A 43,994-nucleotide genomic window follows, 5' to 3' on the forward strand; every position below is an offset into this window, starting at 1 on the left:
ATCTGGCGTTGACTTTTGGCACGCTGTTGAGTTCTCAAGGAACGGTCGCTTCCTTTGTACTCACCCTCGCGGGCTTTCCTCCGGGCGCTTCCCTTTCGTGTTTCCGACTCTATCAGATCCTTTCGGCTCCGATTCCCGGTCGGCGGGATTTGCCTCGGGCTTTCGGCTTTCGCCGTCGGCCTTTCGACATTCACTACGTTAGCTCATTCCTTCCGGGGCTCATAATCGAGTCCCTCGGGTTCGAATTCGGGCGCGTGAAAGCGTCGAAAACGACCCCGATGAAGGGGTGCGTCTAGGTAGTGGGTTGGCCGCTCCGGCTGCAGGCGATCGCCGTACCCGGTTCAGCGGCTCGGGATACATTACGCATCTTCCGAGGGCGAGTCAACTTCGCCTGCGCCTCGGGACATGGGCCCGGTAGGGACTCACCGTCGGGTCGCCGGCCACCCAGTAACGCCAGGGGTGGAGGTCGCCGTTCCCGCCCTCGCCCGCGACGCCGGTGCGCGGACCGCTCCGTACCTGTTCGGCGGGTACGGGGGTGCCCGTGAGGATCCGCAGCGGGGTCTCGCCTGAGGCGCAGGCGTCCGTGCCGTCCAGGGCGCGGTCGACCTCCAGTGCGGTGGCCAGGCGGGCCGGGCCTTTGGCCAGTTCCTTGTCGTTGCGGGCCGAAGGACGACGCTTGCGGGCCGGCTCCGCGCCCTCGACGACCTCGCCGGCCCTCAGCAGTACGGCGCTCGCCCTGCCCTCGGGTCCGCAGACGAGGTTCATGCAGTGCCACATGCCGTAGGTGAAGTAGACGTACACGTGTCCGGGCTCCCCGAACATCACCGCGTTGCGTGCCGTGCGACCGCGGTAGGCGTGGGAGCCAGGGTCGTTCGGGCCGTCGTAGGCCTCGACCTCCGTGAGGCGCACCGAGATCGGGCCGTCGGGCGTCGTGCGGACCAGGATGCGGCCGAGGAGGTCGGGGGCGACGTCGAGGACCGGGCGGTCGAAGAACTTCCGGGGCAGTGGCATACGGTCCGGGGGCGCGATCATGCCCTCCGAGAGTAGTCCACGGGGGTGGTCCGGCCGGGTCACGGCCACATGCGAGGAACCGGCCACGGGCTGATCGCGTTTGTAGGGGCGAGGTCCGTTCGCAAAGGGAGAGTCAATGGCGTTCAAGAAGCTGCTCGCGAGCCTCGGGGCCGGCGGTGCCTCGGTCGAGACGGTGCTGACCGAGGTGAATGTCGTACCGGGTGGCGTGGTCCAGGGCGAGGTGCGGATCCAGGGCGGTTCCGTGAACCAGGCCATCGAGGGGCTGTCCGTCGGTCTGCAGGCGCGGGTGGAGGTCGAGAGCGGCGACGAGGAGTACAAGCAGGACGTCGAGTTCACCAAGGTGCGCCTCGGCGGTGCCTTCGAGCTCCAGGCCGGTGCCGTGCACGCGGTGCCGTTCGGCCTGGAGATTCCCTGGGAGACGCCGGTGACGATGATCGACGGCCAGGCGCTGCGCGGGATGCACATCGGGGTGACCACCGAGCTGGCGATCGCCCGTGCCGTGGACTCCGGCGACCTCGACCCCGTCAACGTGCACCCGCTGCCGGCGCAGCAGGTGATCCTGGACGCGTTCATCCAGCTGGGCTTCCGTTTCAAGAGCGCCGACATGGAGCGCGGCCACATCCGGGGTACCCGGCAGAGGCTGCCGTTCTACCAGGAGATCGAGTTCTACCCGCCGTCGCAGTACCGGGGCCTGAACCAGGTCGAGCTGAGCTTCGTGGCCGACGAGCACGCCATGGACGTCGTCCTGGAGATGGACAAGAAGGCGGGTCTGTTCAGCGAGGGCTCGGACACCTACCGGTCCTTCCAGGTGGGTCACCACGACTGGCAGGGGACCGATTGGGCGGCGTATCTGAACCAGTGGCTGTCCGAGGTCGGAAGCAAGCGCAACTGGCTCTAGGCTTCCCTCTGTTCAATCCAGATCATCGATACAGGAGGTACCAAGGTGACCGAGCTCAAGCGGCGGCCGCTCCCCCATGACTTCCACCCGCCGGTGCCGTCGTTCACGGTGGCGAGCGCGGACGTCGAGGAGGGCGCCACGCTGAAGGGTGCTCAGGTCTACGCCGACGGCAACACCTCGCCGCACCTGCGGTGGGAGGGCTTCCCGCCGGAGACCAAGAGCTTCGCCGTGACCTGCTACGACCCGGACGCGCCGACCGGCAGCGGGTTCTGGCACTGGGTTCTGTTCGACATCCCGGCCTCCGTGACGGAGCTGCCCGCGGGCGCGGGCGGCGGCAAGTTCGAGGGCCTGCCGGAGGGCGCCGTGCACGTGCGCAACGACTACGGCACCCGGGACTTCGGTGGCGCCGCCCCGCCGCCCGGCGACGGCCCGCACCGTTACGTGTTCACGGTGTACGCGGTGGACCAGGAGAAGCTGGGTCCCGACGCGGACGCCTCGCCGGCCTATGTCGGGTTCAACCTGCGGTTCCACGCGATCGCGCGGGCCCAGCTGATCGGCGAGTACGAGAACCCCGAGCAGGGCTGAACGCCCCGTCTCGATTGAGTCAGGCGTTCATCGGACGTTTGCCCGCCTCCGGTCTTGGAAGTGATCGGAGGCGGGCATTTTTTATTGCGTTGTCCATCTCGACGCGCCCGTCCAGAGTTGAGCCGAGCCCGCCGGGGGGTGGGCCGGTGCACACGGGAGGTGGGCTGGATGCGTGACACGCTTGTGCTCAACGCGAGCTTCGAGCCGCTGTCTACGGTGACTCTGAACCGAGCCGTCGTTCTGGTGCTCCAGGACAAGGCGGTGGTCGAGCAGGCCCATCCCGAGCTGCGGATGCGCGGGGCCTGCGTGGACATACCCGCGCCCCGGGTGATCAGGCTGTGCAGGTACGTACGGGTGCCGTTCCGAAGACAAGCCCCGTGGTCGCGGCGGGGGGTGCTGGTGCGGGACCGGCACCGGTGCGTGTACTGCGGGCGCAGGGCGACCACGGTGGACCATGTGGTGCCGCGGGCGCAGGGCGGGCAGGACACGTGGCTGAACACGGTGGCGGCGTGCGCGGAGGACAACCACCGCAAGGCGGACCGGACTCCGGAGGAGGCCGGTATGACCTTGCTGCGGATGCCGTTCGAGCCGACGCCCGCGGACGCGATGCTCGCGGCTCTGGCGCGGGAGGACCTGGCCGCGCTTCCCGAGTGGCTCGGGACGGACGCGGCCTGAGGTCCCCGCGGGTTCCCCGCGCCCCTTCGAGGCGCGGGGGAACCGGCCGTAGTGCCCTCTGGTAGTGCCCTCTAGTCGATGCCCGGCTTCTCGCGGCGTTCCGTCGCCGGGCCGTTGTTCTGGGCCGGGAGGGTGGCGCCGCCGTTGCCGTTGCCGCTGTTGCCGCCGCCCAGGGAGCCGAAGTTGCCCATGGCGCCGGAGAGGCCCTTGAGGGCGTCGCCGATCTCGCTGGGGACGATCCAGAGCTTGTTGGCGTCGCCCTCGGCGATCTTCGGGAGCATCTGGAGGTACTGGTAGGAGAGGAGCTTCTGGTCGGGGTCGCCGGCGTGGATGGCCTCGAAGACCGTGCGCACGGCCTGGGCCTCGCCCTCGGCGCGCAGGGCGGCGGCCTTGGCCTCACCCTCGGCGCGCAGGATCTGGGACTGCTTCTCGCCCTCGGCCGTGAGGATCGCGGCCTGCCGGGTGCCTTCCGCGGTGAGGATCGCGGCGCGCTTGTCACGGTCGGCGCGCATCTGCTTCTCCATCGAGTCCTGGATGGAGGTCGGCGGCTCGATGGCCTTCAGTTCCACGCGGTTGACGCGGATGCCCCACTTGCCCGTGGCCTCGTCCAGGACGCCGCGCAGGGCGGCGTTGATCTCCTCGCGGGAGGTCAGGGTGCGTTCCAGGTCCATGCCGCCGATGATGTTGCGCAGCGTGGTGACGGTGAGCTGCTCGATCGCCTGGATGTAGCTGGCGACCTCGTAGGTGGCCGCGCGGGCGTCCGTCACCTGGTAGTAGATGACGGTGTCGATGTTGACGACCAGGTTGTCCTGGGTGATCACCGGCTGGGGCGGGAACGGTACGACCTGTTCGCGCAGGTCGATGCGGTTGCGGATGGTGTCGATGAACGGGACCACGATGTTCAGGCCCGCGTTCAGGGTCCGCGTGTAGCGGCCGAAGCGCTCGACGATGGCGGCGCTGGCCTGTGGGATGACCTGGATGGTCTTGATCAGGGCGATGAAGACCAACACCACCAGAATGATCAGGACGATGATGACCGGTTCCATCGTGTTCCCCGTACCCCTCTCCGCCTGGACGCCTTCGGGCGATCTCGTGCCCGTCGGTCGTGCCTGTTCAAAGGATCTTGCCCGTCGAGTCTGACAGACTCCGGCCCAACTCGCGGGCAGGATGGCTCAGATGACGATCGCGGTGGCCCCTTCGATGTCCACGACGTCCACCTCCTGGCCCGCCTCGTAGGCCCGGTCGCCGTCCAGGGCGCGGGCCGACCAGACCTCTCCGGCGAGCTTGACACGCCCGCCGGAGCCGTCGACCCGTTCCAGCACGACGGCCTGCCTGCCCTTCAACGCCTCGATGCCGGTGACGAGTCGGGGGCGCTGCCGGCTGTGCCGGTTCGCGATGGGCCGTACGACGGCGACGAGCGCGACGGAGACGACGAGGAACGCGATCACCTGGGCGACCGCGCCGAGACCGAAGGCGGCGACGACCGCGGCCGCGACGGCTCCCACCGCGAGCATGCCGAACTCGGGCATGGCGGTGACGACGAGGGGGATTCCGAGCGCCGCCGCGCCGACGAGCCACCACACCCATGAGCCGATGTCGTCCACGTGGTCATCGTAGGGCCACGACCGGGCGGCGGACAGGGCGCGTCGGGGACCCCGGCGGGTTTGTGCAAGGGTCCGGACAGGGGCGGGAAAGGGGTGGGTCCGGTGTGGGTCAGAAGTGGGACGAAGGGGGTGGGCCAGGGGTGGCGGCCGGGTCAGGAGAGCGGCAGGCCGTGGGCGGTCCAGCGGTCGCCGACCTGCTCGACCACGAGCGGGAGGCCGAAGCAGCGGGAGAGGTTGCGGGAGGTCAGCTCCAGCTCGATCGGGCCGGCGGTGAGAACCTTGCCCTGACGGATCATCAGGACGTGGCTGAAGCCGGGGGCGATCTCCTCGACGTGGTGGGTGACCATGATCATCGAGGGGGCGATGGGGTCGCGGGCGAGCCGGCCGAGTCGGCGGACGAGGTCCTCGCGGCCGCCGAGGTCGAGGCCGGCGGCGGGCTCGTCCAGGAGGAGCAGCTCGGGGTCGCTCATCAGGGCGCGGGCGATGAGGGTGCGCTTGCGCTCGCCCTCGGAGAGGGTGCCGAAGCGGCGGTCGAGGTAGTCGCTCATGCCGAGGCGGTCGAGGAAGGCGCGGGCGCGCTGCTCGTCCACGTCCTCGTACTCCTCGTGCCAGGCGGCGGTCATGCCGTAGGCGGCGGTGAGGACCGTCTGGAAGACCGTCTGGCGCTTGGGGAGCTTCTCGGCGAGGGCGATGCCGGCCACGCCGACGCGGGGGCGCAGCTCGAAGACGTCGGTGCCGGGCTTGCCCAGGGTCTCGCCGAGGATGGTGACGGAGCCCTTGCTGGGGTACAGGTAGCTGGAGGCGACGTTCAGGAGGGTGGTCTTGCCGGCGCCGTTGGGGCCGAGGATGACCCAGCGTTCGCCCTCCTTCACCGACCAGGAGACCTGGTCCACCAGAGCCCGGCCCTCACGGACCACGGATACGTCCTGAAGCTCCAGAACATCGCTCATGAGCGCGTTGTCTCCCCTTGCAGTGTGGCCGGTCTCGGCTGTCGCGTACGCCTGTGGCGCGGTCCGCCGCGCCGGTGGGCACGGCCCGTATGAAATCTACGCCACCAGCACGCCGGTCCATTCCATCGGTCCGGTCCTTAGGGTGGGGGCATGCTCACGGAACCGCGTTCAGGACGCCTTGCCTCTTGGGGAAATGCCCTTTTGGCCGGACTCGTCTCCCCGGATGACGCCGCGCTCGCCATTGTGGGTGACGACACGGTGCACCGGGTGGCCGGGCTGCCCGGGGAGGCCGCGCCGGTGGGGCTCACGCTCGCGCTGGGGCGGCTGCGGACGCTGGGGGCGACGGGGCTGCGGGTGGCGCTGCCGGCGCCCGGCCATCCGCTGGGGCTCAGCGGACCGCCGGAGTTCAACGCGCGGGCGCTGGAGGCGCAGGAGGCGGTGGTCTGCTTCGGCGCCGCGTTCGGGCTGGTGCCCGAGGCGCACGAGGCCGGGCCCGCGGGCGATGTGCACGCCGAGGTGGTCTGGCACGCCATCCCGGTCCGCGAGGCCCCGCCCGCGGACGTCCCGTCCCTGGGCGAGGCGGAGCGGGAACTGGCCGAGGCCCTGCGGGACGCGACGACGGTGCTCGCCCGACTGGACGTCGCCGCCTCCGGGCCGGTGGCCGAGGCCGCGATCGACGCGTACCGGGCGAGGGCCGAATCCGGCCGCGAGGTCCTGGCCCCGGGCTACCCGCCCCGGGCGGCCCGCGTCCTGGAGCTGGCCCAGCGTGTCGCCTTCCTGATCTCCCTGGCCCATGACCACGGTCACGGCGCCGCCGTGACCTCCTCCGAGATGGCGGCCCGCACCGAGGCCCTGCGCCCGGTGGAGCGGACGGCCCGGCGGGCGCAGGTGGCGGCGTACAACTCGATGGTGGAGGAGCGGGAGAGCGGGGTGAGGTGATCTACGGGGCGCTCGCGGCGGCCGGACGGCAGGGTCGGGCCCCCCGGTGGATCCGGGGGGCCCGCGCCTCGGTCGGGGTGCCTCAGCGGTTGAGGCCGAGGTTGCCGAAGGCCGGGTTGAGCACGCCGATGACGTTGACGCTGTCACCGGTCGCGTTCACCGGGACGTGGACCGGCGCCTGGACGACGTTGCCCGAGACGACGCCCGGGGAGTGCACGGCCGCGCCGCCCGCCTCGCTCTGGGCGGAGGCCAGGCCGGCGCCGGCGGCCAGCAGGCCACCCGCCACCATCGTCACGGCCGCTGCCTTCTTCAGGTTCTTCACTTTCCAACCCCTCTTGGACGTTCACCACGGCGGTTCTCCGTGGCACGCACTGGAGAACGGCGGAGATCGCCAGGGGATGCGCCATCCGGGTGACATTCCCACGACGGTATGAATCTCGGTCCGGTGCGGACCATTTGGGGGAAACCGATGTACGACGTCCGTACGGACGTCTCAGCCGGCCATCCCATGCCGTACGGCCCACAGCGCGGCCTGTGTGCGGTCGGCGAGGTCGAGCTTCATCAGGATGTTGGAGACGTGGGTCTTGACGGTCTTCTCGGACAGCACCAGCGCACGGGCGATCTCCCTGTTCGAACGGCCGTCGGCGATCAGAGCGAGCACCTCACGCTCCCGCTCGGTGAGCGAACCGCCCCTGCCCTGGCCCGAGTTGGTCTCCTCCTGAGACAGCAGCGCGCCCGCCACCTCCGGCTGGAGCAGGATGTGCCCGGCGTGCACGGAGCGGATGGCGCCGGCGAGGGCGTCGGGGTCCACGTCCTTGTACACGTACCCGGCGGCGCCCGCGCGCAGGGCCGGCACCACCGTGCGCTGCTCGGTGAAGCTGGTGACGATCAGCACCCGTGCCGGGTTGCCGAGTTCGCGCAGCTTGCGCAGGGCGTCGATGCCGTCCATGCCCGGCATCCTGACGTCCATGAGGACGACGTCGGGCCGCAGTTCCTCGGCGCGCTCCACCCCCTCCGCGCCGTCGGCCGCCTCGCCGACGACGGCTATGTCCTCCTGCACCTCCAGGAAGGTGCGCAGGCCCCGGCGGACGACCTGGTGGTCGTCGACGAGCAGCACCTTGATGGGTTCAGCCACCGGGGACCTCCAGCTCGATCACGGTGCCCTTGCCGGGCGCCGATTCCACGGTCAGCGTGCCGCCGACCCCGCTCGCCCGGTCCCGCATCGAGACCAGCCCGAGGTGCCGCCCGGCGCGGCGGACGGCGGCCGGGTCGAAGCCGTCGCCGTCGTCGCCGACCCGCAGCACCGCTCCGGGGCCGCGCCGCGCCACGCTCACGTCGACGCGCTCGGCGTGGGCGTGGCGCAGCGCGTTGTGCAGGGCCTCCTGGGCGACCCGGAGCACGGCCTCCTCCTGGGCGGCGGGCAGTGCGCGGTAGCCGGTGCCGGTGAAGGTGACGCGGGCGGTGTGGGCGCGGTCGAGGACCTGGATCTGGGTGCGCAGGGTGGCGATCAGTCCGTCCTCGTCCAGTGCGGCGGGCCGCAACTCCACGACGGCGGCGCGCAGTTCGTCGGCGGCCTCGGCGGCGAGCGCGGCGACCTGGTGGAGTTCGGTCTTGGCGCGCGCGGGGTCGCGGTCGACGAGCGCCGTGGCGGCCTGGGCGGTCAGGCGCAGGGAGAAGAGCTTCTGGCTGACCGCGTCGTGGAGTTCGTGGGCGAGGCGGGACCGCTCCTCGGCGATGGTGAGTTCGCGGCTGCGCTCGTAGAGGCGGGCGTTGGTGAGGGCGATCGCCGCGTGCTGGGCGAGGAGGGCGAGCAGTTCCTCGTCCTCCTGCGTGAAGCCGCAGCCGCCTTCCGGCTGCGGACACGAGGACTGCGAGGGGTGCGGGGGATGTTCCCCGGCGGGACGCAGCTTGTTGGCGAGGAACAGCGCGCCGATGATCTCGTCGCCGTCGCGGATGGGCAGCCCGAGGAAGTCGACGAGGTCGGGATGGGCGTCGGGCCAGCCCCCGAAGCGGGGGTCCTCGCGCACGTCGGAGAGGCGCTCCGGGCGGGCCTCGTGCAGCATCGCGGCGAGGATGCCGTGCTGGCGGGGCAGCGGGCCGATCGCCTTCCACTGGGCGTCGCTGACGCCGTCCACGACGAACTGGGCGAAGCCGCCGTGGTCGTCGGGGACGCCGAGGGCGGCGTACTGCGCGTCGAGCAGCTCGCGGGCGGAGACGACGATCGTCTTCAGGACGTCGCGCATCTCCAGGTGTCTGCTCATGGCCAGCAACGCGGAACTCACCGCGGTGAGGCCGGACCGGGGGCGGTGGCTCATGCCGTCACGGTACCGGCGGGCCGTGACGGCGCGGATCGGCCCGCCGTCGGCCCGGTGCCGTCCGCTGGTCCTAGGGCCGGCGGCGTAGGCCCGGGGGCCCGGGCCGGTGTCGTACGCCGAAGGGACCCGCCGGTCCGGGACTCGCGGCCGAGGCGGTGGCCGAGGGGGCGTTCCTACCGTGATCGCCACCCGTCCGACCGGGCGGGGTGACGAGGGGACGATAGTCATGCCGGTAGGGATCATCACGGGTGCCTCGAAGGGGCTGGGACGGGCGCTCGCCGAGGCGCTGGCCGAGCGGGGCTGGGACCTGGTGCTGGACGCGCGGGGCGCGGGGGTGCTCAGGCAGGCCGCGGCGGCGGCCGGCCGGTACGGCACGCGGGTGGTGGCGCTTCCCGGGGACGTCACGGACGCCGGGCACCGGGCCGCGCTGGTGGCCGCCGCCCGCGAGCTGGGCGGCCTCGACCTGCTGGTCAACAACGCCAGCGCGCTCGGCGCCGAGCCGCTGGTACGGCTGGAGGGGCTGCCGCTGGACGGGCTGCGGCGGGCGCTGGAGGTGAACCTGACCGCCGCGCTGGGCCTCGTCCAGGAGGCGCTGCCGCTGCTGCGGGCGTCGGCCGCGGGCACGGTGATCACGGTCAGCTCGGACGCGGCGGCCGAGGCGTACGAGACCTGGGGCGGTTACGGCGCCTCGAAGGCGGCCCTGGACCGGCTGGCGGCGGTGCTCGCGGTGGAGGAGCCGGGCCTGCGGGTGTGGGCGGTGGACCCCGGGGACATGGCGACCGACCTGTACGCGGCGGCCGTACCCGACGACGACGACGCGCGGCCGGCGCCCGGCACCGTCGTGCCGGCCTTCCTGCGGCTGCTGGACGAGCGCCCGGCCTCCGGGCGGTACGCGGCGCCGGCGCTGGGGGCGGGCCGATGAGCACGGTCGTGCGGGTGCCGGAGGAGCTGTCCGCGCGGGAACCGGCCGAACAGCGGGGCCCGGGTGGAGAACGGGACGACGTGCGGCTCCTCGCGTCCCACGGGACGCGGGTGACGCACCACACGTTCCGCGAACTGCCGCGGCTGCTGCGGGCCGGGGACCTGCTGGTGGTCAACACCTCCCCGACGCTGGCCGCGGCGGTGGACGGCCGGATCGGGCGCGCGCCCGTGGTGGTGCACTTCTCGACGCGCGGCGACGACGGCCGCTGGGCGGTGGAGCCGCGCGAGCCGGACGGCCGGGGCACCACCCGCGCGCGGGCGGGCGTCCGCGCGGGGACGGAGGTGAGGCTGACGGGCGGGGTCCGGCTGGTGCTGGAGGAGCCGGTGGGCGGGCGCGGGGAGCGTCTGTGGTGGGCGCGCGTCGCGGGCGGCCCGGTCCCGGGGCTGCTGCGGGAGCACGGGCGGCCCATCCGTTACTCCTACACGGCGCGCGATCAGCCGCTGTCCGCCTACCAGACGCTGTTCTCCCTTCCTACTGCCGACGGATCGGGCAGCGCGGAGATGCCGAGCGCGGGGCGGCCCTTCACCGCGCGGGTGGTGGCGGAGCTGGTGCGCAGGGGGGTGGGGTTCGCGCGGGTCGTGCTGCACACGGGGGTGTCGTCGGCGGAGGCGCACGAGCCGCCGTATCCGGAGTGGTTCGCCGTGCCGGAGGCGTCGGCGCGGTCGATCAACGCGGCGGCGGCCGGGGCGGGCCGGGTGATCGCGGTGGGCACGACGGCCGTACGGGCGGTGGAGTCGGCCGCGGGCCCGGACGGGGTCGTGCGGGCCCGCGAGGGCTGGACCGACCTGGTGGTCACGCCCGAGCGCGGGGTGCGGGTGGTGGACGGGCTGCTGACCGGGCTGCACGAGCCGGAGGCCTCGCATCTGCTGATGCTGCGGGCCGTCGCCGGGCGGGCCGCGGTCGAGCGGGCGTACGAGGAGGCGCTGCGCGGGCGCTACCTGTGGCACGAGTTCGGGGACGTCCATCTCCTCCTTCGGGAGGAGAGTGCGCGCTGAGCCTCACAGCGCGCGTTGCGATGGCAACTCCCCGTGAGACTGATCTGTCTTCCCTGTGAGCCCGCGCATAGGGTCCACATCACGTACGAACAGACATAGGAGATATACCCCCCGCCGCGAACGGGACAGATGCTCCATTCTGTCCCGTTTTGGCCTTCCCTGATCCACTATCGGGCTTCGTACGTCACACCTTTGCCAGGGCATTTTGCGGCCGCTAAGAATTGCTTTCGTCGCTCAGCGCCGTGGGTTCGTCCCGCGGCCTTTGTGCGGGAGGAACCGATTCCCCCGGCGGACGCAGGAGCGACCTCCGCGCTATCGAAGAGGTCCATCAGCCATGCCCAAGAACATCCTCAGTCGTGCTCGAAATCGTGCCCTGACCAAGCAGCGCAAGCTCGCCGTCGCCGGTGTCGCCGCTCTCGGCACCGCCGCCATCGCCCTGTCGGCCGTCCCCGGTAACGCGGACACCGTCACCACCGGCTCCCCGGCCACCACCGCGCAGGTCGCGAAGGTCGCCACCCAGGACGCCACGCTGGCCAACGTCAAGGGCACGGTCACCGACCGCCTCGCCGCGCAGAACGTCAAGCTCGACGCCATCGCCGCGCAGCAGAAGGCCGCCGCCAAGCAGCAGGCCGACGCCGTCGCCAAGCAGCGCGCCGACGCCGCCGCGAAGAAGGCCGCCGCCGACGCCGCCGCCAAGAAGGCCGTGCAGGAGCGCGCCGCGAAGCAGGCCGCCGGCCGTTCCGCGCAGCGTCCGCAGATGCAGACCGTCGCCGCGAAGACCTACGCGAACAACCTCGACGGCTGGATCCGCCAGTCCCTGGACATCATGCACGCCAAGGGCATCCCGGGCAGCTACAACGGCCTGTACCGCAACATCATGCGTGAGTCCTCGGGCAACCCGATGGCCATCAACAACTGGGACATCAACGCGATCAACGGCATCCCGTCCAAGGGCCTGCTCCAGGTGATCCAGCCCACCTTCAACACGTACCACGTGGCCGGCACCTCGTGGAACATCTACGACCCGGTCGCCAACATCACCGCCGCCTGCAACTACGCCGCCCACCGGTACGGTTCCATGGACAACGTCAACAGCGCGTACTGAGGTCGGCGCGGACCTCTGACGAACGCCGAAGGGCGGCACCCCATCGCGGGGTGCCGCCCTTCGTGACGTGGTGCGCGGGCTACTTGCGCATGACCTCCGGCTCGTGGCGGCGCAGGAAGCGGGCCACGAAGAAGCCGCAGGCCACACCGAGCACGAGCAGCGCGATCATGTCCATGCCCCAGGCCGCGCCCGTGTGGTTCCACAGCGGGTCGGTGCTGCCCGGGTCGTCGCCGTTCGGGGCGATGTTGTTGAAGTCCAGCGTGGCGCCGGCCGCGGCCACCGCCCAGCGCGAGGGCATCAGGTACGAGAACTCGTTGACGCCGAGCGTGCCGTGCAGGGTGAACAGGCAGCCGGTGAAGACGACCTGGATGATCGCGAACATCACCAGCAGCGGCATGGTCTTCTCGGCGGTCTTCACCAGCGAGGAGATCACCAGGCCGACCATCATCGAGGTGAAGCCGAGCGCCATGATCGGCAGGCACAGCTCGAACAGGGTCGAGCCGCCGAGGATCACGCCCTGGTCCGGGATCTCGCGGGACGAGAAGCCGATCAGGCCGACCATCAGTCCCTGGAGCACGGTGACGGCGCCGAGCACGACCACCTTGGACATCAGGTAGGCCGACCGGGAGAGGCCGGTCGCCCGCTCCCGCTCGTAGATCACCCGTTCCTTGATCAGCTCACGCACGGAGTTCGCGGCGCCCGCGAAGCACGCGCCGACCGCGAGGATCAGCAGCACGGTGGTGGCGGTGCCGTTGGGTACGTGCAAGCCGGTGCGCGGGTCGACCCTCGGGTTGACCAGCAGGCCGTGGTCGTGGTTCATCAGCAGGCTGACCGAGCCGAGCACCGCGGGCAGGATCACCGTCAGCGCCAGGAAGCCCTTGTCGGAGACGATGACCGACACATAGCGCCGGATCAGGGTCAGCAACTGGGAGCCCCAGGCCTGCGGCTTGGGCGGCTTGATGGCCGCGGGCGGCGGCATGTACGCCGCCTGCTGCGGGACGTCGGCGTCGAAGTCCGCGGCGTACATCTGGTAGTGCTGCGAGCCCTTCCAGCGGCCCGCCCAGTCGTAGTCGCGGTAGTTCTCGAACGCGGAGAAGACGTCGGCCCAGCTGTCGTAGCCGAAGAAGTTCAGCGCCTCCTCCGGCGGGCCGAAGTAGGCCACCGCGCCGCCCGGCGCCATCACCAGCAGCTTGTCGCACAGCGCCAGCTCGGCCACCGAGTGGGTGACGACGAGCACGGTACGGCCGTCGTCGGCGAGGCCGCGCAGCAGCTGCATGACGTCGCGGTCCATGCCCGGGTCGAGGCCGGAGGTCGGCTCGTCCAGGAAGATCAGCGACGGCTTGGTCAGCAGCTCCAGGGCCACCGAGACACGCTTGCGCTGACCGCCGGACAGGGACGTGACCTTCTTGTCCTTGTGGATGTCGAGCTTCAGCTCGCGCAGCACCTCGTCGATGCGGGCGTCGCGCTCCTGCGCGGTGGTGTCGGCGGGGAAGCGCAGCTTGGCCGCGTACTTCAGGGCCTTCTTGACGCTGAGTTCCTTGTGCAGGATGTCGTCCTGCGGGACCAGGCCGATGCGCTGGCGCAGCTCCGCGAACTGCTTGTACAGGTTCCGGTTGTCGTAGAGCACCTCGCCCTGGTTGGCGGGCCGGTAGCCGGTCAGCGCCTTCAGCAGCGTGGACTTGCCGGAGCCGGACGGGCCGATGACCGCGATCAGGGACTTCTCCGGGACGCCGAAGGAGACGTCCCTCAGGATCTGCTTGCCGCCGTCGACCGTGACGGTCAGGTGACGCGCGGCGAAGGAGACCTCACCGGTGTCGACGAACTCCTCGAGGCGGTCGCCGACGATGCGGAAGGTGGAGTGGCCGACGCCGACGATGTCGGCCGGGCCGAGCTGCACCGAGCCGCCCTTGGGCACCGGGTGGCCGTTGACGTACGTGCCGTTGTGCGAGCCCAGGTCGCGGATCTCGAAGCGGCCGTCGGGCGTCGAGTGGAACTCGGCGTGGTGCCGCGAGACCTGGAGGTCGGAGACGACCAGCTCGTTCTCCAGGGCACGGCCGATGCGCATGACCCGGCCGAGCGCGAACTGGTGGAACGTGGTCGGGCTGCGGTCCCCGTGCACGGGCCCGCCCGGCCCGGCCTGCTGCGGGAAGGCGGCGGGCTGGGCGTCCTTCTGGTACGGGAAGGCGGCCTGCTGCGGGGCGGGCTGGGCCTGCTGCGCCTGCTGCCAGCCGGGTTGCGGGGCGGGTGCCTGCTGGGGCACCGCCTGGTGCGGGGGCTGGGCCGCCTGGGCGGGTGCCTGCTGGGGGGCCGCCTGCGGCGCCCAGCCCGCGGGGGCCGCGGCGTACGGCGCCTCCTGCCTGCCCGCGGCGGCCGCGGCACCGGCGAGATCCAGCCGCGGTCCGTCCGTCGCGTTGCCGAGGTGCAGCGCCACCCCCGGGCCTATCTCCGTCTGCTGGATCCGCTGACCCTGGAGATACGTGCCGTTGGTGCTGCCGTGGTCCTCTATGACCCAACTGCGGCCGTTGAAGCTGATCGTGGCGTGTCGCCAGGAGACCCTGGCGTCTTCGAACACGATGTCACCCTGCGGATCTCTGCCGAGGGTGTAAGGCCTGGACGGGTCGAGCGTCCAGGTACGTCCGTTTGTTTCCAGTACGAGTTCCGGCACTCCATGCCCCACTGAGTTGTCCCCCGAATTTCCCCCATCGCAGGGAGTCTAGGGATGTCGAACATCGTGGGGAACTATTTCAGGCGCACCCCCCTGACCAAAACCCGGCCCTTGCGCGGAACACGTGCGGCGCCCTCGCCGGAGGACCGCAATTCCGGCGAGCGGGATAAGTGGGGCTGGAAGAGGGTGGGGAGAGGGGGCGGGGGATGCGGGTCGTTCTCGTTTTCCTTGAGGAGAAAGGGAGTTGACGTCGGCTCTGGTGGGGGTGGTGATGCTGGGTGGGAGGTGCTGAGCGGGGGGCTGGGTGGGGGGCTGAGTGGGAGGTGCCCGGTGCCGGGTGGGGGCCGGGGTGGGGGCGCGGCCGGTACGGCGGGGGCGGGGGGCGGGGGCGGCCCGGGCTGCCGACGCGGCCGGCGCGCGCGGCCCCGGCGGCCCGGCCCCGGCGCGGCCCGGGAAACCGCCACCCGAAAACCCGCCGCCCGAGAACCCACCACCCGGACTCCGGCCGTCGGTGGGCGGTCGCTCGGGCGGTGGGTTCGGTGTGGTGGTGGGAAGCTGTTGGCAAGATCCTTGATGCCGGGACGCCATCCATTGTTCCGTGTCCGTCAGGCGGACCTCGGCGGCGGGCGGCACGGGGTGCCGGATACGGTGGTGAGACCATGACTGCTGCGCAGACCCCCGAGGTCCCCACTCTCCTCGTCAAGATCTTCGGCAAGGACCGGCCGGGCATCACGGCCGGACTCTTCGACACGCTTGCCGCGTACTCCGTCGACGTGGTCGACATCGAGCAGGTCGTCACCCGGGGACGCCTGGTCCTGTGCGCGCTGGTGAGCCAGCCGCCGGCCGGCATCGAGGGTGATCTGCGGGCCACCGTGCACAGCTGGGCCGAGTCGATGAAGATGCAGGCCGAGATCATCTCGGGGCACGGCGACAACCGCCCGCGCGGTCTCGGGCGCTCCCTGGTGACCGTCCTCGGGCATCCGCTCACCGCCGAGTCGACGGCCGCCATCGCCGCCCGGATCGCGAAGGCCGGCGGCAACATCGACCGTATCTTCCGGCTCGCCAAGTACCCCGTGACGGCGGTGGAGTTCGCGGTCTCCGGCGTGGAGACCGAGCCTCTGCGCACCGCGCTGGCGTCGGAGGCCGGGGCGCTCGGTGTCGACATCGCGGTCGTCTCCGCGGGCCTGCACCGGCGTGCGCAGCGTCTCGTGGTCATGGACGTGGACTCCACCCTCATCCAGGACGAGGTCATCGAGCTGTTCGCCGCCCACGCGGGCTGCGAGGACAAGGTCGCCGAGGTGACCGCCGCGGCGATGCGCGGCGAGCTGGACTTCGAGCAGTCGCTGCACGCCCGCGTCGCCCTGCTGGCCGGGCTCGACGCCTCCGTGGTCGAGAAGGTGCGCAACGAGATCCGGCTGACCCCCGGCGCGCGCACCCTGATCCGCACCCTGAAGCGGCTCGGCTACCAGGTCGGCGTGGTCTCCGGCGGCTTCACCCAGGTCACCGACGACCTCAAGGAACGCCTCGGCCTCGACTTCGCCCAGGCCAACACGCTGGAGATCGTCGACGGCAAGCTGACCGGCCGGGTCACCGGCGAGATCGTGGACCGCGCGGGCAAGGCGCGGCTGCTGCGCCGGTTCGCCGCGGAGGCCGGGGTGCCGCTGGTGCAGACGGTGGCGATCGGTGACGGCGCCAACGACCTCGACATGCTGAACGCGGCCGGTCTCGGTGTCGCCTTCAACGCCAAGCCCGTGGTGCGCGAGGCCGCGCACACGGCCGTGAACTTCCCCTTCCTCGACACGGTCCTCTACCTCCTCGGCATCACCCGCGAAGAGGTCGAGGCGGCCGACACCCACGACGAGAGCTGAGACGGCGGGGGCCGGGCCCCTCAGAGCGGAGACTCCCGGTGTTCCCTCGCTCCGAGGTCACCCCAGGTCACCCGGAGGTCACTCCGAAGGCGCCCAGTAGTCCGTCAACGTGGCCACGCCCGGCTCCAGGCTCTTCCAGGGGCCCTCGAAGGACAGCAGGGCGAAGGCGGCGGCGGGGAAGCCGCGCCGGTTCATCCGGTCGCGGGCGTCACCGTCGGCCGAGCCGGCCAGGATCTCGGCCAGGCCGTGGACTCCCGGGTTGTGGCCGATCAGGATCAGGGTGCCGACCTCGTCCGGGACTTCGTTCAGCAGGGCGATGAGCTGGCCCGGGGAGGCCTCGTAGATCCGCTCCTCGTAGACGGTCTTCGGCCGGTGTGCCAGTTCGTGGACGGCGAGTTTCCAGGTCTCACGGGTCCGGGTCGCGGTGGAGCACAGGGCCAGGTCGAAGGAGAGGCCGGAGTCGGTCAGCTTGCGCCCGGCGACGGCCGCGTCCTTACGGCCCCGCTCGGCGAGCGGGCGCTCGTGGTCGGTCACCTGTGGCCAGTCGGCTTTCGCATGCCGGAAAAGGGCGATCCTGCGGGGTTCTGCGACGCTCATGCGTCCCAGCTTCGCATGAAACAGGCCATGGGGCGCAGGGAGTTGACATGCGAATTCGCCATGTCAGGCGGCTTCCGGTCAGCGCATGAGCAGTCGCTGTGCGCGCTCGACGAGGTGGGCTATCGCCGGGTCCGCGTTCGCCGCGTGCGCGTCCGAGGGGTTCAGTATCAGCAGGAAGAGGATGCCGAAGGCGAGCACGGGCAGCGCGAGAGCCCACCAGCGCAGCCGGATGTCGACGCCGCCCGTGGTCGCCGGGTGGGTCCGGAAGGGGGTGCGGGCGGGCATGATCGCCTCCGTGATCCTTGAGCGGGTCCGCGTGACCGCCACCGCGGTCACCACTCGAAGGTACGGAACCCATGGGCGCCAACCCATCAGGTTTTCCACCCAGTTACCCCTGAGCCCTGCCCCCTAGGGGACAGGGGGGCCGGCCCCACCATCCGCCGGAAACGCCTGGTGGCGGGGGGTGTGAGCGGGCGGCGTCACGGGGACGCGATGATCGCGACGATGGCGATGACGAGGAAGATCGCGAAGAAGGAGCCGAAGACGAGCAGCATCTTCTTCTGACCGTTGCGGGGGTTCGGGTCGAGCACAGGCTGCATGCCCACAGTCTCGCACCCCTCCCCCGGCGTCCGTGCGCGGGGGTCAGCGCGCCGCGGCCTCCTCCTCGACCGTGCGGTCGCGGCCCGCCAGGTAGCCCACCAGCATCTCGGGCACCATGAGGGCCGCCATCAGGGCGATCGGCAGGCCCCAGCCGCCGCTGTGCTGGTAGAGCACGCCGACCAGCAGCGGGCCGGGGATGGAGATCAGATAGCCGGTGCTCTGCGCGAAGGCGGACAACTGGGCCACGCCGGGAGCGCTGCGGGCGCGCATGCCGACCATCGTCAGCGCCAGCGGGAAGGCGCAGTTGGCGATGCCGAGCAGCACCGCCCAGGCCCAGGCGCCGGCGGCCGGGGCGAGGTACAGCCCGGTGTATCCGGCGAGGCCACACACGCCCAGGACCAGCACGATCGGGCCCTGGTGGGGCAGCCGGGTGGCGATCCGCGGAATGACGAAGGCCAGCGGCACGCCCATCACCATCGTGACGGCGAGCAGCAGACCCGCGGTGCCGGCCGGCACTCCCGCGTCCCGGAAGATCTGCGCCATCCAGCCCATGGTGATGTAGGCGGCGGTGGCCTGGAGGCCGAAGAAGACGGCGAGCGCCCAGGCGGTGCGGCTGCGGGCGATCCGCAGCGGGGGCTGCTCGCCCTCGGCCGGCTCCGGCGCCGAGGCCGGCCGGGCGGCCCGCCCGTCCCGGCCCTCCCGGCCCTCCCGGACCAGCGGCGCCCAGGGCACCACCGCCACCGCCGCGAGCACCGCCCACACCGCGAGCCCCGGCTTCCAGCCGCCCCCCATGGCGTGGGTCAGCGGGACCGTCACCGCGGCCGGAAGGGATGTGCCGAGGGCGAGGACCATCGAGTACAGGCCGGTCATGGAGCCGACCCGGTCGGGGAACCAGCGCTTGACGATGACCGGCATCAGCACGTTGCTGACGGCGATGCCCATCAGCGCGAGCGCGCTCGCGGCCAGGAATCCGGCGGTGCCGCCGGCGTACGGCCGTATCAGCAGGCCCGCGCAGATCGCGACCATGCCGCCGCACACCACGGCGGCCGGTCCGAAGCGGCGCGCCAGGCGGGGCGCCGTCACGCCGAAGACGGCGAAGCACAGCGGGGGCACGGAGGTGAGCAGCCCGGCCACGCTGCCGCTCATGCCGAGCCCGTCGCGGACCTCCTCCAGGAGGGCGCCGAGGCTGGTGATGGCCGGGCGGAGGTTGACCGCGGCCAGCATGATGCCGACGACCACCAGGCGGGTCACCCACGCGCGCTCGGGGCCCGTCCGGGGGGTCGTCCCGGGCGCGCTTGCCGGGGTGGACGTCTCGCGGCCGGTCGGTGACACCGCCGTACGGGTGTCCGTTGCCGGTGTTTCCTCGCTAGCCATGGGGCTCATCATAGAATCATAGGATGATTGGTTGTCCATTCCCGGAACTCCCGGAGCGCGTGCGCCCCGGCCTGTCGCGCGAAGGTGTTTTATGCCTCTGAGCCACCCGCGCCGTTCGGCCCTCTCCGAGCAGGTGATCGCCGAACTGCGCAACCAGATCGCCACCGGTGAGTGGCCGGTCGGCTCCCGCATCCCGACCGAGCCCGAGCTGGTCGAGCAGCTCGGCGTCGCCCGCAACACGGTCCGTGAGGCCGTGCGCGCGCTCGCCCACAACGGGATGCTGGACATCCGGCAGGGCTCGGGGACCTACGTGGTGGCGACCAGCGAGCTGGCCGGCGTGATGCACCTGCGGTTCGCCGACGCGGACCCCCGGCACATCGCCGAGCTGCGCGCCACCCTGGAGTCCGCCGCGGCCAAGCTCGCCGCCGAGCGGCGCACCGAGAAGGACCTCAAGCAGTTGGACGCGCTGCTGGTACGACGCGAGGAGGCCTGGGAGAGCGGTGAGGCGGAGACCTTCGTGACCGCGGACGCCACCTTCCACCTGGCCGTGGTGGCCGCGTCCCACAACGAGGTCATGACGGCGATGTACGCCGACCTGGGCGAGCTGCTGCGGGACGCGCTGCGCGCGGACGTCGGCGCCGACATGACGCCGGAGGCGCACATGGACCACTCCCGCCTGATGGACGCGATCCGCACGGGCGACACCGAGGCGGCGGCGCGGGAGGCGGCGAGCTACCCCTTCCAGTGCCGTCCGGGGCGGCCCGGCACCGGCTGACGGACCGGTTGGTTCAGCGCACCTTCTGGTGGCTGATCCATGCCGAGCCGACCTCCTTCCAGCAGCGCCCGGTGAGCCGTACCGTCAGGGCGGGCTCGGCGTCCACCGGCGCGCTGTCGGTGTCGATGTCCCACCAGCGGGCGCACTCGATGTGCAGGCGCAGCCGGTCGGTGTCGGCATAGGGGTTGTGGCAGTACGCCTCCACATGGGAGCCGCGCACCGCCGTCCGGCAGGCGGCCCCGAACAGGCTCGGCGCGGGCGGCCCCGCGCTCGCGCGGGCGTGGGGCGTCGCGTCGTAGGGCAGGGCGAGCACGAGGGCGACGGCCACGGTCAGCGGGGCCAGGCAGCGGGACAGGCGCACAAGGGAACCTCCTCGGCCCGGCTGCGGGGGGATGCGCCGGACGGGCGCGTCTTCAGGGTGCGCCACATGGGTGGTGGCGCGCCCGACCGGTGAGCCGAACGGGTGACGGCACCCGGCGGCACCGGGGAAGGACGACGCCGGTACGACGAAGGCCCGCACCCCGGGCGGGGTGCGGGCCCTGTCGTGACGCCGTCAGCGGGTTTCAGCCGGTCGGCAGCGCTCAGGCGCCGATGGCGTGCAGACCGCCGTCCACGTGGACGATCTCGCCCGTGGTCTTCGGGAACCAGTCGCTGAGCAGGGCGACGATGCCCTTGCCGGCCGGCTCCGGGTCCTTCAGGTCCCACTCCAGCGGGGCGCGGCTGTCCCACACGGAGGCCAGCTCGCTGAAGCCCGGGATGGACTTGGCGGCCATGGAGCCGATCGGGCCCGCCGAGATCAGGTTGCAGCGGATGTTCTGCTTGCCGAGGTCACGCGCCAGGTAGCGGCTGGTCGCCTCCAGGGCGGCCTTGGCCGGGCCCATCCAGTCGTACTGCGGCCAGGCGTACTGGGCGTCGAAGGTGAGGCCGACGACCGAGCCGCCGTTCTGCATCAGCGGCAGGCAGGCCATGGTCAGCGACTTCAGGGAGAACGCCGAGACGTGCATGGCGGTGGCCACCGACTCGAACGGCGTGTTGAGGAAGTTGCCGCCGAGCGCGTCCTGCGGGGCGAAGCCGATGGAGTGCACGACGCCGTCGAGGCCGCCCAGCTCCTCGCCCACGAGGTCGGCGAGGCGCCCGAGGTGCTCCTCGTTGGTCACGTCCAGCTCGATGACCTTGGCCGGCTTCGGCAGCTTCTTGGCGATGCGCTCGGTCAGGGTGGGCCGCGGGAATGCGGTCAGGATGATCTCGGCGCCCTGCTCCTGGGCCTGCTTGGCCGCGTGGAAGGCGATGGAGGACTCCATCAGCACGCCGGTGATCAGGACGCGCTTGCCCTCGAGAATTCCGCTCATGGTGTTCAGTGACCCATTCCCAGTCCGCCGTCAACGGGGATGACGGCTCCAGTGATGTACGAGGCGTCGTCGGACGCGAGGAACCGGACCGCCGCGGCGATCTCCTCCGGCTGCGCGTACCGGCCGAGCGGCACCTGCGACACGATGCCCTGACGCTGCTCGTCGCTGAGCACCTTGGTCATGTCGGTGTCGACGAAACCGGGCGCGACGACGTTGAAGGTGATGTTGCGCGAGCCCAGCTCACGGGCGAGGGAGCGCGCGAAGCCGACCAGGGCGGCCTTGGAGGCGGCGTAGTTCGCCTGCCCCGCCGAGCCGAGCAGGCCGACCACGGAGGAGATCAGGACCACGCGGCCCTTCTTGGCGCGCAGCATGCCGCGGTTGGCGCGCTTGACGACGCGGAAGGTGCCGGTGAGGTTGGTGTCGATGACCGAGGTGAAGTCCTCCTCGGACATGCGCATCAGGAGCTGGTCCTTGGTGATGCCGGCGTTGGCGACGAGCACCTCGACGGGACCGTGCTGGTCCTCGATCTCCTTGTAGGCCTGCTCCACCTGCTCGGGGTCGGTGATGTCGCACTTGACCGCGAGGAAGCCGGCCGGCGGCTCGCCCGAGCGGTACGTGATCGCGACCTTGTCGCCGGCGTCGGCGAAAACGCGGGCGATGGCGAGGCCGATGCCCCGGTTGCCTCCGGTGACGAGAACCGAGCGGCTCAACGGATCACCCTTTCGATAGCGGTCTGCTAGAGGTCCCACAACCCGCCCGAACACCTGGATGACAGGCGGCTTCATCGAAAACCTATCGGTACGACCGCGTCCGTGGGCATTCGGGCACCGACAGTGGCGCGGGACCGTCACTGTCGGGTCCCTACAGAATCGCGGGGTGCGGGTCCGAAAGGTGTGTGGTCCGGGGGGCCGCGCACAGGCCATGATCGGAGCCGACAGGCCACGACAGCAGGGAGAGCTCCGTGCCTCATTCCATCGACGAAGCCTTCACGGCGCTTCCACTGAGGTCCCTCGCCGACGCCGCGCTCGCCCGCGCGCGCTCGCTCGGGGCCGAGCACGCGGACTTCCGGTTCGAGCGGGTGCGCAGCGCGGCCCTGCGGCTGCGGGACGCCCGGGCCGCGGGTTCCTCGGACACCACCGACCTCGGGTACGCGGTCCGGGTCGTGCACGGCGGCACGTGGGGTTTCGCCTCCGGGGTCGATCTGACGCTGGACGCGGCGGCCCGGGTCGCCTCGCAGGCGGTCGCCATGGCCAAGCTGTCCGCGCAGGTGATCAGGGCCGCCGGGACGGACGAGCGGGTGGAGCTGGCGCACGAGCCGGTGCACGCCGAGCGCACGTGGGTGTCGTCGTACGAGATCGATCCGTTCTCGGTGCCGGCCGAGGAGAAGGCGGCGCTGCTCGCGGACTGGAGCGCGCGGCTGCTGGCGGCCGACGGGGTGAGCCATGTGGACGCCTCGCTGCTCACCGTGCACGAGAACAAGTTCTACGCAGACACGGCCGGAACGGTCACGACCCAGCAGCGGGTGCGGCTGCACCCCGAGCTGACCGCGGTCTCGGTGGACGAGTCCAGCGGGGAGTTCGACTCGATGCGGACGCTGGCGCCGCCGGCCGGGCGCGGCTGGGAGTACCTGACCGGGACCGGCTGGGACTGGGACGACGAGCTGGCCCGGATCCCGGAGCTGCTGGCCGAGAAGATGCGGGCACCGAGCGTGGAGCCGGGCCTGTACGACCTGGTGGTCGACCCGTCCAACCTGTGGCTGACCATCCACGAGTCCGTCGGGCACGCCACCGAGCTGGACCGGGCGCTCGGCTACGAGGCCGCCTACGCCGGCACCTCCTTCGCCACCTTCGACCAGCTGGGCAAGCTGAGGTACGGCTCCGAGCTGATGAACGTCACCGGTGACCGCACCGCCGAGCACGGCCTGGCCACCATCGGGTACGACGACGAGGGCGTCGAGGCGCAGTCCTGGGACCTGGTGAAGGACGGCACGCTGGTCGGCTACCAGCTCGACCGCAGGATCGCCCGGCTGACCGGGTTCGAGCGGTCCAACGGGTGCGCGTACGCCGACTCCCCCGCCCATGTGCCGGTGCAGCGCATGGCCAACGTGTCGCTGCGCCCGGATCCGGCCGGGCTGTCCACCGAGGATCTGATCGGCGGCGTGGAGCGGGGCATCTACGTGGTCGGGGACCGCTCGTGGTCGATCGACATGCAGCGCTACAACTTCCAGTTCACCGGGCAGCGCTTCTTCCGGATCGAGAACGGGCGGCTCGCCGGGCAGCTGAAGGACGTCGCCTACCAGGCCACGACGACCGACTTCTGGGGGTCGATGGCGGCGGTCGGCGGCCCGGGGACGTACGTCCTGGGCGGCGCCTTCAACTGCGGCAAGGCCCAGCCGGGCCAGGTGGCCGCGGTCTCCCACGGGTGCCCCTCCGCGCTCTTCCGGGGCGTCAACATTCTGAACACCACGCAGGAGGCCGGCCGATGAACGCCCGTACCAACAAGCCGCACGAGATCGTCGAACGGGCCCTCGCGCTGTCCCGGGCGGACGGGTGCGTCGTCATCGCCGACGAGCGCTCCACCGCCAACCTGCGCTGGGCGGGCAACGCGCTCACCACGAACGGGGTGACGCGGGGCCGCAGTCTCACGGTGATCGCGACCGTGGACGGCCGGCAGGGCACCGCCTCCGGGGTCGTCTCCCGGTCGGCGGTGACAGCCGAGGAGCTGGAGCCGCTGGTGCGGGCCGCCGAGGCCGCGGCGCGCGGGGCCGGGCCCGCCGAGGACGCGCGGCCGCTGGTCACGGACGTGCCCGCGGCGCCCGACTTCACGGACGCGCCCGCCGAGACCTCCTCCGCGGTGTTCGCCGACTTCGCCCCCGCGCTCGGCGAGGCCTTCGCCCGCGCGCGGGCCGGCGACCGGGAGCTGTACGGCTTCGCCAACCACGAGATGGTGTCGAGCTACCTGGGCACCTCCACCGGGCTGCGGCTGCGGCACGACCAGCCGACCGGCACGCTGGAGCTGAACGCCAAGTCGCCGGACCGCACCCGCTCCGCGTGGGCCGGGCGCGCCACGCGGGACTTCAAGGACGTCGACCCGGCCGCGATGGACGCCGAGCTGGCCGCGCGCCTGGGCTGGGCGCGGCGGCGCGTGGAGCTGCCCGCGGGCCGCTACGAGACGCTGCTGCCGCCGACCGCGGTGGCGGACCTGCTCGTCTACCAGCTCTGGTCGGCCTCGGGCCGGGACGCCGCGGAGGGCCGCACGGTGTTCTCCAGGCCCGGCGGCGGCACCCGGCTCGGCGAGCGGCTCTCCGAGCTGCCCCTGACCCTGCGCAGCGACCCGAACGAGCCCGGTCTGGAGTGCGCACCCTTCGTGATCGCCCACTCCTCGGGCGGCGACCAGTCGGTGTTCGACAACGGGCTGCCGGCGCCGGCCACCGACTGGATCCAGCGGGGCGTGCTCCGGAACCTGACGACGACCCGGCACAGCGCCGCCCTGACCGGGCTGCCGGTCACCCCGGCCCCGGACAACCTGATCCTGGACGGCGGCAACCGCTCCCTGGACGAGATGGTCGCGGACACCGAGCACGGGCTGCTGCTGACCTGCCTGTGGTACATCCGCGAGGTCGACCCGGCGACGCTGCTGCTCACCGGTCTGACCCGGGACGGCGTCTACCTGGTGGAGAACGGCGAGGTGACCGGGCAGGTGAACAACTTCCGGTTCAACGAGTCGCCGGTGGACCTGCTGCGCCGGACGATCGAGGCGGGCCGCACGGAGAAGACGCTGCCGCGCGAGTGGGGCGACTGGTTCACCAGGGCCGCGATGCCGCCGCTGCGGGTCCCCGATTTCAACATGAGTTCTGTCAGCCAGGGCGTATAACCTCGTAGTCGGCTGTCACCCGACCGCCCGAGGACATCAAGGAGACACGAGAACCGTGACGGACATCGTCGACGAGCTGAAGTGGCGTGGGCTCATCGCCCTCTCCACGGACGAGGACGCATTGCGCAAGGCGTTCGCGGACGGTCCCGTCACGTTCTATTGCGGCTTCGACCCGACCGCGCCCAGTCTGCACCTCGGCAACCTCGTGCAGATCCTGACGATGCGCCGCATCCAGCAGGCGGGCCACCGCCCGCTGGGCCTGGTCGGGGGTGCGACCGGTCTGATCGGCGACCCGAAGCCGACCGCCGAGCGCACGCTGAACGCGCCGGAGACCGTCGCCGAGTGGGTGGAGCGGCTGCGCGGTCAGATCGCGCCGCTGCTGGACTTCGAGGGTCCGCATGCCGCGGTGATGGTCAACAACCTGGACTGGACCCAGGGCCTGTCGGCCATCGAGTTCCTGCGGGACATCGGCAAGCACTTCCGGGTCAACAAGATGATCGCCAAGGAGGCCGTCTCCCGGCGGCTCAACTCCGACGCGGGCATCAGCTACACCGAGTTCAGCTACCAGATCCTCCAGGGCATGGACTTCCTGGAGCTGTACCGGCGGTACGGCTGCACGCTCCAGACCGGCGGCAGCGACCAGTGGGGCAACCTGACCTCGGGCACCGACCTGATCCACCGGGTCGAGCCGGACGCCGTGGTGCACGCGCTGGGCACCCCGCTGATCACCAAGGCGGACGGCACGAAGTTCGGCAAGACCGAGTCCGGCACGGTGTGGCTCGACGCCGAGATGACCACGCCGTACGCGTTCTACCAGTTCTGGTTCAACGCGGACGACCGGGACGTGTCGAAGTTCCTGCGTATCTTCAGCTTCAAGTCCCATGAGGAGATCGAGGAGCTGGAGCGGCTGACCGAGGAGCGGCCGCAGGCGCGGGCGGCGCAGCGGGCGCTGGCCGAGGAGCTGACCACGCTGGTGCACGGGGCCGGGCAGACGGCCGCGGTGATCGCCGCGTCGAAGGCCCTGTTCGGGCAGGGCGAGCTGGCGGAGCTGGACGGCCGGACGCTGGCGGCGGCGCTGTCCGAGGTGCCGCACATCCAGGTCACCGAGCTGGGGTCCGTGGTGGACCTGTTCGCGGAGGTGGGTCTGGTGGCGAGCAAGTCCGCCGCGCGGCGGACCGTGAAGGAGGGGGGCGCCTACGTGAACAACGTGAAGGTGGCCTCCGAGGACGCGGTGGCCTCGGCCGGGGACCTGCTGGACGGGCGGTGGCTGGTGCTGCGGCGCGGCAAGCGGAATCTGGCGGCGGTGGAGGTCGTCGCCGGCTGATCCGGTGGGGCGCGGATCGCGGGTCACCGCGGCTCGCGCCCCTTTCGGGCGCTCACACCCGGCGGCGTTTCCGCTTGCCCAGCGTCGCCACGTAGAGAGCGTCCACCACGGCGACGATGATGATCGCGGCCACCAGTTGGAAGATGTGGCGGCTCCAGTCGATGCCCCGGGTCTCCGCGACGTTCAGGGCGCGGGCGAGCGCGTTGCCCGCGATGGCGCCGAGGATGCCGCAGATGGTGGTCAGCCACAGGGGGCTGTGCTGCTTGCCGGGGATGACCGCCTTGGCGATCACACCCAGTACGAATCCCACGATGATCGCCCACAGCCAGCCCATGTCTGCCTCCTCGTCCGGATCCACGTGAACCTGACGTCAGTGTCGGCCGGTGCGCGGTGGGGCGCATGCCGGGTGCCCCCGTACGGCCGAGGTGGCGCGGCGGGGCAGGGGGCGACCCGGTCTCGTCGGCCGCGCGGCCGCGGCGTACCGTAGGACGTGTCCCGGCACCGGCTTCCGCGCCGGGGGTGGACGTGGGTGCGGACCGGGAGGGTCCGATACGGGCGGATGGTGAAAGTGATGCGGAAACAGCACGGCGACGGTGGCCAGGTGTTCCGGATCACCGGGGCCCGGACCGGTCTCGCCGAGGACGTGCGCGGACGGCAGCGGCGGTACGTCATCTCGATGGCGATCCGCACGGTGGCGGTGATCCTCGCCGCTACGTTGTGGAATGTTGAACGTCCCTTTGCCATCGTGGCATTGGTGGCCGGCGCGATCCTGCCCTACATCGCCGTGGTGGTCGCGAACGCGGGCCGTGAGCGGCCGCCCTCCCTGCCCTCGACGTTCGTCACCGCGCCCGTGCGCCCGATGATCGGGACGCCGCGCGGGGAGGACGAGCAGACCCCGCGTGATCAGGGCTGACGCGGCGGAAGCGGACGGCGGACACCGTTCATGCTCAAGAAAAGCTCAAAATCAATCACGCAGTTCCGGTGCCGGGCAGCGGGTCGGCCGTGACATACTGCGTAAGCGCTCCGCATCCCCCGTCGGAGCGACGGACCGACGCCGGGCAGCTCCCCCCGTGGCTGCTCGGCGTCGCCTCGTTTGCGCCCGATCCGGTGAGACGAACCTGTGAGTGACGAGACCCCCATCTGTTCCGCCAAGGGCTGCCGCACCGCCGCCGTGTGGGTGCTGGCCTGGAACAACCCGAAGATCCACACGCCGGAGCGGCGCAAGACCTGGCTCGCCTGCGAGGAGCACCGCGAGCATCTGTCGGAGTTCCTGGGCGTGCGGGGATTCCTGAAGGACGTCGTCCCGCTGGAGGAGTGGGAGCGGAGCGGGAGTTGACGCCCGCCGGGCGGCCGCCGGTCAGCCGCCGATCGCCGACATAGGGCGGTCCGGCTGGATGAAGGACGGGTCGTCCAGGCCCGCGCCCGCCTTCTTGCCCCACATCGCCAGGCGCCAGATGCGGGCGATCTCCTCGTCGGGCGCGCCGGAGCGCAGCGCGCCGCGCAGGTCGGTCTCCTCGGTGGCGAACAGGCAGGTGCGTATCTGGCCGTCGGCGGTCAGCCGGGTGCGGTCGCAGGCCGCGCAGAACGGGCGGGTGACCGAGGCGATCACGCCGACCCGGTGCGGGCCGCCGTCCACCAGCCAGCGCTCCGCCGGTGCCGAGCCGCGCTCGCCGGCGTCCTCGGGGGTGAGGTCGAAGCGGGTGCGCAGCGAGGCGAGGATGTCGCCGGCGGTGATCATGCCCTCGCGCTTCCAGCCGTGCTGGGCGTCCAGTGGCATCTGCTCGATGAACCGCAGCTCATAGCCGTGTTCGACCGCCCAGGCCAGCAGGTCGGGGGCCTCGTCCTCATTGAGTCCCGGCATCAGCACGGTGTTGACCTTGACGGGGGCGAGGCCCGCCGCACGGGCGGCGCGGAGTCCTTCGAGGACGTCCTTGTGCCGGTCGCGGCGGGTGAGGGCCTTGAAGACGTCGGGGCGCAGGGTGTCCAGCGAGACATTGACCCGGTCCAGGCCCGCCGACTTCAGGGCGGCGGCGGTGCGGCCGAGGCCGATGCCGTTGGTGGTGAGGGACGTCCGCGGGCGCGGTTCGAGGGCCGCGACGCGCTCGACGATGCCGACCAGGCCGGGGCGCAGCAGGGGCTCGCCGCCGGTGAAGCGGACCTCCTCGATGCCGAGCAGGCGCACCGCGATGTCGACGAGGCGCACGATCTCGTCATCCGTGAGCAGGTCGGGCTTGGCCAGCCACTGCAGGCCCTCCTCGGGCATGCAGTACGTGCAGCGCAGATTGCACCGGTCGGTCAGCGAGACCCTGAGGTCGGTGGCCGCGCGGCCGTACGTGTCGATGAGCACGTGGGCCCCCTCCCGTGAGCATCGGTGTTCCTCGTGTCATCTGCGAGCCTACGTGACGTCGCTGACAACGACATCGGCCGCTCGGACGAGGGGCCGGCGGCCGCGCCGCGGGACCGTACGGCCCCGGGGACGCGGCCGGTCGTACGGCGTGTCAGTGCGCGCCCGTCCCGGTCAGGGAGCGCACCTCCAGTTCCGCGTACTTGCCGGCGTCCGGCGCCTCCTTGGACAGCAGGGTGCCCGCGGCGCCGAGCAGGAATCCGACGGGGATGGAGACGATCCCGGGGTTTTCCAGCGGGAACCAGTGGAAGTCGGCGCCGGGGAACATCGAGGCCGGGCTGCCGGAGACCACCGGGGAGAAGAGCACGAGGCCGACCGCGGTGACCAGGCCGCCGTAGATCGACCACAGGGCGCCCGCGGTGGTGAACCGCTTCCAGAAGAGGCTGTAGAGGATCGTCGGCAGGTTCGCGGACGCGGCGACGGCGAAGGCGAGCGCCACCAGGCCGGCCACGTTGAGCTGGCGGGACAGGGTGCCGAGGACGATGGAGACCGCGCCGATGCCGACGGTGGCCCAGCGGGCCGCGCCCAGTTCCTGCCGCTCGGTGGCCTGCCCCTTCCTGATGACGTTCGCGTAGATGTCGTGCGCGAAGGAGGAGGACGAGGCGAGGGTGAGGCCGGCGACGACGGCGAGGATGGTGGCGAAGGCGACGGCGGAGATGGTGGCGAGCAGGACGGCGCCCCAGGTGGAGTCGGTCCCGCCGAGGTGCAGGGCGAGCAGCGGGGCGGCGGTGTTTCCCGCCTTGTTGGAGGCGGTGATCTCCGCCGGTCCGATCAGCGCGGCGGCGCCGAAGCCCAGGGCGAGGGTCATCAGGTAGAAGACGCCGATCAGGCCGATCGCCCAGATCACCGACTGCCGGGCGGCCTTCGCGGTGGGCACCGTGTAGAAGCGGATCAGGATGTGCGGCAGGCCCGCGGTGCCCAGGACCAGGGCGAGGCCGAGGGAGAGGAAGTCGAGCTTGGTGGTGCCGGTGGCGCCGTACTTCAGGCCGGGCTCCAGGAACGACGTGCCCTTGCCGCTGTTGTCGGCGGCCCTGCCGAGCAGCTCCGAGACGTCGAAGTGGAACTTCAGGAGGACCAGGAAGGTCAGCAGCAGGGCGCCGGTCATCAGCAGCACCGCCTTGACCATCTGGACCCAGGTGGTGCCCTTCATGCCGCCGACGGTGACGTACACGATCATCAGGACGCCGACCAGGGCGACGATGCCGATCTCGCCCAGGTCGCTGGTGATGCCGAGGAGCAGGGAGACCAGCACGCCCGCGCCGGCCATCTGGGCGAGCAGGTAGAAGATCGACACCACGATGGTCGAGACGCCGGCGGCCGTGCGGACGGGGCGCCGGCGCAGCCGGTAGGCGAGTACGTCGCCCATCGTGTAGCGGCCGGAGTTGCGCAGCGGTTCGGCGACCAGGAGCAGGGCGACGAGCCAGGCGACCAGGAAGCCGATGGAGTAGAGGAAGCCGTCGTAGCCGAAGAGGGCGATGGCGCCGGCGATGCCGAGGAAGGACGCGGCGGACATGTAGTCGCCGGAGACGGCGAGGCCGTTCTGGAAGCCGGTGAACTGGCGTCCGCCGGCGTAGAAGTCGGCGGCGTCCTTGGTCTGCCGGCCCGCCCATACGGTGATGACGAGCGTGGCGGCGACGAAGACGGCGAACAGGGTGACGATCAGCGTCCGGTGCTCGCTCGCCGCGCCGGCGGCCAGCAGGGCGTGGCGGGTCGCGGGGCTCATTCTGCGCCCTCCATGCGGGTCTTGATGGCCTTCGCCCTCGGGTCGAGCGCGGTCGCGGCGTACCGGGCGTACCACCAGGCGATGAGGAAGGTGGTGAGGAACTGGGCGAGTCCGAGGACGAGGGCGACGTTGACGTTGCCCGCGACCTTGGTGCTCATGAAGCCGTCGGCGTAGTTGGAGAGCAGGACGTACAGCAGGTACCAGGCGATGAAGGCCACGGTCAGCGGAAAGGCGAACGAGCGGTGCGCGCGGCGCAGTTCACCGAAGTCCGCGCTCTGCTGCACTTCGGTGAACTCCTCGGTGGCGGGAAGGGGGACCCCCGGTGTCGCGGGGGGCGGTGTCTCGGTGGCCACGGGTTCTCCTCGTGGGTGCGGTCGGACAGGGCGGCCGGGGGCTCGATGGTGCTAGCGCTCCCGGCCCAGGTCCACGGCGCCACGCGAAGACCGGTTCTAGTCCTATGAGTTCTTTCGCAAGCGGTCTGATTGAGTCATCGCGATGTCATTGCCGGTCACAGAGGCGACGGGTTACGTTCCGCCCTGCACCACTCGCCATGCACCTGCCCGAGCACCGCCGCGTGTCTCGGGCAGGCTTCGTATCGGGATGAAGTGGAGAACCCATGGCTCATCCGCACCCCAGACGCCGGCCGTCGCTCGCCGTGCCGGTCGTGCTGTCGCTGACCGCCTCGCTCGGCTTCCTGCCCGCGGCGGCCTCGGCCGCGCCCGCCGCGGCACCCGCCACGGCCGGGACGCAGGCGTCCGGGACCCCGGCAGCGGGGACCTCGGCGGCGGGGACCTCGGCCGCCGCGGCCTCGGCGGCGACCGGTCCGAACCTGTCGTACGTGGTCAACACCCGCACCGACGCCCGCACGCTCGCGTCGGTGCGCCGGGAGATCACCCGCGCCGGCGGGACCCTGGTGGCCGGCTACGACCGGATCGGCGTGCTCGTCGCGCACTCCGCGAACCCGGACTTCGCCCGGCTGATGCGCGCGGTGCCCGGGGTGGCCTCGGCCGGTGCCACGCGGCACACCCCGCTGGCCGCCGCGTCCACCGCGGACATGGGCGCGCCGCAGGTGCTCGGCGCCGCGCAGGCGGCCGCGGCCGGCGCGGCGGCGACCGGGGGCCAGGACCCGCTGGAGCCGCTCCAGTGGGACCTGCCCGCCATCAAGGCGGACAAGGCGCACGAGAAGACGCTGGGCAGCCCCGACGTCACCGTCGCGGTCATCGACACCGGCGTGGACGACACCCACCCGGACATCGCGCCCAACTTCGACCGCGCCGCCTCCGTCAACTGCGTGTCCGGCAAGCCGGACACGGCCGACGGCGCCTGGCGCCCCAGCGCCTCGGAGAGCCCGCACGGCACGCATGTGGCGGGCGAGATCGCGGCCGCGCGGAACGGCGTCGGCATGACGGGCGTGGCGCCGGGCGTCAGGGTGGCCGGCATCAAGGTCGCCGATCCGGACGGGTACTTCTACACCGAGTCCGTGGTCTGCGGCTTCGTCTGGGCGGCCGAGCACCACGTCGACGTGACCAACAACAGCTACTTCACCGATCCCTGGCTCTTCAACTGCACCACCGACCCGGACCAGAAGGCCCTCGTGGACGCCGTCGGCCGGGCCTCGCGGTACGCGGAGCGGCGGGGCACGGTCAACATCGCGGCGGCGGGCAACGAGAACGTCGACCTCGCGTCCGACTCGATCACCGATCCGGACTCGCCGAACGACGGCACCCCGTCCTCCCGGGTGATCGATCCGCACCAGTGCTTCGACATACCGACCCAGTTGCCGGGGGTCGTGACGGTCGCGGCGACCGGCGCGAAGGGGCTCAAGGCGTCGTACTCCAGCTACGGCCGGGGCGTCGTCGACATCGCCGCGCCCGGCGGTGACTCGACGGTCTACCAGGCGCCCGCGCCCCCGGCGACCAGCGGCCTCATCCTGGGCCCGCTGCCGGGCGGCAAGTGGGGCTACATGGGCGGGACGTCCATGGCGACCCCGCACGTGGCCGGTGTCGCCGCATTGATCAAGTCAACCCATCCGGGCGCGTCCCCCGCCCTGGTCAAGGCTCTTCTGTACGCCGAGGCCGACGCCACGCCGTGCACGGACCCGTACGACATCAACGGTGACGGCAAGGTCGACGCGGTGTGCGAGGGCCCGGCGAACCGCAACGGTTTCTACGGCCGGGGCATGGTCGACGCACTGGCCGCGGTGACCGGATAGAGCCCCTGTACGGGCGGGGGACCGAGCGAATCGGGCCACCCGCCCGTACGGCGTGATCCGGCCATGAACTCCTTCGAGGATCCGGCGGCTTGGGAGCCGCCGCCCGCGCGGCACCGGGGATGGCTCGCCGTGCGTTTCGTGGCGAGCCTTCTCTACTGGCCCGTGCATGTGCTGCTGTGCGTGCTGATCTTCGGCGCCGTGATGGCCTGGGCGGCGGTGATGGACGTCGTCACGGCGTTCAGCGAGCTGGCCGAGCGGGCGGCCGAGCGGCAGGGCGACCTGCTGACGGGCCCGATGTCGCTGCCCTCCTGGTACGTGGGGCTGCGCGAGGTGCGCCACGAAGGGGACGCGGACTACTACCGCGCACGCGTCGACAGGGCGATTGCCCGCCGGACCCGGCGGGTCTCCCGGCCGCGGCCGACGTCGCCGCCCGGCCGGCGGATACCCCTGCGCGCCTACCGGGGCGCGGGGCCCCGGTACGTCGCCGACCGGGCGCTCGCCCAGGGCCGGCGGCTGCGGCCGTCCGACGTACGCAGGGAGCTGAATCTGTACTGGCCGGCCCCTGATACAGACAAGGGTTGATCGAATCAATAGTGCATAGTGCAGTCATGACGAATATCGCGTTCGCATGGACCGCGCTGGGCGGCGACCCCGCCCCGCTCTCCCGGGTGACGACGGTCGAGCGGCCCGGGACTCTCCCGGCCCGCCTCCCCGTACGACAGCTCGCGCGGGCGTGCGCCGGGGCGTGTGCCCTGGCCGCCGCCGAGCTGGGGGCCCACCGGACCGGGCGCGGCGAGGTGCCCGGCGTGCGCGTCGACGACGGCGCCGTGGCGGCGGCGTTCCACAGTGAGCGGCTGCTGCGGGTGGACGGGCGGGCGCCGGTCTCCTTCGCGCCGCTGTCGCGGCTGTGGCGCACGGCCGACGGCTGGGTGCGCACCCACGCCAACTACCCGCACCACCGGGCCCGGTTGCTCGACGCGCTGGGCCTGCCCGAGGACGCCGCGCCCGAGGACGTGGCCGCCCTGCTCGCCGAACGCACCGCCGTAGGCACCGAGGAGAGGGTCTACGCCGCCGGGGGCCTCGCGGTGGCCCTGCGCACCCCCGAGGAGTGGCGGGCGACGGAACAGGCCGCGCGGGTGGCCGCCCGGCCCCTGGTGGAGCGCGCGCGGCTCGGCACGGCCCCCGCACGCCCGCTCCCGCCGCTCGACCCGGCCGCCGCCCCGCTGCTGCCCGCGGCCGGGGTGCGCGTGCTGGACCTGACCCGGGTCCTGGCGGGTCCGGTCGCCACCCGCACCCTCGCCCTGCTGGGCGCGGACGTCCTGCGCGTCGACGCGCCCTGGCTGCCCGAACTCCCCGACCAGCACGCCGACACGGGCTTCGGCAAGCGCTCCGCGAACCTGGACCTGGCCGCGGAGCGGGACACCTTCGAGGAACTGCTGGCCGGGGCGGACGTCGTGGTCACCGGCTACCGGCCGGGCGCGCTCGACCGCTTCGGCCTCTCCCCCGAGGCGCTGGCCGAGCGGCACCCCGGCCTGGTGGTGGCGCAGGTGTCGGCCTGGGGCGCGTACGGGCCCTGGGGCGAGCGGCGCGGCTTCGACAGCCTGGTGCAGGTCGCCACCGGCATCGCGGCGACCGAGGGCTCGGCGGAGCGGCCCGGCGCGCTGCCCGCGCAGGCCCTGGACCACGGCACCGGCTATCTGCTGGCGGCGGCCGTCCTGCGGGCGCTGACCGAGCGGTCGCAGGACGGCGGGAGCCGCTCGGTCCGGCTGGCGCTGGCCCGCACGGCGCACTGGCTGACGGAGGGGGCGCGGTTCGCCAAGCCGGAGACGGACGGCCCGAAGGCGGACGGCGCGAAGGCGGACGGCGCGGAGACGGACGGCCCGAAGGCGGACGGCGCGGAGACGGACGGCCCGAAGGCGGACGGCCCGAAGGCGGACGGCGCGGAGACGGACGGCCCGAAGACGAACGGCCCGTCACAAGAAGCCCCGGACGCCTGGCTCGCCGAGGCTGACGGTCCCCTCGGCCGGCTGCGGTACGCCCGCTCCCCGGTCGACTTCGCGGGCGGGCCCGCCGACTGGGCCCGGCCCCCGGCGCCCCTGGGTTCGGACCGGCCCGCCTGGGCGTGAGTCCGGGCCGCGCCCCCAGCCGGGCCGGACGCCCACCACGGACCGGCCGCCTCCCGCGGGTCACACGCCGACCGCCCCCAGCAGACTGCCCGCCGCGTACGTGACCGCCATCGCCAGCGCCCCGCCCCCCACGTTGCGCAGCACCGCCCGCCCGGCGGCGGCGGCGCCGAGGCGGGCGCTGGCCCAGCCGGTGAGGACGAGCGCGGCGAGTACGGAGACCACCGTGACCGGCAGCCGCCAGCCGGCCGGGGGCAGCACGATGGCCAGCAGCGGCAGCAGGGCGCCCACGGTGAAGGCCAGGAAACTCGCCCAGGCCGCGTGCCACGGGTTGGTCAGCTCGTCGGGGTTGATGCCCAGCTCCACACTGGCGTGGGCCCGCAGCGCGTCCCGCTCGGTGAGCTGCTCGGCGGCCTCCCGGGCCACCTGCTCGGACAGCCCGCGCGCCTGGAGCATCGAGGTCAGTTCGCGCAGTTCGGCCTCGGGCTGCTCGCGCAGTTCCCGCTTCTCCACGGCCAGCGCGGCCAGCTCGGAGTCGCGCTGGGTGGACACCGAGACGTACTCCCCCGCCGCCATGGACATCGATCCGGCGAGCAGTCCGGCAAGGCCCGCGGTGAGCAGGGCGGAGCGGCTCCCGGTCGCCCCGGCCACGCCGACGACGAGTCCCGCCGTGGAGACGATGCCGTCGTTCGCGCCCAGCACGGCGGCGCGCAGCCAGTTCAGCCGCGAGCCGAGGGCGCCGCCGTGGTTCTCGTCGTGCTTCGGTTCCGTCACAGCAGGGAGGATCGCACTCCCGGGCGTGCCCGCGCCGCTCCGACGCTCCACATGGCGACAACAGGCCCATGCGAAGGGGGCGTTCGGCGCGGAGGGGTCCGGACCGGTAGCGGAGCGGGGCGGCCAGGGGGACCTGAGGGGCGGAGCTGTCGGTCGCGGCCCGTATCCTCAGTGACCATGCTCGAAGACCGTGCGACCGCAGTGTCCTCCCCCACCCAGTGGCCGGCCGCGTATCCCCAGGGATACGCGGTCGTTGACGTGGAGACCACCGGCCTGGCCCGGCACGACCGGATCATCTCCGCCGCCGTCTACCGGCTGGACGCGCGCGGCGAGGTCGAGGACCACTGGTACACCCTGGTCAACCCGGAGCGCGATCCGGGACCCGTGTGGATACACGGTCTGACGAGCGAGGTGCTGGAGGGCGCGCCCCTGTTCGCGGACATCGCCGAGGAGTTCGCCGCCCGTCTCGACGGCCGGGTGCTGGTCGCGCACAACGCGGTCTTCGACTGGCAGATGATCGCGCGGGAGTACGCGCGCGCCGAGCGCCGGGCGCCGGTGCGGCAGCGGCTGTGCACCATCGCGCTGTCGAAGGAGCTGGGACTGCCGCTGCCCAACCACAAGCTGGAGTCCCTCGCCGCGCACTTCGGAGTGGTGCAGCAGCGGGCGCACCACGCGCTGGACGACGCGCGCGTGCTCGCGGAGGCGTTCCGGCCCAGCCTGCGGGCCGCGGCGGCGGGCGGCGTACGGCTGCCGCTGCTGGAGTGCCGCCCGCTGACGGAGTGGTCGGACGCACCGGTCCCCCGGCAGTCCTCCGACGGCGGCTACGGCGGCTACCGTCCCGGCAGTTGGCGCCCCTCCCGCAAAAGGCCCGCATGCCCCCATCCCAACCCAGGCCGCTACGAAGACGGCAAACGCCTCAAACAGGGCATGCGGGTGGCGTTCTCCGGCGACACCTCCGTCGAACGGGAGCTGCTGGAGGACCGGGCGACCGAGTGCGGGCTGCATGTGGCGTCCAGCATCTCCCGGCTGACCAGCCTGCTGGTGACCAACGACCCGGACTCGGGCACCTCCAAGACGGTCAAGGCGCGGCAGTTCGGCACGCCGATCGTGGACGAGGCCGCGTTCGGACAGCTGCTGCGGGATGTCGGGCCCGCGGACGAGTGAATCCGGGGTCACGTCAGGCATGACACCGGCCCCACGGTCGAGTGATCGTACGAATGAGTGATTGACGCACGACTCACCCCGCATCCGCTCGCCCGGGCACCCGCGACGGCTCACCCTGTGGCGCATGGCGAAATGCGAAGTATGCGGCAATGACTACGGAATGACGTTCGAGGTCCACGCCCAGGGCGCGGTCCATGTCTTCGACTGCTTCTCCTGTGCGATCCACCGCATGGCCCCGATCTGCGAGCACTGCCGGGTGCAGATCATCGGGCAGGGCGTGGAGGTGGAGGGCCACTGGTTCTGCGGCGCGCACTGCGCCCGCGCGGAGGGCCGTACGGGAGTGGTCGACCGGGTGTGACCCGGCTCCCGCGCGGCACCGGCTTCACCCGGTACCCGCCTGAATGCGCCCCGCGGCCCGGATGTACCGTCGTGGGGTGCATCGCTACCGCTTCCTGTTGTCCGGCCAGTGGATCATCCTCACGATCATCGCGATCGCGCTGATCCCCACGATGATCAGGCTGGGTTTCTGGCAGCAGCACCGCTACGAGGAGCGCACCGCGCGGAACGACCTGGTCTCCACCGCGCTGCACGCCAAGCCGGTCCCCGTCGAAGAGCTGTCCTCCCCCGGGCACGCCGTGGCCCGGACCGAGAAGTACCGCACCGTCACCGCGACCGGCACCTTCGACACCGCGAAGACGGAGGTGGTCCGGCGCCGGACCGACTCCGACGGCAATGTCGGCTACCACGTCCTCACCCCGTTCGTGCTCGCCGACGGCAAGGTGCTGATGGTCAACCGCGGCTGGGTCGCCACGGGCGAGTCGCAGACCGCCTTCCCGAAGATCCCCGCCCCGCCGGCCGGCCGGACCACCATCAGCGGACGCCTGATGGCCGACGAGACCACCGCGGCCAGCGGCATCAAGAACATCAAGGGGCTGCCCGACCGGCAGATCATGCTGATCAGCAGCACCGAGGAGGCGCACCGCCTCGGCGTCCCGGTGCTCGGCGGCTACATGGAGCAGACGGCGCCCGCGCCCAAGGGCGGCTCCCCGGAGCAGATCTCCGACCCTGGCACCGAGGACGCCCCGCTGAACTACGCGTACATGATCCAGTGGTGGCTGTTCGCGGCGGCGGTCCCGGTCGGCTGGTGGTTCCTGGTACGGCGCGAGATCCGGGACCAGGAGGAGGCCGCGGCGGCACCGCGGCCCGAGGAGAGCGAACCGGCCGCGGTCTGACCCCCGCCCCGGCGCGTCACTCCCCCGGCGCACCACCTGATTGGCCCCCCGGCCCGCCGGGAAACCGCATCCCGTGAACGCCCGTATCAGCCACGACGCCCGGATCGAGGACTACGCCCTCATCGGCGACGAGCAGACCGCGGCGCTGGTCGGCCGGGACGGCTCGATCGACTGGCTGTGCCTGCCCCGCTTCGACTCCGGCGCCTGCTTCGCCCGGCTGCTGGGCGAGGACGAGCACGGCCACTGGCGGATCGCCCCCAAGGAGGCCAAGGCGGCCAAGGCGTCCGAGAGGGACACCGCCACCTGCACCCGGCGCGCCTACCGCCCCGACACGCTCGTCCTGGACACCGAGTGGGACACCCCGGACGGCACGGTCCGCGTCACCGACCTGATGCCGCAGCGCGACCGCGCCCCCGACGTCGTCCGCATCGTGGAGGGCGTCAGCGGCCGGGTCACCGTCCGCAGCACCCTGCGGCTGCGCTTCGACTACGGCTCGATCATGCCGTGGATGCGCCGCTGTGACGGCCACCGGGTGGCCGTCGCCGGCCCCGACTCGGTGTGGCTGCGCGCCGAGCCGCCGGTGCGCACCTGGGGCGAGGACTACGGCACCCACTCCGAGTTCACCGTCGGCGAGGGCGAGCGGGTCGCGTTCGTGCTCACCTGGCACCCCTCCCATGAGCGGCGCCCCCGGCTCGTCGACCCGTACGAGGCCCTGGACGGCAGCGTCACCGACTGGCGGCGCTGGGCCCGGCGGTGCCGTTACGACGGCCCCCACCGGGACGCGGTCGTCCGCTCCCTGATCACCCTCAAGGCGCTCACCTACGCCCCGACCGGCGGGATCGTGGCCGCGGCCACCACCTCGCTGCCCGAGAGGCTGGGCGGGGTGCGCAACTGGGACTACCGGTACTGCTGGCTGCGCGACTCCACCCTCGCCCTCGGCGCGCTGCTCACCGCGGGCTACCAGGAGGAGGCCGAGGCCTGGCGCAACTGGCTGCTGCGCGCGGTGGCCGGCAACCCCGCCGCCCTCCAGATCATGTACGGCGTCGCGGGCGAACGGCGCCTCCCGGAGACCGAGCTGCCCTGGCTGCCCGGCTTCGCCGGTTCCTCCCCGGTACGGACCGGCAACGGTGCCGTGGAGCAGCTCCAGCTCGACGTGTACGGCGAGGTGATGGACTCGCTCTCGCTGGCGCGCACCGCGGGCCTGCCCACCCGGCCGCACATGTGGGCCATCCAGCGTTCCCTGATGGAGTTCCTGGCGTCCGCGTGGCGGCAGCCGGACCAGGGCCTGTGGGAGGTGCGCGGCGGACGGCGCCACTTCGTGCACTCGAAGGTGATGGTGTGGGTGGCCGCCGACCGGGCGGTCAGGACGCTCGAACGGCACCAGGAGCTGCACGGCGACCTGGACGGCTGGCGGCGGCTGCGCGAGGAGGTGCACCGGGAGGTCTGCGAGAAGGGGTTCGACCCAAAGCGCAACACCTTCACGCAGTACTACGGCTCCCGCGAACTGGACGCCGCCCTGCTGCTCATCCCGCGCGTCGGCTTCCTGCCGCCCGACGATCCCCGGGTGACCGGCACCGTCGACGCCATCCGCGCCGACCTGGGCCACGGCGGCCTGCTGCGCCGCTACGACTCCGAGGAGGACGCCGAACCCGTGGTCGACGGGCTGCCGGGCGGCGAGGGCGCCTTCCTCGCCTGCTCGTTCTGGCTGGCGGACGCCCTGCATCTGACCGGACGCCCGCAGGAGGCGCGGGAGCTGTTCGAGCGGCTGGTGCGGTTGTGCAACGACGTGGGTCTGCTCGCCGAGGAGTACGACCCCGACGCGGGCCGCCAGCTCGGCAATTTCCCGCAGGCGTTCAGCCATCTCGGCCTGGTGAACTCCGCCCTCACGCTGTTCGGGACCGAGGAGGCAGGATAGGGGTCATGGATCTTGGACTGAGGGACCGGGTGTACATCGTCACCGGCGCCACCCGGGGGCTGGGCAACGCCGCCGCGCGGCAGCTCGTCGCGGACGGCGCGAAGGTGGTGATCACGGGCCGGGACGAGCAGCGGGCCGTGGACGCGGCCGCCGAACTGGGCCCGAACGCGGTGGGCGTGGCCATGGACAACGCCGACGCGCAGGCGCCCGAGCGGCTGATCGCGGCCGCGCGCGAGCACTTCGGCGGCTTCCACGGGGTGCTGGTCAGCGTGGGCGGGCCGCCGCCCGGCTTCGTCGCCGACAACACCGACGAGCAGTGGCGGGCCGCGTTCGAGTCGGTCTTCCTCGGCGCGGTCCGGCTCGCCCGCGCGGCGGCGGCCGAGCTGGAGGAGGGCGGCGTCATCGGCTTCGTGCTGTCCGGCTCGGTGCACGAGCCGATTCCGGCCCTGACCATCTCCAACGGGCTGCGTCCCGGTCTCGCCGGCTTCGCCAAGTCCCTCGCGGACGAGCTGGGCCCGCGCGGCATCCGCGTCGTGGGCCTGCTGCCGGCCCGCATCGACACGGACCGCGTCCGCGAACTGGACGCCCTGTCCGCCGACCCGGAGGCCACCCGCGCCGCCAACGAGTCCCGCATCCCGCTTCGCCGCTACGGCACCCCGGAGGAGTTCGGCAAGGTCGCGGCCTTCCTGCTGTCGCCGGCGGCCTCCTACCTCAGCGGGATCATGGTGCCGGTGGACGGAGGGGTGCGGCACGGGTTCTGACCCGGCGGCCCCACCCCCTCACATGACCCGCTCGGCCCGGTGTCCGACCGCGCGCAGGCGGACCTCCGCCGGGAGGGCGGCCAGCCCCGCCGACTCGCGGGCGTGGGCCAGGGGTCCGGTGGTGAAGGCGGTCAGCGCGGTCGAGGGGGCCTCCTCGGGGGTCAGCCGGAGCGAGGCCCGCGCCCTGGGTTTCGTACGGCGGCCCCGCAGCAGGACGTGGGCGTGGGCCACGCCGGGTCCCGCGGTGGCCTCCTCGGCCAGGGCGCTCTCCAGTGCCCTGGCCCGCAGCACGGCCGCCGCGCCGTCGCCGGTGTCGACGCGGATCTCGGCGAGGCGGTGCCGGCGCAGGACCGCGGTCAGCCACCACAGGGCCAGCAGGACGAGGACGGCCAGGGCGGCGAGGAGCGCCGGCCACCACCAGCCGGCGGCCCGGTAGCGGGTGCGCTCGGCGTGGCTGAGCAGGACGTCGTGCGGGCCGCCGTGGATCCACCAGGAGGGCGGCCGGACGCCGAGGCCGACGGCCAGGACCGCCCCGCCGAGGGCGAGCAGCAGCAGGCCGGCCAGGGCGAGCAGGACGCGGTTGACTCCCCCGGAGCGCATCGCCGTCACCCCTTCCGGGCGGCCCGGGTCACCCGCAGGGCGAGCCGGGGCGGCCGGGTCAGGCCGAGGCCGTGGATGGCCTCGGCGAGGGTGGTGTCCAAGTCGGCGCGCACGTCGTCCAGTTCGCGGAAGTGCGAGACGGCGCGGACCACGGCCTTGCGGCGGCGCATCCGTACCCGTACGGACCGTACGCCGGACAGCTCCATGGCCCGGTCGCGCAGCACCTGGGCCGCCGCGTCCCGCCGGAGCGCCGCGCGGACGTCCGGGTGCGGGCGGCGCATCGGCAGCAGGGCGCGCAGCCCCGGGGTGAGCGCGAGGGCGATCAGCCACAGGCCGAGGGCCGCCGCGAGGGCCGCGCCGGCCAGCACCCAGGTGTCGTCCAGGGGCCGTTCGGCCAGTTGCCGGGCCAGGACGCGGCGCCAGCGCATCGCGGGGCGGTGGGCGCGGACGGCGGCGATGTCGTAGAGCAGCAGGCCGGAGCCGGCCAGCAGCAGGACGGCGACGATGCCCGCGGGGACGCGGCGCGGCGACCAGAAGCGGCCGCTGCCGCCGGCGGACACGGGGGCGTCGGTGGTCTTGTCGAGGGTCGTGGTGGTGCCTGCCTGGCTCATCGGGTCCTCCCGCCTGTGGCCGTCGGCGGGTGCAGCCGCTCGACCCGGACGGCGACCTCGGACACCTTCATGTTCACCAACGCGCCTACCCGCTCGGTCACTTGACGACGCACGGCGGCGCAGCGGGCGCCGATGTCGCAGGGGTAGCCGAGTTCGAGATGGACGCGGATCCGGGCGGTGTCCCGGTGCACGGTCACCGTGGCATGCGGCGCGTCCGCGTCGGCGGGCGTCGGGCCCGCCGCCTCGCGGGCGGCCTGCGCGGCGACCTTGGCCACCACCCGGTCGGCGATCCGGGTGGCGCCCCGTTCCGCGGGCGGCACCCGGGCGGGCGGCTCTCGTACCGCCCCGGTCGCGTCGGTCACGGCGGTCACCGCCGCCGGTCGCGGCGCTCGTCGCGGGCGCGGAAGAAGTCTCCGAGGTCCAGGTCGCCCTCCGCGAACCGGCCGACCACGAACCCGACGGCCCCCAACGCCGCCACCAGCAGGAACGCGCCGAACCCGCCGAAGTACCCGGCGAATCCCAGCGCCATTCCGGCGATCATGCCGACCATGGCCATGCTCATGCAGCGCTCCTCAGCTCGTCAGGTGTGCGGGGTCCGGGGCGCGCCCGGTCACTGGAGCCGGGGCTCCGGCTCCTCTTCCTCCTCCTCGGGCAGCTTCACGTCGCTGACCGCGATGTTGACCTCCACGACCTCCAGGCCGGTCATGCGTTCCACCGCGGCGATCACGTTCTCCCGCACGGCGCCGGCGACCTCGCCGATGGAGACGCCGTACTCCACCACGATCTCCAGGTCGAGGGCGGTCTGTACCTCCCCGACCTCGGCCTTCACTCCGCGGGTCACCGACTTGGAGCCGCCGGGCACCCGGTCGCGCACGGCACCGAGGGTGCGCGCGAGCCCGCCGCCCATCGCGTACACGCCGACCACGTCCCGGGCGGCCATGCCCGCGATCTTCTCCACCACGCCGTCCGCGATGGTGGTCCGTCCGCGGGTCGACGGATCCCCGCCGCCGCGCCGGACGGCCTTACGGGTCGACATCTGCGGCTCGCCGCCGCCTTCGGGGGTCGTCGTCATGTCGGTCATCGCCGTACGTCCTTTTCGGTCGTCGTCCTTCGACCACCGTAAGCATGGTTGCGCGACCTCGCGCCAGGGATGCGGCAGGCTGGAGGAATGACGGACGGCTGGACCCAGGTTGTACGACACCAGGTGGGCCTCGGCAGGCTGCTGCCGCTCGGCGGCCCGGGCGACGGCGCGTGGATCACGGAGGACGCCGCGGCCGCGGTCCTGCGCCGTGCGGCGGCGGACGGCGTGCCCGGGGTACGGCTGGGCGCGCTGCGGATCGCGCTCGCCGACCCCCCGCGGGCGGCGGAGCCCGCCGTACCCGCCCCGCCGAGCGCGCTGCCGCCGGGCGCCCTGCGGGTGACGGCGGACTTCGCGGCGGCCCCGGCCGAGCCGCTCCCGGCCACGGCCGACCGCCTGCGGGAGACCCTCGCGACGGCGGCGGCCGACCGCCTCGGCCTGGCGGTGACGGAGGTGGACCTGCGCGTCACGGATCTGCTGGAGCCGGACGGGCCGGCCGGGGAGGTACGACCGCCCCGGCCGCCGTCGGCCCGGGAGGCGACGGCCCCCGCCGAGGCCCGCGTGGCCGCGGCGGCGTTGTCGGTGCCGGGGGTCGTGCGCCTGACCGGGCCGGGCCGCGCGGTCCGCGTCGAGGAACGCACGGACGGCACGGCCGCACTGGCCCACCGCCATGTGCGGGTGGACCTGGCGACGGACGCGGCCCACCGCGCCGCGGACGTGGCCCGACGGGTACGCGCGGCCGTACGGGACGCCCTGGAGGACCGGCCGACGGTGGCCGTCCTGGTGACGGCGGTGGGCTAGGTGTTCTGTCCGGGGAGGTTGTGGACGGGTGAGCCAGGTCTCGGCTGAGGGATCTTGAACGGGTGAGGGCCCTTCCGGTTCGGTGTGGATT

Annotated in this window: 48 protein-coding genes; 23 read left to right on the top strand and 25 right to left on the bottom strand. The window is 72.4% G+C overall.

Annotation, left to right across the window (positions count from 1 at the left end; genetic code table 11):
• Positions 1 to 381: 381 nt before the first annotated feature.
• Positions 382 to 1,032 (bottom strand): DNA-3-methyladenine glycosylase, encoded by a 651-nt coding sequence (locus AB0927_RS37455; protein ID WP_366672307.1) that lies wholly within the window; start codon positions 1,030 to 1,032, stop codon positions 382 to 384.
• Between the two features lie 115 nt (positions 1,033 to 1,147).
• Between AB0927_RS37455 and AB0927_RS37460 the strand changes: the two genes are divergently transcribed.
• The 3 genes from AB0927_RS37460 (at position 1,148) to AB0927_RS37470 (ending at position 3,190) form a co-directional block, all read left to right on the top strand.
• Positions 1,148 to 1,930: a sporulation protein gene (locus AB0927_RS37460; RefSeq protein WP_366672308.1), complete on the top strand. Its 783-nt coding sequence runs from the start codon at positions 1,148 to 1,150 to the stop codon at positions 1,928 to 1,930.
• Positions 1,931 to 1,975: 45 nt separating this feature from the next.
• Positions 1,976 to 2,515, top strand: coding sequence for a YbhB/YbcL family Raf kinase inhibitor-like protein (locus AB0927_RS37465; RefSeq protein WP_366672309.1), 540 nt, complete (start codon positions 1,976 to 1,978; stop codon positions 2,513 to 2,515).
• Positions 2,516 to 2,683: 168 nt separating this feature from the next.
• Positions 2,684 to 3,190, top strand: a complete 507-nt coding sequence (locus AB0927_RS37470; RefSeq protein WP_366672310.1) for an HNH endonuclease — start codon at positions 2,684 to 2,686, stop codon at positions 3,188 to 3,190.
• A 71-nt stretch (positions 3,191 to 3,261) separates the two neighbouring features.
• Here AB0927_RS37470 and AB0927_RS37475 read toward each other — a convergent pair whose 3' ends face one another.
• The 3 genes from AB0927_RS37475 to AB0927_RS37485 form a co-directional block, all read right to left on the bottom strand.
• The gene (locus AB0927_RS37475; protein WP_366672311.1) at positions 3,262 to 4,236 is read right to left on the bottom strand and encodes an SPFH domain-containing protein; all 975 of its coding nucleotides are present in this window, start codon (positions 4,234 to 4,236) and stop codon (positions 3,262 to 3,264) included.
• A gap of 126 nt (positions 4,237 to 4,362) precedes the next feature.
• Positions 4,363 to 4,794 carry an NfeD family protein gene (locus AB0927_RS37480; protein WP_366672312.1) on the bottom strand — a complete coding sequence of 144 codons (432 nt, stop codon included), beginning with the start codon at positions 4,792 to 4,794 and terminating at the stop codon, positions 4,363 to 4,365.
• Between the two features lie 152 nt (positions 4,795 to 4,946).
• Positions 4,947 to 5,744, bottom strand: a complete 798-nt coding sequence (locus AB0927_RS37485; protein WP_366672313.1) for an ABC transporter ATP-binding protein — start codon at positions 5,742 to 5,744, stop codon at positions 4,947 to 4,949.
• 150 nt (positions 5,745 to 5,894) lie between these two features.
• Between AB0927_RS37485 and AB0927_RS37490 the strand changes: the two genes are divergently transcribed.
• Positions 5,895 to 6,683, top strand: coding sequence for a hypothetical protein (locus tag AB0927_RS37490; RefSeq protein WP_366672314.1), 789 nt, complete (start codon positions 5,895 to 5,897; stop codon positions 6,681 to 6,683).
• 82 nt (positions 6,684 to 6,765) lie between these two features.
• Here the strand turns inward: AB0927_RS37490 and AB0927_RS37495 are convergent, their stop codons facing one another.
• The 3 genes from AB0927_RS37495 to AB0927_RS37505 form a co-directional block, all read right to left on the bottom strand.
• Complete coding sequence (locus tag AB0927_RS37495; protein WP_366672315.1) at positions 6,766 to 7,005, bottom strand: chaplin; 240 nt, start codon at positions 7,003 to 7,005, stop codon at positions 6,766 to 6,768.
• Positions 7,006 to 7,176: 171 nt separating this feature from the next.
• Complete coding sequence (locus tag AB0927_RS37500; protein ID WP_366672316.1) at positions 7,177 to 7,818, bottom strand: response regulator transcription factor; 642 nt, start codon at positions 7,816 to 7,818, stop codon at positions 7,177 to 7,179.
• The gene (locus tag AB0927_RS37505; RefSeq protein WP_366672317.1) at positions 7,811 to 8,998 is read right to left on the bottom strand and encodes a GAF domain-containing sensor histidine kinase; all 1,188 of its coding nucleotides are present in this window, start codon (positions 8,996 to 8,998) and stop codon (positions 7,811 to 7,813) included. The genes AB0927_RS37500 and AB0927_RS37505 overlap by 8 nt, the downstream gene beginning before the upstream one ends.
• A 226-nt stretch (positions 8,999 to 9,224) precedes the next feature.
• Here AB0927_RS37505 and AB0927_RS37510 point away from each other — a divergent pair, with 226 nt between their 5' ends.
• The 3 genes from AB0927_RS37510 (at position 9,225) to AB0927_RS37520 (ending at position 12,080) form a co-directional block, all read left to right on the top strand.
• Entirely contained in the window at positions 9,225 to 9,920 is a 696-nt protein-coding gene (locus AB0927_RS37510; protein WP_366672318.1) for an SDR family NAD(P)-dependent oxidoreductase, read from the top strand.
• Positions 9,917 to 10,975: an S-adenosylmethionine:tRNA ribosyltransferase-isomerase gene (locus AB0927_RS37515; RefSeq protein WP_366672319.1), complete on the top strand. Its 1,059-nt coding sequence runs from the start codon at positions 9,917 to 9,919 to the stop codon at positions 10,973 to 10,975. The genes AB0927_RS37510 and AB0927_RS37515 overlap by 4 nt, the downstream gene beginning before the upstream one ends.
• Before the next feature lie 334 nt (positions 10,976 to 11,309).
• Positions 11,310 to 12,080: a transglycosylase SLT domain-containing protein gene (locus AB0927_RS37520; protein WP_366672320.1), complete on the top strand. Its 771-nt coding sequence runs from the start codon at positions 11,310 to 11,312 to the stop codon at positions 12,078 to 12,080.
• Between the two features lie 79 nt (positions 12,081 to 12,159).
• Here AB0927_RS37520 and AB0927_RS37525 read toward each other — a convergent pair whose 3' ends face one another.
• Entirely contained in the window at positions 12,160 to 14,745 is a 2,586-nt protein-coding gene (locus tag AB0927_RS37525) for an FHA domain-containing protein (RefSeq protein ID WP_366672321.1), read from the bottom strand.
• A 659-nt stretch (positions 14,746 to 15,404) separates the two neighbouring features.
• Between AB0927_RS37525 and serB the strand changes: the two genes are divergently transcribed.
• Entirely contained in the window at positions 15,405 to 16,613 is a 1,209-nt protein-coding gene (gene serB, locus AB0927_RS37530; RefSeq protein WP_366672322.1) for a phosphoserine phosphatase SerB, read from the top strand.
• Positions 16,614 to 16,691: 78 nt separating this feature from the next.
• On the opposite strand, the gene AB0927_RS37535 is transcribed toward serB, so the two are convergent.
• The 4 genes from AB0927_RS37535 to AB0927_RS37550 form a co-directional block, all read right to left on the bottom strand.
• Complete coding sequence (locus AB0927_RS37535; RefSeq protein WP_366672323.1) at positions 16,692 to 17,210, bottom strand: histidine phosphatase family protein; 519 nt, start codon at positions 17,208 to 17,210, stop codon at positions 16,692 to 16,694.
• Between the two features lie 78 nt (positions 17,211 to 17,288).
• On the bottom strand, positions 17,289 to 17,495 hold the full coding sequence (locus AB0927_RS37540) for a hypothetical protein (protein ID WP_366672324.1): 207 nt from the start codon (positions 17,493 to 17,495) through the stop codon (positions 17,289 to 17,291).
• A 194-nt stretch (positions 17,496 to 17,689) separates the two neighbouring features.
• Positions 17,690 to 17,809, bottom strand: a complete 120-nt coding sequence (locus AB0927_RS37545) for an SGM_5486 family transporter-associated protein (RefSeq protein ID WP_366672325.1) — start codon at positions 17,807 to 17,809, stop codon at positions 17,690 to 17,692.
• 43 nt (positions 17,810 to 17,852) lie between these two features.
• Complete coding sequence (locus AB0927_RS37550; RefSeq protein ID WP_366672326.1) at positions 17,853 to 19,184, bottom strand: CynX/NimT family MFS transporter; 1,332 nt, start codon at positions 19,182 to 19,184, stop codon at positions 17,853 to 17,855.
• Positions 19,185 to 19,275: 91 nt separating this feature from the next.
• Here AB0927_RS37550 and AB0927_RS37555 point away from each other — a divergent pair, with 91 nt between their 5' ends.
• A complete protein-coding gene (locus tag AB0927_RS37555; RefSeq protein WP_366672327.1) occupies positions 19,276 to 19,959 on the top strand; it encodes a FadR/GntR family transcriptional regulator in 684 nt (227 codons plus the stop codon).
• A 13-nt stretch (positions 19,960 to 19,972) separates the two neighbouring features.
• On the opposite strand, the gene AB0927_RS37560 is transcribed toward AB0927_RS37555, so the two are convergent.
• From AB0927_RS37560 to fabG, 3 genes are all read right to left on the bottom strand, one after another.
• On the bottom strand, positions 19,973 to 20,320 hold the full coding sequence (locus AB0927_RS37560) for a hypothetical protein (protein WP_366672328.1): 348 nt from the start codon (positions 20,318 to 20,320) through the stop codon (positions 19,973 to 19,975).
• A 220-nt stretch (positions 20,321 to 20,540) separates the two neighbouring features.
• The gene (gene fabI / locus AB0927_RS37565; RefSeq protein ID WP_366672329.1) at positions 20,541 to 21,308 is read right to left on the bottom strand and encodes an enoyl-ACP reductase FabI; all 768 of its coding nucleotides are present in this window, start codon (positions 21,306 to 21,308) and stop codon (positions 20,541 to 20,543) included.
• 5 nt (positions 21,309 to 21,313) lie between these two features.
• Positions 21,314 to 22,018, bottom strand: a complete 705-nt coding sequence (fabG, locus tag AB0927_RS37570) for a 3-oxoacyl-[acyl-carrier-protein] reductase (RefSeq protein WP_285553462.1) — start codon at positions 22,016 to 22,018, stop codon at positions 21,314 to 21,316.
• Between the two features lie 251 nt (positions 22,019 to 22,269).
• Here fabG and AB0927_RS37575 point away from each other — a divergent pair, with 251 nt between their 5' ends.
• From AB0927_RS37575 to tyrS, 3 genes are read left to right on the top strand one after another with little or no spacing between them, the layout of a single operon-like run.
• Entirely contained in the window at positions 22,270 to 23,793 is a 1,524-nt protein-coding gene (locus tag AB0927_RS37575; RefSeq protein ID WP_366672330.1) for a TldD/PmbA family protein, read from the top strand.
• Positions 23,790 to 25,181 carry a TldD/PmbA family protein gene (locus AB0927_RS37580; RefSeq protein ID WP_366672331.1) on the top strand — a complete coding sequence of 464 codons (1,392 nt, stop codon included), beginning with the start codon at positions 23,790 to 23,792 and terminating at the stop codon, positions 25,179 to 25,181. The genes AB0927_RS37575 and AB0927_RS37580 overlap by 4 nt, the downstream gene beginning before the upstream one ends.
• Before the next feature lie 55 nt (positions 25,182 to 25,236).
• Positions 25,237 to 26,505 (top strand): tyrosine--tRNA ligase, encoded by a 1,269-nt coding sequence (gene tyrS / locus AB0927_RS37585; protein WP_366672332.1) that lies wholly within the window; start codon positions 25,237 to 25,239, stop codon positions 26,503 to 26,505.
• Between the two features lie 52 nt (positions 26,506 to 26,557).
• On the opposite strand, the gene AB0927_RS37590 is transcribed toward tyrS, so the two are convergent.
• Positions 26,558 to 26,839 (bottom strand): GlsB/YeaQ/YmgE family stress response membrane protein, encoded by a 282-nt coding sequence (locus tag AB0927_RS37590; protein WP_366672333.1) that lies wholly within the window; start codon positions 26,837 to 26,839, stop codon positions 26,558 to 26,560.
• Positions 26,840 to 27,076: 237 nt separating this feature from the next.
• Here AB0927_RS37590 and AB0927_RS37595 point away from each other — a divergent pair, with 237 nt between their 5' ends.
• Together AB0927_RS37595 and AB0927_RS37600 are read left to right on the top strand one after the other, a co-directional pair.
• The gene (locus AB0927_RS37595) at positions 27,077 to 27,418 is read left to right on the top strand and encodes a DUF3099 domain-containing protein (protein WP_366672353.1); all 342 of its coding nucleotides are present in this window, start codon (positions 27,077 to 27,079) and stop codon (positions 27,416 to 27,418) included.
• 207 nt (positions 27,419 to 27,625) lie between these two features.
• Positions 27,626 to 27,841, top strand: coding sequence for a hypothetical protein (locus tag AB0927_RS37600; RefSeq protein ID WP_366672334.1), 216 nt, complete (start codon positions 27,626 to 27,628; stop codon positions 27,839 to 27,841).
• A 21-nt stretch (positions 27,842 to 27,862) separates the two neighbouring features.
• Here AB0927_RS37600 and moaA read toward each other — a convergent pair whose 3' ends face one another.
• The 3 genes from moaA to AB0927_RS37615 all read right to left on the bottom strand — a co-directional run bounded on the left by moaA (position 27,863) and on the right by AB0927_RS37615 (position 30,985).
• Entirely contained in the window at positions 27,863 to 28,852 is a 990-nt protein-coding gene (moaA, locus tag AB0927_RS37605) for a GTP 3',8-cyclase MoaA (protein WP_366672335.1), read from the bottom strand.
• Positions 28,853 to 29,003: 151 nt separating this feature from the next.
• Entirely contained in the window at positions 29,004 to 30,632 is a 1,629-nt protein-coding gene (locus tag AB0927_RS37610; protein ID WP_366672336.1) for a cation acetate symporter, read from the bottom strand.
• Positions 30,629 to 30,985 carry a DUF485 domain-containing protein gene (locus AB0927_RS37615; protein WP_366672337.1) on the bottom strand — a complete coding sequence of 119 codons (357 nt, stop codon included), beginning with the start codon at positions 30,983 to 30,985 and terminating at the stop codon, positions 30,629 to 30,631. The genes AB0927_RS37610 and AB0927_RS37615 overlap by 4 nt, the downstream gene beginning before the upstream one ends.
• 263 nt (positions 30,986 to 31,248) lie before the next feature.
• Here AB0927_RS37615 and AB0927_RS37620 point away from each other — a divergent pair, with 263 nt between their 5' ends.
• The 3 genes from AB0927_RS37620 (at position 31,249) to AB0927_RS37630 (ending at position 34,970) form a co-directional block, all read left to right on the top strand.
• Positions 31,249 to 32,844, top strand: a complete 1,596-nt coding sequence (locus tag AB0927_RS37620) for a S8 family serine peptidase (protein WP_366672338.1) — start codon at positions 31,249 to 31,251, stop codon at positions 32,842 to 32,844.
• A gap of 63 nt (positions 32,845 to 32,907) precedes the next feature.
• Entirely contained in the window at positions 32,908 to 33,426 is a 519-nt protein-coding gene (locus AB0927_RS37625; protein WP_366672339.1) for a hypothetical protein, read from the top strand.
• Between the two features lie 26 nt (positions 33,427 to 33,452).
• A complete protein-coding gene (locus AB0927_RS37630; protein ID WP_366672340.1) occupies positions 33,453 to 34,970 on the top strand; it encodes a CoA transferase in 1,518 nt (505 codons plus the stop codon).
• A 60-nt stretch (positions 34,971 to 35,030) separates the two neighbouring features.
• On the opposite strand, the gene AB0927_RS37635 is transcribed toward AB0927_RS37630, so the two are convergent.
• Positions 35,031 to 35,741: a VIT family protein gene (locus AB0927_RS37635; protein WP_366672341.1), complete on the bottom strand. Its 711-nt coding sequence runs from the start codon at positions 35,739 to 35,741 to the stop codon at positions 35,031 to 35,033.
• A 177-nt stretch (positions 35,742 to 35,918) separates the two neighbouring features.
• On the opposite strand from AB0927_RS37635, the gene AB0927_RS37640 reads away from it, so the two are divergent.
• The 5 genes from AB0927_RS37640 (at position 35,919) to AB0927_RS37660 (ending at position 40,813) form a co-directional block, all read left to right on the top strand.
• Positions 35,919 to 36,905: a DEDDh family exonuclease gene (locus AB0927_RS37640; protein WP_366672342.1), complete on the top strand. Its 987-nt coding sequence runs from the start codon at positions 35,919 to 35,921 to the stop codon at positions 36,903 to 36,905.
• A 124-nt stretch (positions 36,906 to 37,029) separates the two neighbouring features.
• The gene (locus AB0927_RS37645) at positions 37,030 to 37,263 is read left to right on the top strand and encodes a hypothetical protein (protein WP_366672343.1); all 234 of its coding nucleotides are present in this window, start codon (positions 37,030 to 37,032) and stop codon (positions 37,261 to 37,263) included.
• Between the two features lie 43 nt (positions 37,264 to 37,306).
• Entirely contained in the window at positions 37,307 to 38,137 is an 831-nt protein-coding gene (locus tag AB0927_RS37650) for an SURF1 family protein (RefSeq protein ID WP_366672344.1), read from the top strand.
• A gap of 73 nt (positions 38,138 to 38,210) precedes the next feature.
• Complete coding sequence (locus AB0927_RS37655; protein WP_366672345.1) at positions 38,211 to 40,052, top strand: glycoside hydrolase family 15 protein; 1,842 nt, start codon at positions 38,211 to 38,213, stop codon at positions 40,050 to 40,052.
• A 5-nt stretch (positions 40,053 to 40,057) separates the two neighbouring features.
• The gene (locus AB0927_RS37660; protein WP_366672346.1) at positions 40,058 to 40,813 is read left to right on the top strand and encodes an SDR family oxidoreductase; all 756 of its coding nucleotides are present in this window, start codon (positions 40,058 to 40,060) and stop codon (positions 40,811 to 40,813) included.
• Positions 40,814 to 40,831: 18 nt separating this feature from the next.
• On the opposite strand, the gene amaP is transcribed toward AB0927_RS37660, so the two are convergent.
• From amaP to AB0927_RS37685, 5 genes are read right to left on the bottom strand one after another with little or no spacing between them, the layout of a single operon-like run.
• Positions 40,832 to 41,413, bottom strand: a complete 582-nt coding sequence (amaP, locus tag AB0927_RS37665; RefSeq protein ID WP_366672347.1) for an alkaline shock response membrane anchor protein AmaP — start codon at positions 41,411 to 41,413, stop codon at positions 40,832 to 40,834.
• 5 nt (positions 41,414 to 41,418) lie between these two features.
• Positions 41,419 to 42,024, bottom strand: coding sequence for a DUF6286 domain-containing protein (locus AB0927_RS37670; protein WP_366672348.1), 606 nt, complete (start codon positions 42,022 to 42,024; stop codon positions 41,419 to 41,421).
• Positions 42,021 to 42,395: a hypothetical protein gene (locus tag AB0927_RS37675; RefSeq protein WP_366672349.1), complete on the bottom strand. Its 375-nt coding sequence runs from the start codon at positions 42,393 to 42,395 to the stop codon at positions 42,021 to 42,023. Before AB0927_RS37675 ends, AB0927_RS37670 begins: the two co-directional genes overlap by 4 nt.
• Positions 42,392 to 42,586, bottom strand: a complete 195-nt coding sequence (locus tag AB0927_RS37680; RefSeq protein WP_366672350.1) for a hypothetical protein — start codon at positions 42,584 to 42,586, stop codon at positions 42,392 to 42,394. The genes AB0927_RS37675 and AB0927_RS37680 overlap by 4 nt, the downstream gene beginning before the upstream one ends.
• A 48-nt stretch (positions 42,587 to 42,634) precedes the next feature.
• Positions 42,635 to 43,105 carry an Asp23/Gls24 family envelope stress response protein gene (locus tag AB0927_RS37685; RefSeq protein WP_366672351.1) on the bottom strand — a complete coding sequence of 157 codons (471 nt, stop codon included), beginning with the start codon at positions 43,103 to 43,105 and terminating at the stop codon, positions 42,635 to 42,637.
• Between the two features lie 87 nt (positions 43,106 to 43,192).
• Between AB0927_RS37685 and AB0927_RS37690 the strand changes: the two genes are divergently transcribed.
• On the top strand, positions 43,193 to 43,903 hold the full coding sequence (locus AB0927_RS37690) for a nucleopolyhedrovirus P10 family protein (RefSeq protein WP_366672352.1): 711 nt from the start codon (positions 43,193 to 43,195) through the stop codon (positions 43,901 to 43,903).
• Positions 43,904 to 43,994 lie beyond the last annotated feature (91 nt).

It is taken from the genome of Streptomyces sp. NPDC048106 (assembly GCF_040706415.1).
Taxonomy (GTDB): domain Bacteria; phylum Actinomycetota; class Actinomycetes; order Streptomycetales; family Streptomycetaceae; genus Streptomyces.

Excerpts from the sequence above, each read along its gene's own strand:
- AB0927_RS37660 (WP_366672346.1), top strand. The coding sequence starts at position 40,058 with ATGGATCTTGGACTGAGGGACCGGGTGTACATCGTCACCGGCGCCACC.
- AB0927_RS37625 (WP_366672339.1), top strand. The coding sequence starts at position 32,908 with ATGAACTCCTTCGAGGATCCGGCGGCTTGGGAGCCGCCGCCCGCGCGG.
- AB0927_RS37470 (WP_366672310.1), top strand. The coding sequence starts at position 2,684 with ATGCGTGACACGCTTGTGCTCAACGCGAGCTTCGAGCCGCTGTCTACG.
- AB0927_RS37515 (WP_366672319.1), top strand. The coding sequence starts at position 9,917 with ATGAGCACGGTCGTGCGGGTGCCGGAGGAGCTGTCCGCGCGGGAACCG.
- AB0927_RS37610 (WP_366672336.1), bottom strand. The coding sequence starts at position 30,632 with ATGAGCCCCGCGACCCGCCACGCCCTGCTGGCCGCCGGCGCGGCGAGC.
- amaP (WP_366672347.1), bottom strand. The coding sequence starts at position 41,413 with ATGCGCTCCGGGGGAGTCAACCGCGTCCTGCTCGCCCTGGCCGGCCTG.
- AB0927_RS37455 (WP_366672307.1), bottom strand. The coding sequence starts at position 1,032 with ATGATCGCGCCCCCGGACCGTATGCCACTGCCCCGGAAGTTCTTCGAC.
- AB0927_RS37555 (WP_366672327.1), top strand. The coding sequence starts at position 19,276 with ATGCCTCTGAGCCACCCGCGCCGTTCGGCCCTCTCCGAGCAGGTGATC.
- AB0927_RS37510 (WP_366672318.1), top strand. The coding sequence starts at position 9,225 with ATGCCGGTAGGGATCATCACGGGTGCCTCGAAGGGGCTGGGACGGGCG.
- AB0927_RS37640 (WP_366672342.1), top strand. The coding sequence starts at position 35,919 with ATGCTCGAAGACCGTGCGACCGCAGTGTCCTCCCCCACCCAGTGGCCG.
- AB0927_RS37620 (WP_366672338.1), top strand. The coding sequence starts at position 31,249 with ATGGCTCATCCGCACCCCAGACGCCGGCCGTCGCTCGCCGTGCCGGTC.
- AB0927_RS37490 (WP_366672314.1), top strand. The coding sequence starts at position 5,895 with ATGCTCACGGAACCGCGTTCAGGACGCCTTGCCTCTTGGGGAAATGCC.
- AB0927_RS37685 (WP_366672351.1), bottom strand. The coding sequence starts at position 43,105 with ATGACCGACATGACGACGACCCCCGAAGGCGGCGGCGAGCCGCAGATG.
- AB0927_RS37670 (WP_366672348.1), bottom strand. The coding sequence starts at position 42,024 with ATGAGCCAGGCAGGCACCACCACGACCCTCGACAAGACCACCGACGCC.
- AB0927_RS37485 (WP_366672313.1), bottom strand. The coding sequence starts at position 5,744 with ATGAGCGATGTTCTGGAGCTTCAGGACGTATCCGTGGTCCGTGAGGGC.
- AB0927_RS37475 (WP_366672311.1), bottom strand. The coding sequence starts at position 4,236 with ATGGAACCGGTCATCATCGTCCTGATCATTCTGGTGGTGTTGGTCTTC.
- AB0927_RS37505 (WP_366672317.1), bottom strand. The coding sequence starts at position 8,998 with ATGAGCCACCGCCCCCGGTCCGGCCTCACCGCGGTGAGTTCCGCGTTG.
- AB0927_RS37590 (WP_366672333.1), bottom strand. The coding sequence starts at position 26,839 with ATGGGCTGGCTGTGGGCGATCATCGTGGGATTCGTACTGGGTGTGATC.
- AB0927_RS37690 (WP_366672352.1), top strand. The coding sequence starts at position 43,193 with ATGACGGACGGCTGGACCCAGGTTGTACGACACCAGGTGGGCCTCGGC.
- AB0927_RS37535 (WP_366672323.1), bottom strand. The coding sequence starts at position 17,210 with ATGAGCGTCGCAGAACCCCGCAGGATCGCCCTTTTCCGGCATGCGAAA.
- AB0927_RS37595 (WP_366672353.1), top strand. The coding sequence starts at position 27,077 with ATGCGGAAACAGCACGGCGACGGTGGCCAGGTGTTCCGGATCACCGGG.
- AB0927_RS37540 (WP_366672324.1), bottom strand. The coding sequence starts at position 17,495 with ATGCCCGCCCGCACCCCCTTCCGGACCCACCCGGCGACCACGGGCGGC.
- fabI (WP_366672329.1), bottom strand. The coding sequence starts at position 21,308 with ATGAGCGGAATTCTCGAGGGCAAGCGCGTCCTGATCACCGGCGTGCTG.
- AB0927_RS37460 (WP_366672308.1), top strand. The coding sequence starts at position 1,148 with ATGGCGTTCAAGAAGCTGCTCGCGAGCCTCGGGGCCGGCGGTGCCTCG.
- AB0927_RS37630 (WP_366672340.1), top strand. The coding sequence starts at position 33,453 with ATGACGAATATCGCGTTCGCATGGACCGCGCTGGGCGGCGACCCCGCC.
- AB0927_RS37680 (WP_366672350.1), bottom strand. The coding sequence starts at position 42,586 with ATGAGCATGGCCATGGTCGGCATGATCGCCGGAATGGCGCTGGGATTC.
- AB0927_RS37650 (WP_366672344.1), top strand. The coding sequence starts at position 37,307 with ATGCGCCCCGCGGCCCGGATGTACCGTCGTGGGGTGCATCGCTACCGC.
- AB0927_RS37550 (WP_366672326.1), bottom strand. The coding sequence starts at position 19,184 with ATGGCTAGCGAGGAAACACCGGCAACGGACACCCGTACGGCGGTGTCA.
- AB0927_RS37520 (WP_366672320.1), top strand. The coding sequence starts at position 11,310 with ATGCCCAAGAACATCCTCAGTCGTGCTCGAAATCGTGCCCTGACCAAG.
- AB0927_RS37545 (WP_366672325.1), bottom strand. The coding sequence starts at position 17,809 with ATGCAGCCTGTGCTCGACCCGAACCCCCGCAACGGTCAGAAGAAGATG.
- AB0927_RS37645 (WP_366672343.1), top strand. The coding sequence starts at position 37,030 with ATGGCGAAATGCGAAGTATGCGGCAATGACTACGGAATGACGTTCGAG.
- serB (WP_366672322.1), top strand. The coding sequence starts at position 15,405 with ATGACTGCTGCGCAGACCCCCGAGGTCCCCACTCTCCTCGTCAAGATC.
- AB0927_RS37580 (WP_366672331.1), top strand. The coding sequence starts at position 23,790 with ATGAACGCCCGTACCAACAAGCCGCACGAGATCGTCGAACGGGCCCTC.